This is a genomic window from Paenibacillus sp. J31R109 (assembly GCF_059692055.1).
In genome coordinates, this window is record NZ_JCAUAR010000009.1 from 1 (window position 1) to 57,671 (window position 57,671).

The 57,671-nt window shown below is 46.6% G+C and carries 55 protein-coding genes, 1 rRNA gene, 1 other RNA gene and 2 riboswitches (1 of these 59 running past the window's edge); of the genes, 16 read left to right on the forward strand and 41 right to left on the reverse strand.

Features of this window, described 5'->3' with window-relative positions; genetic code table 11:
- The 17 genes from AC58QT_RS21385 to rpoE form a co-directional block, all read right to left on the reverse strand.
- A 16S ribosomal RNA gene (locus AC58QT_RS21385) occupies positions 1-196 on the reverse strand; the annotation flags it as partial.
- Positions 197-484: 288 nt separating this feature from the next.
- Positions 485-754 carry a pro-sigmaK processing inhibitor BofA family protein gene (locus AC58QT_RS21390; RefSeq protein ID WP_497287115.1) on the reverse strand — a complete coding sequence of 90 codons (270 nt, stop codon included), beginning with the start codon at positions 752-754 and terminating at the stop codon, positions 485-487.
- A 3-nt stretch (positions 755-757) separates the two neighbouring features.
- Entirely contained in the window at positions 758-1,042 is a 285-nt protein-coding gene (locus tag AC58QT_RS21395) for a DUF2508 family protein (RefSeq protein WP_497287116.1), read from the reverse strand.
- 131 nt (positions 1,043-1,173) lie between these two features.
- A complete protein-coding gene (gene recR / locus AC58QT_RS21400; protein ID WP_497410821.1) occupies positions 1,174-1,770 on the reverse strand; it encodes a recombination mediator RecR in 597 nt (198 codons plus the stop codon).
- A gap of 45 nt (positions 1,771-1,815) precedes the next feature.
- A complete protein-coding gene (locus AC58QT_RS21405; protein WP_028555044.1) occupies positions 1,816-2,127 on the reverse strand; it encodes a YbaB/EbfC family nucleoid-associated protein in 312 nt (103 codons plus the stop codon).
- A 20-nt stretch (positions 2,128-2,147) separates the two neighbouring features.
- A complete protein-coding gene (gene dnaX / locus AC58QT_RS21410) occupies positions 2,148-3,893 on the reverse strand; it encodes a DNA polymerase III subunit gamma/tau (RefSeq protein WP_497410822.1) in 1,746 nt (581 codons plus the stop codon).
- 78 nt (positions 3,894-3,971) lie between these two features.
- The gene (locus AC58QT_RS21415; RefSeq protein ID WP_497410823.1) at positions 3,972-5,408 is read right to left on the reverse strand and encodes an ATP-binding protein; all 1,437 of its coding nucleotides are present in this window, start codon (positions 5,406-5,408) and stop codon (positions 3,972-3,974) included.
- A 175-nt stretch (positions 5,409-5,583) separates the two neighbouring features.
- Positions 5,584-5,847, reverse strand: an RNA gene (gene ffs / locus AC58QT_RS21420) — signal recognition particle sRNA large type.
- 93 nt (positions 5,848-5,940) lie between these two features.
- The gene (locus AC58QT_RS21425; protein WP_310501896.1) at positions 5,941-6,345 is read right to left on the reverse strand and encodes a hypothetical protein; all 405 of its coding nucleotides are present in this window, start codon (positions 6,343-6,345) and stop codon (positions 5,941-5,943) included.
- 91 nt (positions 6,346-6,436) lie between these two features.
- Complete coding sequence (rpmE, locus tag AC58QT_RS21430; protein ID WP_056621960.1) at positions 6,437-6,634, reverse strand: 50S ribosomal protein L31; 198 nt, start codon at positions 6,632-6,634, stop codon at positions 6,437-6,439.
- Positions 6,635-6,763: 129 nt separating this feature from the next.
- Positions 6,764-8,038 carry a radical SAM family protein gene (locus tag AC58QT_RS21435; protein WP_310501895.1) on the reverse strand — a complete coding sequence of 425 codons (1,275 nt, stop codon included), beginning with the start codon at positions 8,036-8,038 and terminating at the stop codon, positions 6,764-6,766.
- Between the two features lie 73 nt (positions 8,039-8,111).
- Entirely contained in the window at positions 8,112-9,410 is a 1,299-nt protein-coding gene (gene rho, locus AC58QT_RS21440) for a transcription termination factor Rho (RefSeq protein ID WP_497410824.1), read from the reverse strand.
- Positions 9,411-9,472: 62 nt separating this feature from the next.
- Positions 9,473-10,732 carry a UDP-N-acetylglucosamine 1-carboxyvinyltransferase gene (gene murA / locus AC58QT_RS21445; RefSeq protein ID WP_310501909.1) on the reverse strand — a complete coding sequence of 420 codons (1,260 nt, stop codon included), beginning with the start codon at positions 10,730-10,732 and terminating at the stop codon, positions 9,473-9,475.
- Between the two features lie 329 nt (positions 10,733-11,061).
- Entirely contained in the window at positions 11,062-11,916 is an 855-nt protein-coding gene (gene fba, locus AC58QT_RS21450; RefSeq protein ID WP_310501893.1) for a class II fructose-1,6-bisphosphate aldolase, read from the reverse strand.
- 134 nt (positions 11,917-12,050) lie between these two features.
- Positions 12,051-12,443, reverse strand: a complete 393-nt coding sequence (locus AC58QT_RS21455) for a response regulator (RefSeq protein WP_056621969.1) — start codon at positions 12,441-12,443, stop codon at positions 12,051-12,053.
- Between the two features lie 163 nt (positions 12,444-12,606).
- Positions 12,607-14,208 (reverse strand): CTP synthase, encoded by a 1,602-nt coding sequence (pyrG, locus tag AC58QT_RS21460; protein WP_497410825.1) that lies wholly within the window; start codon positions 14,206-14,208, stop codon positions 12,607-12,609.
- A 332-nt stretch (positions 14,209-14,540) separates the two neighbouring features.
- A complete protein-coding gene (rpoE, locus tag AC58QT_RS21465) occupies positions 14,541-15,122 on the reverse strand; it encodes a DNA-directed RNA polymerase subunit delta (RefSeq protein ID WP_310501891.1) in 582 nt (193 codons plus the stop codon).
- 569 nt (positions 15,123-15,691) lie between these two features.
- On the opposite strand from rpoE, the gene AC58QT_RS21470 reads away from it, so the two are divergent.
- Complete coding sequence (locus tag AC58QT_RS21470; RefSeq protein ID WP_497410826.1) at positions 15,692-16,858, forward strand: S8 family peptidase; 1,167 nt, start codon at positions 15,692-15,694, stop codon at positions 16,856-16,858.
- Between the two features lie 83 nt (positions 16,859-16,941).
- Here AC58QT_RS21470 and argS read toward each other — a convergent pair whose 3' ends face one another.
- The 4 genes from argS to speE all read right to left on the reverse strand — a co-directional run bounded on the left by argS (position 16,942) and on the right by speE (position 20,811).
- Positions 16,942-18,615: an arginine--tRNA ligase gene (argS, locus tag AC58QT_RS21475; RefSeq protein WP_497410827.1), complete on the reverse strand. Its 1,674-nt coding sequence runs from the start codon at positions 18,613-18,615 to the stop codon at positions 16,942-16,944.
- Positions 18,616-18,621: 6 nt separating this feature from the next.
- Positions 18,622-19,032: a YwiB family protein gene (locus AC58QT_RS21480; RefSeq protein ID WP_310501888.1), complete on the reverse strand. Its 411-nt coding sequence runs from the start codon at positions 19,030-19,032 to the stop codon at positions 18,622-18,624.
- A 205-nt stretch (positions 19,033-19,237) separates the two neighbouring features.
- On the reverse strand, positions 19,238-19,741 hold the full coding sequence (locus AC58QT_RS21485) for a DinB family protein (protein ID WP_497410828.1): 504 nt from the start codon (positions 19,739-19,741) through the stop codon (positions 19,238-19,240).
- 242 nt (positions 19,742-19,983) lie between these two features.
- Positions 19,984-20,811, reverse strand: coding sequence for a polyamine aminopropyltransferase (speE, locus tag AC58QT_RS21490; protein WP_497268188.1), 828 nt, complete (start codon positions 20,809-20,811; stop codon positions 19,984-19,986).
- A 283-nt stretch (positions 20,812-21,094) separates the two neighbouring features.
- On the opposite strand from speE, the gene AC58QT_RS21495 reads away from it, so the two are divergent.
- Positions 21,095-23,197, forward strand: a complete 2,103-nt coding sequence (locus AC58QT_RS21495) for a transglycosylase domain-containing protein (RefSeq protein WP_497410829.1) — start codon at positions 21,095-21,097, stop codon at positions 23,195-23,197.
- 173 nt (positions 23,198-23,370) lie between these two features.
- Here AC58QT_RS21495 and AC58QT_RS21500 read toward each other — a convergent pair whose 3' ends face one another.
- A complete protein-coding gene (locus AC58QT_RS21500; RefSeq protein ID WP_310501886.1) occupies positions 23,371-23,862 on the reverse strand; it encodes a YwhD family protein in 492 nt (163 codons plus the stop codon).
- A gap of 193 nt (positions 23,863-24,055) precedes the next feature.
- Between AC58QT_RS21500 and AC58QT_RS21505 the strand changes: the two genes are divergently transcribed.
- The 5 genes from AC58QT_RS21505 to sugE all read left to right on the forward strand — a co-directional run bounded on the left by AC58QT_RS21505 (position 24,056) and on the right by sugE (position 29,066).
- The gene (locus AC58QT_RS21505; RefSeq protein WP_497410992.1) at positions 24,056-26,050 is read left to right on the forward strand and encodes a M1 family metallopeptidase; all 1,995 of its coding nucleotides are present in this window, start codon (positions 24,056-24,058) and stop codon (positions 26,048-26,050) included.
- Positions 26,051-26,134: 84 nt separating this feature from the next.
- Positions 26,135-26,953, forward strand: coding sequence for a hypothetical protein (locus tag AC58QT_RS21510; RefSeq protein ID WP_497410830.1), 819 nt, complete (start codon positions 26,135-26,137; stop codon positions 26,951-26,953).
- Positions 26,954-27,120: 167 nt separating this feature from the next.
- Positions 27,121-27,259, forward strand: a riboswitch (cyclic di-AMP (ydaO/yuaA leader).
- Positions 27,260-27,262: 3 nt separating this feature from the next.
- Positions 27,263-27,733 carry a C40 family peptidase gene (locus AC58QT_RS21515; RefSeq protein WP_310501884.1) on the forward strand — a complete coding sequence of 157 codons (471 nt, stop codon included), beginning with the start codon at positions 27,263-27,265 and terminating at the stop codon, positions 27,731-27,733.
- Positions 27,734-27,872: 139 nt separating this feature from the next.
- Entirely contained in the window at positions 27,873-28,484 is a 612-nt protein-coding gene (locus AC58QT_RS21520) for an MSMEG_1061 family FMN-dependent PPOX-type flavoprotein (RefSeq protein ID WP_497410831.1), read from the forward strand.
- A 67-nt stretch (positions 28,485-28,551) separates the two neighbouring features.
- A riboswitch (guanidine-I (ykkC/yxkD leader) is annotated at positions 28,552-28,653 on the forward strand.
- 92 nt (positions 28,654-28,745) lie between these two features.
- The gene (gene sugE, locus AC58QT_RS21525) at positions 28,746-29,066 is read left to right on the forward strand and encodes a quaternary ammonium compound efflux SMR transporter SugE (RefSeq protein WP_310501882.1); all 321 of its coding nucleotides are present in this window, start codon (positions 28,746-28,748) and stop codon (positions 29,064-29,066) included.
- A 5-nt stretch (positions 29,067-29,071) separates the two neighbouring features.
- Here the strand turns inward: sugE and AC58QT_RS21530 are convergent, their stop codons facing one another.
- From AC58QT_RS21530 to AC58QT_RS21545, 4 genes are all read right to left on the reverse strand, one after another.
- The gene (locus AC58QT_RS21530) at positions 29,072-29,965 is read right to left on the reverse strand and encodes a methyltransferase domain-containing protein (RefSeq protein ID WP_497410832.1); all 894 of its coding nucleotides are present in this window, start codon (positions 29,963-29,965) and stop codon (positions 29,072-29,074) included.
- 135 nt (positions 29,966-30,100) lie between these two features.
- Entirely contained in the window at positions 30,101-31,057 is a 957-nt protein-coding gene (locus AC58QT_RS21535) for an ABC transporter permease subunit (RefSeq protein WP_497410833.1), read from the reverse strand.
- On the reverse strand, positions 31,054-32,130 hold the full coding sequence (locus AC58QT_RS21540; RefSeq protein WP_497410834.1) for an ABC transporter permease subunit: 1,077 nt from the start codon (positions 32,128-32,130) through the stop codon (positions 31,054-31,056). The genes AC58QT_RS21535 and AC58QT_RS21540 overlap by 4 nt, the downstream gene beginning before the upstream one ends.
- Positions 32,131-32,278: 148 nt before the next feature.
- Entirely contained in the window at positions 32,279-33,994 is a 1,716-nt protein-coding gene (locus AC58QT_RS21545) for an ABC transporter ATP-binding protein (protein ID WP_497410835.1), read from the reverse strand.
- A 130-nt stretch (positions 33,995-34,124) separates the two neighbouring features.
- Here AC58QT_RS21545 and AC58QT_RS21550 point away from each other — a divergent pair, with 130 nt between their 5' ends.
- Positions 34,125-34,907, forward strand: coding sequence for a lipase family protein (locus AC58QT_RS21550; protein WP_497410836.1), 783 nt, complete (start codon positions 34,125-34,127; stop codon positions 34,905-34,907).
- 48 nt (positions 34,908-34,955) lie between these two features.
- Here the strand turns inward: AC58QT_RS21550 and AC58QT_RS21555 are convergent, their stop codons facing one another.
- The 6 genes from AC58QT_RS21555 to cysK form a co-directional block, all read right to left on the reverse strand.
- Positions 34,956-35,426 carry a DinB family protein gene (locus AC58QT_RS21555; RefSeq protein WP_497410837.1) on the reverse strand — a complete coding sequence of 157 codons (471 nt, stop codon included), beginning with the start codon at positions 35,424-35,426 and terminating at the stop codon, positions 34,956-34,958.
- 24 nt (positions 35,427-35,450) lie between these two features.
- Positions 35,451-35,960: a HugZ family pyridoxamine 5'-phosphate oxidase gene (locus AC58QT_RS21560; RefSeq protein WP_497410838.1), complete on the reverse strand. Its 510-nt coding sequence runs from the start codon at positions 35,958-35,960 to the stop codon at positions 35,451-35,453.
- The gene (locus tag AC58QT_RS21565; RefSeq protein WP_497410839.1) at positions 35,905-36,747 is read right to left on the reverse strand and encodes an ABC transporter ATP-binding protein; all 843 of its coding nucleotides are present in this window, start codon (positions 36,745-36,747) and stop codon (positions 35,905-35,907) included. Before AC58QT_RS21565 ends, AC58QT_RS21560 begins: the two co-directional genes overlap by 56 nt.
- Positions 36,740-37,741 carry a FecCD family ABC transporter permease gene (locus tag AC58QT_RS21570; protein WP_497410840.1) on the reverse strand — a complete coding sequence of 334 codons (1,002 nt, stop codon included), beginning with the start codon at positions 37,739-37,741 and terminating at the stop codon, positions 36,740-36,742. The genes AC58QT_RS21565 and AC58QT_RS21570 overlap by 8 nt, the downstream gene beginning before the upstream one ends.
- Positions 37,742-37,759: 18 nt before the next feature.
- Positions 37,760-38,779, reverse strand: a complete 1,020-nt coding sequence (locus AC58QT_RS21575; protein ID WP_497410841.1) for an ABC transporter substrate-binding protein — start codon at positions 38,777-38,779, stop codon at positions 37,760-37,762.
- A 187-nt stretch (positions 38,780-38,966) separates the two neighbouring features.
- Positions 38,967-39,905 (reverse strand): cysteine synthase A, encoded by a 939-nt coding sequence (gene cysK / locus AC58QT_RS21580; RefSeq protein WP_497410842.1) that lies wholly within the window; start codon positions 39,903-39,905, stop codon positions 38,967-38,969.
- A gap of 234 nt (positions 39,906-40,139) precedes the next feature.
- Between cysK and AC58QT_RS21585 the strand changes: the two genes are divergently transcribed.
- The 4 genes from AC58QT_RS21585 to AC58QT_RS21600 all read left to right on the forward strand — a co-directional run bounded on the left by AC58QT_RS21585 (position 40,140) and on the right by AC58QT_RS21600 (position 43,643).
- Positions 40,140-40,802 carry a putative endonuclease domain-containing protein gene (locus tag AC58QT_RS21585; RefSeq protein ID WP_497410843.1) on the forward strand — a complete coding sequence of 221 codons (663 nt, stop codon included), beginning with the start codon at positions 40,140-40,142 and terminating at the stop codon, positions 40,800-40,802.
- A 768-nt stretch (positions 40,803-41,570) separates the two neighbouring features.
- Positions 41,571-42,329 carry an exodeoxyribonuclease III gene (locus AC58QT_RS21590; RefSeq protein WP_497410844.1) on the forward strand — a complete coding sequence of 253 codons (759 nt, stop codon included), beginning with the start codon at positions 41,571-41,573 and terminating at the stop codon, positions 42,327-42,329.
- Positions 42,330-42,456: 127 nt separating this feature from the next.
- Complete coding sequence (locus tag AC58QT_RS21595; protein ID WP_497410845.1) at positions 42,457-43,122, forward strand: DUF2306 domain-containing protein; 666 nt, start codon at positions 42,457-42,459, stop codon at positions 43,120-43,122.
- 8 nt (positions 43,123-43,130) lie between these two features.
- Complete coding sequence (locus AC58QT_RS21600) at positions 43,131-43,643, forward strand: hypothetical protein (RefSeq protein WP_497410846.1); 513 nt, start codon at positions 43,131-43,133, stop codon at positions 43,641-43,643.
- Here AC58QT_RS21600 and AC58QT_RS21605 read toward each other — a convergent pair.
- The 6 genes from AC58QT_RS21605 to AC58QT_RS21630 all read right to left on the reverse strand — a co-directional run bounded on the left by AC58QT_RS21605 (position 43,635) and on the right by AC58QT_RS21630 (position 50,902).
- Positions 43,635-44,039 carry a VOC family protein gene (locus AC58QT_RS21605; RefSeq protein ID WP_497410847.1) on the reverse strand — a complete coding sequence of 135 codons (405 nt, stop codon included), beginning with the start codon at positions 44,037-44,039 and terminating at the stop codon, positions 43,635-43,637. The genes AC58QT_RS21600 and AC58QT_RS21605 overlap by 9 nt on opposite strands.
- Positions 44,040-44,126: 87 nt before the next feature.
- Complete coding sequence (locus AC58QT_RS21610) at positions 44,127-45,353, reverse strand: redoxin domain-containing protein (RefSeq protein ID WP_497410848.1); 1,227 nt, start codon at positions 45,351-45,353, stop codon at positions 44,127-44,129.
- 65 nt (positions 45,354-45,418) lie between these two features.
- Positions 45,419-47,866 (reverse strand): S-layer homology domain-containing protein, encoded by a 2,448-nt coding sequence (locus tag AC58QT_RS21615; RefSeq protein ID WP_497410849.1) that lies wholly within the window; start codon positions 47,864-47,866, stop codon positions 45,419-45,421.
- Positions 47,867-47,908: 42 nt separating this feature from the next.
- Positions 47,909-48,499 (reverse strand): hypothetical protein, encoded by a 591-nt coding sequence (locus AC58QT_RS21620; protein ID WP_497410850.1) that lies wholly within the window; start codon positions 48,497-48,499, stop codon positions 47,909-47,911.
- A 372-nt stretch (positions 48,500-48,871) separates the two neighbouring features.
- The gene (locus AC58QT_RS21625) at positions 48,872-49,315 is read right to left on the reverse strand and encodes an SRPBCC family protein (protein WP_497410851.1); all 444 of its coding nucleotides are present in this window, start codon (positions 49,313-49,315) and stop codon (positions 48,872-48,874) included.
- A gap of 15 nt (positions 49,316-49,330) precedes the next feature.
- Entirely contained in the window at positions 49,331-50,902 is a 1,572-nt protein-coding gene (locus tag AC58QT_RS21630; protein ID WP_497410852.1) for an ABC-F family ATP-binding cassette domain-containing protein, read from the reverse strand.
- Between the two features lie 174 nt (positions 50,903-51,076).
- On the opposite strand from AC58QT_RS21630, the gene AC58QT_RS21635 reads away from it, so the two are divergent.
- The 3 genes from AC58QT_RS21635 to AC58QT_RS21645 are packed head-to-tail and all read left to right on the forward strand — an operon-like array spanning position 51,077 to position 52,769.
- A complete protein-coding gene (locus tag AC58QT_RS21635; RefSeq protein WP_497410853.1) occupies positions 51,077-51,523 on the forward strand; it encodes a hypothetical protein in 447 nt (148 codons plus the stop codon).
- 1 nt (position 51,524) lies between these two features.
- Positions 51,525-51,746 (forward strand): helix-turn-helix transcriptional regulator, encoded by a 222-nt coding sequence (locus AC58QT_RS21640; protein WP_497410854.1) that lies wholly within the window; start codon positions 51,525-51,527, stop codon positions 51,744-51,746.
- 36 nt (positions 51,747-51,782) lie between these two features.
- Positions 51,783-52,769 carry an NAD(P)-dependent alcohol dehydrogenase gene (locus AC58QT_RS21645; RefSeq protein WP_497410855.1) on the forward strand — a complete coding sequence of 329 codons (987 nt, stop codon included), beginning with the start codon at positions 51,783-51,785 and terminating at the stop codon, positions 52,767-52,769.
- Here the strand turns inward: AC58QT_RS21645 and AC58QT_RS21650 are convergent.
- Positions 52,756-53,646, reverse strand: a complete 891-nt coding sequence (locus AC58QT_RS21650; RefSeq protein ID WP_497410856.1) for a LysR family transcriptional regulator — start codon at positions 53,644-53,646, stop codon at positions 52,756-52,758. The genes AC58QT_RS21645 and AC58QT_RS21650 overlap by 14 nt on opposite strands.
- Before the next feature lie 250 nt (positions 53,647-53,896).
- Between AC58QT_RS21650 and AC58QT_RS21655 the strand changes: the two genes are divergently transcribed.
- Entirely contained in the window at positions 53,897-56,092 is a 2,196-nt protein-coding gene (locus AC58QT_RS21655; RefSeq protein ID WP_497410857.1) for a YhgE/Pip family protein, read from the forward strand.
- Between the two features lie 53 nt (positions 56,093-56,145).
- Here AC58QT_RS21655 and AC58QT_RS21660 read toward each other — a convergent pair whose 3' ends face one another.
- On the reverse strand, positions 56,146-57,354 hold the full coding sequence (locus AC58QT_RS21660; RefSeq protein WP_497410858.1) for a glycosyltransferase family 4 protein: 1,209 nt from the start codon (positions 57,352-57,354) through the stop codon (positions 56,146-56,148).
- Positions 57,344-57,671 carry the final stretch of a lysylphosphatidylglycerol synthase domain-containing protein gene (locus tag AC58QT_RS21665; RefSeq protein ID WP_497410859.1) on the reverse strand. Its footprint extends 662 nt past the window's final position, so 328 of the gene's 990 nt are visible here — the last part of the coding sequence; its start codon lies beyond the right edge, outside the window — the gene reads right to left on this strand; its stop codon occupies positions 57,344-57,346. The genes AC58QT_RS21660 and AC58QT_RS21665 overlap by 11 nt, the downstream gene beginning before the upstream one ends.

A 57,671-nucleotide genomic window follows, 5' to 3' on the forward strand; every position in this document is an offset into this window, starting at 1 on the left:
ATTCTCTCATGCGAGAAAACCAGTTATCCGGTCTTAGCTATCGTTTCCGATAGTTATCCCAGTCTTAAAGGCAGGTTGCCTACGTGTTACTCACCCGTCCGCCGCTAGCTTGTCCCGAAGGACAAACCCGCTCGACTTGCATGTATTAGGCACGCCGCCAGCGTTCGTCCTGAGCCAGGATCAAACTCTCCATAATAGAAAGATGACTTGCTCATTTGAAGCTAGCGAGATTTTGCAATCTCATTTATAGTCGATTACTCGACTGTGCTTACTCACTCGTTGTTCAGTTTTCAAAGATCAATCGGCTTGTCCTATCTGCCTTCTTTCAAAAGCAGGAAGTTCAATATACCATAGTTACTTTTGTTTTGCAACTTGTTTTTTTCAAGTTACTTTTGTTATTCCGCATGTCTCAGCGGCAACTTTTATATGATAACACAGATGCTGTAGCCGAGTCAACCCAATTTTAGATGTATTATATTTACATCTACAGTAACATCATTTTTACACCAATCAACAGAAGAACGCCAGGTACTCCCAATACTGTAGCAGTACCTAAGGTAACTGTATTAATAGGCAGGTCTATATGAGTGTACGTACTCAGTAGACTCAGTACATATAGTAGGAAAGCGGCAACTACTACATTCAGACCTAGCGAAGCTGCTAACCTACTAGCACCACGGCTGCGAAATACGATTAACACCAATAGAAGAGAGGAGAGTATCAACACCCCCCAAATTGTATATTTGAGTATCACGTTCTACACCTCCATTAAACGATCACTATCAATTAGGCTTACCCCAAGCTTCTTAGCTTGTTTGATAAGCATTTCAAATCGCTTCTCTGCCGCTTCCATTGCATAAATCGTATAATCAATCTGATCCTTGTCCACAGCGAAGTCAAAGTGAGCTTGTGCCGCCACCCAAGTCTGGTGCGCTGAACGTATCTCTTGAATCAACATAATCTTGTCCAATTTTAATTCTTCCTTAACAGTCTTCGCTCGCGGACTCTTAAATCCACGCATGCCTAATAGAGCCGGTTTCATAGGCAAACCTCCATTCCTCCCACAACTGGGTTGATCTATACATATGGGAATTAGGGGATTTTCAGAACTATTACCATGCTTTTTTGGCAGAAAAAAAGAGAGCTTCTCAGCTCTCCTTACAATTTATGCTTTTATAATTCCCTACGGCCTTCCATCGCTTTGGATAAGGTTACCTCATCCGCATATTCCAAATCGCCGCCAACTGGCAGACCATGAGCAATACGAGTAACACGTAAGCCGAAGGGTTTGATCAATCTAGATAAGTACATCGCAGTCGCTTCACCCTCAATGTTCGGGTTGGTCGCTAGAATCAATTCCTGCACCGTTTCGTCACCCAATCTCTTGAGCAGCTCCGCGATATGAATTTGATCGGGGCCAATGCCCTCCATAGGAGATATAGCGCCATGCAGCACATGGTAGTAGCCTTCAAACTCTTTGGTTCGCTCAAGCGCAACCAAATCCTTGGGCTCCTGCACGACACAGATGACAGAACTATCACGACTTTTATCCTGACAAATTCGGCAAGGATCCACATCGGTAATATTGCAACAGACGGAGCAATAATGCAGGTTCCGCTTTACATTAACAAGCGATTTGGCAAAATCGATCACGTCTTCTTCTTTCATACGAAGAACGTGAAAGGCTAAGCGTCCCGCTGTCTTAGGACCTACTCCCGGCAAGCGAGAGAAGGCATCGATTAACTTCGCTATCGGTTCGGGGTAATACAAAGGAAGTACTCCTTCATGGTACAGAGTCGTTGATTCTACGTTGTCTTAGAACAAGCCAGGGATATTCATACCGCCCGTGAATTTGCCCATATCTTTGTTCGCAATTTCTTCTGCTTTGGACATTGCATCGTTAACTGCAGTCAACACAAGATCTTGCAGCATTTCAACATCATCTGGATCTACTGCTTCTGGTTTAATTGTGATGCTTTGAACTTTCTTGTGTCCATTGATGATACACGTTACCACACCGCCGCCAGCTGTTCCTTCAATCATTTTTGTTCCTAGTTCTTCTTGCGCCTTCATCATTTGCTCTTGCATTTTCTTCACTTGCTTCATCATTTGGTTCATGTTATTCATTATAGATCGCTCCCTTATGGTTAGTCTTCTTTGATTGTTACTAGGTCTTCACCAAACAATTGGATGGCTTCAGATATCCATTCTTCTTTGATCACGTTCCCGCGACCATCCTCTGCCACTAATTCCATCTCTTCAGGAGGGGCTTGCGTCGATTCACTCTTCGCATCATCCCATTCCTTACGCATTATGGTTAACAAACGCATCGGTTTCCCAAACACAGAAGAAAGAACTTGTTCAATAATCACTTTATTCTCTGGCTTCTCGGTCGTATTGCGATGCATCTCATTCTTAAATGCAACGAGTACAACATCATCTAGCATCGCTACCAGATCACCATTAACAAACCAAGCATGAACGGTAATTTTCTTCTCTTTGACATCACCTAATACTTGACTCCACTTTAGAAGCGCGGTCTTCGTCTCGGGACCCTCAGAGGCTTTCAAATAAGGACCCAGCTTAAGCCCCGATTTCTTAGATGGTGCAGAGGCAACCGCCACTCTCGCCGCAGGCGCTTGTTTCGCGCTCTCGCCAGAAGCAACTGTCACTCCCGATTTTACCAGTTGTGCTAGTTGATCTTCAAGTTGTTTCATTCTTTGGCTCATCTGAGCAATAAGATCACCTTGTGGGGCGCGCCCGCCTGCCTCCTCCAAAGAACGAATAACCGGACTGCCTTCTGTTCCACGATGGCCGCCGCTTATTTTCATAATGGCGATTTCTAGCAAGGTTTGCGGCTGTACGGAGTATTTCATCTCACTCTGATAATGATTGAGCGTTTCAATCATACTCATCATTTCGGCTGGAGAGAAGTGACTCGCAATTCCCTTCAGCTCTGCCATATCAAACACGCGTTCCGAAATCACAGGTGAATTCGGTACCATACGCACCATTAGCAAATCGCGGAAATAGTGAATTAAATTTTCGATACACTTATCTGCGCTTTTCCCCTCTTGCATGAAGGTATCAATTAACTCTAGGGCTGCCCCCAGATTCTGTTCCTTAATAAACGTAACGAGTCTCTTAAATTGATCCGAAGCGATACCGCCAGTAATCGACAAAATATCAGTGAGCTGTATCTCCCCTGTCGCAAAAGACGCTGCTTGATCAAGTAGACTTAACGCATCTCGCATCCCGCCATCTGATAGTCTTGCTATATAGTGAAGAGCTTCTTTATCAATGGAAATCTGCTCTTGATCACAAACATACTGTAGACGCCCTACCTCATCCTCCATGGAAACACGACGAAAATCGAAGCGTTGACAGCGCGAAATAATGGTTGCAGGAATTTTGTGAGGCTCCGTTGTCGCCAAAATAAACATCACGTGCGCAGGCGGCTCTTCCAGCGTCTTCAATAAGGCATTGAATGCTTCTGTCGTCAGCATGTGCACTTCATCGATAATGTACACTTTTTGCCTTACTTCCGTCGGCGCATATTTGACCTTATCTCGGATATCTCGAATTTCCTCCACACCGCGATTGGAAGCCGCATCGATCTCTACAACATCCATAACAGCGCCTTCTGTGATGCGCTCACAGGCAGAGCATTGATTACAAGGCTCTTCGGAGGGGCCATTTAAGCAATTGATAGCTTTGGCTAATATTTTGGCTGTACTTGTTTTACCCGTACCTCGGGGTCCGTTAAACAAATAAGCATGGGTTAGACGATTTTCCCGCAAAGAATTCTGCAGCGTTTGTGTGATATGCCTCTGTCCAACAACTTCACGAAACGTCTGCGACCTCCACGTACGATACAAAGCAATGTGTGCCATAGTGTTCCTCTCCAATAATCCCTGGGTGGATTGACTATACCCATTATACTATAACGCTTCAAGGGATGAAATAGAGGATCAGGTATAGGGAATCGTTATGGTGAAGGTTGTCCCGAAACCTTTGGAAGCAACACGAATGGTCCCGCCCATATCATGGATGATACGTTGGCACACGGAGAGCCCGAGCCCAGTCCCCGTATCCTTCGTCGTAAAGAAGGGATCGAATATTTTATCAACCACGAACATCGGTATCCCTGAGCCTGTGTCATGAATATCCACACACACATTGCGCTCAATCGTATCTACACGCTCCGAAATCGTCAATACCCCACCATCCGGCATGGCTTCGATCCCATTTTTGCATACATTCAGAAAAACTTGCTTCAAGAGTTCATTATCTGCAATCACTTCAGGGAGATGAGGCGAAGCCTCGTGATGGAGTTGAACGTTATAGAGGATCGCTTCATTATGTATAACCGGCACAATCTCATGCAGAACCTCCGTCACATGAATACGCTCATAAGCGACATGCTTGGGCTTACTTAACATAAGAAATTCATTCACTAACGCGTTAATCCGATCAATTTCCCCCAACATCACATCAGTAAAGCTCTGTTCCTTATCCATGCCACGGTCACCAAAGGTGCGTCGCAGCATCTGTAAGAATCCTTTGATAGATGTTAAAGGGTTGCGTATTTCATGTGCTGTACCTGCAGCAATCTGTCCGATCATGGCCAGTCGATCACTTCGCCAGACCATTTGTTCCAGTGAGCGCATGTTGGTGACATCTTTGAAAATAACATAAGCACCCACTATGTTCCCGTGACCGTCTTTCAACACATTCGAATCGAGGAGTAACTCAAAGCGCTCTTGATTATTGGTCCACGAAACAGCATGATTGCGCACAATCGCACCATTCAAAATCGTTTTTTGCACGAGTTGATGCTGGCTAGGTACCGAAGTAAAAATCTCATCCAACGACTTATTGCGTACAAGCTCTTTCTCCATGGCCAGCATTTGGCAAGCTCGATCACTTATGTCGGCAAGGCGATAATCCATATCTATTAATAAGACGCCTAAGTTGATATCTTTTAAAAAAGCATCCGAAAAACGCTGCAATAAGTTTAATTGCTGGCCTTCTTCTTTATTTTTAAATGACAATAAATAAATAGTTCTGTCCCCTTGTGTTAGTTTGAGCATAGAAAATTGAAAGTAAATCATTCCCCCATGCTTCCCCTTCAAGAAACCATGAGGCCACTCGCCCACATCCATCTCATTGTTAAAATGAAATTCGTATAACTCACGCAAGGATGATCTCACTTTGAAAAATTGAGAAAATGCCACACCCGTAATTTCGTCCACTGAATAACCTGAAAATTTTAAGAGCTGATCCGTAGCAAGTAAGAGCTTCTCCTCTTCATCAACCATGAGCATGCCAGTTTGTATACTATGATTGAACAATTTTCGCAGTTCGTCCATCGATACCGAATACACTTGAGGCGAATGAATGGGCATGTCAACAGCTCCTTCACTTTCTCTTCTTTCATCGAACTACTTTCGAGCGGGATCCGTTGGGCTATTGTGTAAAGATTCTCTGTAAAGTCATATTCTTCCTGCAAAAAGCAAAAGAAAAAACGCCCTAATTGCTGGCGTTTTGGTTATGTGTTCTTACATATACGGTATGTTTACACCGTGCACCTGTTATTGATAAAGGGATACAAGCGAACTCTTATCGTTAGCTCAAATCAGGCAACCCCTCGGCACATGAAACATCTCACTTACGGCTGCTTCCTTCCAGACCTGACCGGGTTCATGAGCATCCATTGCGAAGGACCCGACTCTCAACACCACGTGTAAAAGCCAGACCTCACATCACAGTACCGCTAACAGGAATTCAACCTCGCTACAGCGGATTGCGAGTTACAGGGCACCGCTACCTCCCCGTCTAGCACAGTAAAAATAGTATAGCTGATTCAATGCCAAATAGCAACCTAAGGGGAAAAAGTAACATATATAGGATCTTTGGCGTTAGCTAATATCTCTCTGCTTACTGCACCATTCGCACGAATATTTTGTACCGCGGCATATTCGTTTCTAAAGCCATCTGCGCTTGCGAACGTAGCTCCTCTACTTGCGCCGCCGTCAAGGAGGCTTGAGGTTTGATTTTCACATTGACCGAAGTGCCATTGATCCCAATGTTGGTCTTCTCTATGCCTGGCAGCTGAGCAAGCACTGCCTTCATCAAATTCGAGTCATCCTCATAATGATGGTATGTCGGGTTCATCGGATTATTGGGGTTCACATCTGTGATTCCCAACATGCCGTCTTGCTTGTAGTTCTGAACCTTATACGTATCATTCGGTTTCTTATTGTTTCCCGTCCACATGCCACAACCCACTAAACTCGCAACAAGTACAGCAGTCCCTGTAAGCTTAATTAGACCCTTAAACATAAAAACACCTCCCAATGGACTCTAAGCCTAAGCTTAGGATGACCATGGGAGGATGTCTTATGCTGATTGGCAATCAAGCAAATGATGCCAATTAGATTCCGTATTTCTTTTTGAACTTGTCGACACGGCCGCCTACATCGATAAACTTTTGTTTACCAGTGTAGAAAGGATGACAATTGGAGCAAATCTCAACACGAAGATTTGGCTTGATTGAACCCGTTTCGAACACATTACCACAAGCGCAAGTCACTGTGGTTGCATGATAAGTAGGATGAATTCCTGCTTTCATTTGGTTCACCTCTTTCCGCCCTGAATCATTTGCTGAAACAGAGTTAATGGACGTACTACTGCATTGTAGCATACTCGCAAGTCTAGATGCAATCCAAAATCACTCGGTTAATACTTCCACTCACTTAGCTTAAAGCACCGTTGTGAGCGTGCGATCGCTGGTGTAGAATTTCGGCGTATGCGAATACGAACCAATAACCACATCAGGTAATTCTTGCTCGAAAATCTCGATCATTTGCTTCATACCTAACAGTTCTCCCTGAGCCTTAGGGATAATGCCTAAGTAGCTCTCGGGGTCGATATTTAGATTGCGCATCTGAATCAATTTCAATCCCGTTCTGCGGACAAATTCAATCATCGCTTCCACTTCTTCTTCCCGATCCGTGACACCAGGGAACACAAGATAGTTAATCGATGTGATGACTCCTTTGTCCGTTGCATAGCGAAGTGATTTTTCTACATTTTTGAGCGTATACGCTCTCGGCTTGTAATAAGCGTTATAGTGATCATCCAAAGCGCTGATCGTGCTTACCCGCATGAGATCCAGACCTGCATCAACAATGCCGCGGATATGGTCCGTAAGACCAGCATTCGTATTAATATTGATGTAACCCATCTTCGTTTGCTCACGCACGCGCTTAATGGCATCAATAATAATAACAGCCTGTGTGCTCGGTTCCCCTTCACAGCCTTGACCGAAGGAAATGATGCTGTCCGGTGTCCGCAGATGCTCTAACATGATCTCCGTAATCTCTTCGACCTTGGGCTTGAAGTTCATCCGTGTTTGCGGAGCTACAAAACCACTCTCATCTGGCTGCTCAGAGATACAACCGAAGCACCCAGCATTACAGGAGTAAGAGACAGGAACTGCCCCTTCCCAGCGCTGCAGGAACGTGTTCGATGCCGTTAAGCACTCGTAACCTAGCGCACAATTCGACAGATGCGCATACAGGCGATTCTCCGGATATTTGGCTGTTAGCCGTTTCACTTCAACTTCAAGTTCATCCGGATCACAGTGGATCGGATTCCAGAAGTAAGGATTATCCGTAAGACGCGCGGCAACGTAGAAGCCGTCTTCCTTCCAGACTACGGCCGTGTAACCGAACAAAGGTAATGCCTTTGTTTTATCGGACTTCACATACCCTGGGAGGAGTAATCGCGTGAAGCCTTGCGGAAGCAAGGCACCAACAGCGTGATAATCACCCTCTACTAGCTTCATATCACCGGTTGCAGCATCAATACCAACCGGGCGTGTGAAGGGCAGACTAACGAGAGTTGAGCCCTCTGGTAAAGGGATCAGTTCTTCATCTAATATTTCAGTAATCATTTCTGCATTTCGCCCTAAAGCCAAATAATCAGGATGATCAAATACATTTCCTTGTGAATCTGAATAAACCAAGTTCATAACGGTACTCCTCTTTGTACGTTAAAGTAAACGACTACACCGTCTTCTTGGGTGGATGCCGTTTATCTTAAGCTTAAGATGCTGAGTTTTTGACTTTGCCTTTGTTTGGCCCTGATGACGTTCCCGCAGACGGGGATGCCAATGAGTCCAAAAACTCTTGATTCGTCTTCGTATCCGCAAGCTTCTTAATAAAGGCTTCGGTGTACTCATGTGAATCATTCATGCCTTTGCGAAGTGCCCATACTTTCTCGAGCTCATCCTTGCTGAGTAATGCTTCTTCACGACGCGTCCCTGAACGACGAATATCGATTGCAGGGAAGATACGGCGTTCTGCCATTTTACGATCAAGATGAAGTTCCAAATTACCCGTACCTTTAAATTCTTCATAAATGACGTCATCCATACGCGAACCTGTTTCAACAAGTGCTGTAGCAAGGATAGTTAAGCTGCCGCCCTCTTCAATGTTACGAGCAGCTCCGAAAAAACGCTTAGGGCGATGGAAAGCAGCGGGGTCGACACCACCGGACAACGTCCGGCCTGAAGGCGGAACGACGAGGTTATAAGCTCTAGCTAACCGTGTGATACTATCGAGCAGAATGACAACGTCTTTCTTATGTTCAACAAGACGCATAGCGCGTTCTAGTACAAGTTCAGCAACTTTAATGTGATTTTCCGGAAGCTCATCAAAAGTAGAAGCTATGACTTCTCCTTTGACAGAGCGTTGCATATCGGTAACTTCCTCAGGACGCTCATCAATCAGTAGAACGAATAACTCAATCTCCGGGTAATTCGTAGAGATACTGTTGGCGATTTCTTTGAGCAGCAATGTTTTACCCGCTTTCGGAGGTGCAACAACAAGCCCACGCTGACCAAGACCTACAGGAGCAAGCAAATCCATAATTCGCATGGAAATCTTGTTCGGCTCCGTCTCCAGTGTAATCCTAGTATCCGGATACAGCGGCGTTAATGCTGGGAAATGCAAGCGCTCCGCAGCCGTCTCTGGTTTCTCACCATTGACCGCTTCAACTTGAAGCAGTCCGAAATAACGTTCATTCTCCTTCGGTGGACGACACTTCCCAGAAACGATGTCCCCCGATCGCAAATCAAACTTCCGAATTTGAGAAGCTGAAATATAAATATCCTCTGAGCTAGGAAGATAGTTGATGGGACGCAAGAATCCAAAGCCTTCTTGCAAAATTTCCAGGACACCTTGCATGAACAGGAATCCACTCTCTGCTGCTTGTGCACGTAAAATGGCAAAAATAAGTTCTCTCTTTTTCAGCGTACCATAATAGGGAATCTGATATTTCTTAGCTAGTTTATATAATTCAGTAAGCTTGAGTACTTCAAGCTCAGCAAGCTGCATGCTCATGTTTCAACCACCAAACTATTAAATTTTCAATTGGATTCTAGCATTGCCTGTTGTCTGGCACTTTATTCCTCGTTCTCGCGCCAAACTTCCGCACCTAGGGAAGATAGATTAAACACTAAATTCTCATAACCGCGATCGATGTACTCCACACCGGACACTTCGGTAACTCCGCCTGTCATGACACTGAGGCCGGCAATAACCAAAGCTGCTCCTGCGCGTAAATCTGTCGCTCTTACTTTCGCTGAACTCAGCTGCGACCCTTCAATGATGGCCGATCGTCCTTCAACTCTTATCTTAGCTCCCATGCGTACAAGCTCTGGAATGTGCTTAAATCGATTGCTATAAACATGATCTGTTAATACGCTAACTCCTTTGGCTTGGCAAAGCAGGCTAGACATTGGAGATTGTAGGTCTGTTGCAAACCCAGGGTAAATTAATGCCTTCACGTCTACGCTTTCATAGATCGGCTGACCAACAATACGAATGGATTCATCCATTTCATAAACGTGGACACCCATTTCTTGCAGCTTTGCTGTCAATGCTTCCAAATGCTTCGGAATCACGTTATCTACCGTTACGTCGCCGCGTGTCGCCGCTGCAGCTATCATGTACGTTCCAGCTTGGATACGGTCAGGGATAATGGAGTGACGGCAGCCATGGAGTTCAGAGACCCCATCAATACGAATCGTATCTGTACCAGCTCCCTTGATTTTCGCACCCATCGAATTTAAAAGTGTTGCCACATCTATAATTTCAGGCTCTTTCGCCGCATTTTCAATTGTAGTCAAACCCTTAGCACGTGAAGCAGCTAACATAATATTAATCGTAGCACCTACACTCGCCATATCTAAATAAATCTTAGCTCCGCGCAATTCCTTCGCACGAATATGAAGCGCACCGTTTTCATTGCTTACCACAGCACCAAGTGCTTCGAAACCTTTGATATGAAGATCAATCGGACGCGGTTCAAAGTTACACCCGCCTGGAAGTCCTATCGTCGCCTCACCAAATCTCCCCAAAAGTGCACCCATTAAATAATACGAAGCGCGCAGCTTCTTCACTTTGCCATTCGGCATGGCAAGAGGCTTCATCTGGCTCGGATCAATGGTCATACGATCCTCGTTCCAATCGATCGTCGCGCCTAAATCCGTCAAAATTTCTGTATATATAGCCACATCGCTTAAATGTGGAAGATTATCCAACGTTACTGGTGTTTCTGCAAGCACTGCAGCAGGAATAAGTGCAATCGCACTATTCTTTGCTCCACTAATTTGAACCGTTCCCCGTAGTGGGCGTCCACCGACGACCATTAATTTCTCCAACATACTTCTCCCCCTAAACCAGGTGCCTTCTCACTAACCACAAACCCATGAACGACAATCAACAAATCCTACGTATTTCCACAATTATTCGACGAATATCCACAAAAAAGGAATTAAATAAATAAGTGCGAGGTAAAACAAACGACTTCGCTCCTCCATAGGGATAAGCACGTTTGTCACAGTTATTTCGAAGCAAAAGAAGGTCGCTTTTACTTGATATCAACAAATAGAAGAAGGAAACGCCCGCAATAACACAGACAGATGGCAACGATTGTCGACCATCCATCTGTGTATTGCTGCATTTCCTATCCTGTCTATACAATTTGGAATTAAGCTTGGTTGCTGCTTCCGAACAATTGAATTTTGGATTTTACTACTTCGATCATAGCGTTACGAGCTGGGGTTAGATATTTACGAGGATCATAAATTTTAGCATCTTTGTTCAGAGCTGCGCGGATGCTTTCTGTGCATGCCACTTGGTTCTCTGTGTTCACGTTGATTTTGCCAACGCCTGCTGCAATAGATTTACGGATCATTTCGTCTGGAACGCCAGATCCACCGTGCAATACAACTGGAACTGGGATCGCTTTGGAAACTGCTTCAATGATATCAAAGTGAATGTTTGGCTCGCCAGCGTACATACCGTGTGCAGTACCTACTGCGATTGCCAAGCAATCAACGCCTGTTTCTTCGTAGAAGCGGATAGCTTCTTCTGGTTTTGCAAGGTTAGCGTGCTCTTCATCAACAGAGATGTCATCCTCAACGCCACCAATTGTTCCAAGCTCACCCTCAACGGATACGCCCATAGCACGAGCTGCTTTAACAACTTCTTTCGTCAAACGAATGTTTTCTTCGAAAGAATAGTGGGAACCATCGAACATAACAGAGCTGAATCCTGCACGGATACATTTCATTGCTACTTCAAACGAACTACCGTGATCTAAATGCAATGCGATCGGAAGACCGGATTTCTTAGCTGCTGCTTCTGCAAGAGCTACAGTAAACTCGATACCCATATATTTCAGTGCGCCTTCGCTAACACCATAAATGAACGGGGAGTTCAGTTCAATTGCTGCGTCCACAATTGCTTGAGCAAACTCAAGATTGTTCATGTTAAATTGACCAACCGCATATTTCCCTGCTTTTGCCTTAGGTAAAAATTCATTCATTGAAACCAATGCCATGTTTCTCTTCCTCCTAGAACCTCTTTAGTAGATGCGCATACCGCTCTCTGTTCATACCTGAGTTATTATAGCACATAACTTTTCAAATGATAACCAAGCCTTCATTTTTCCATAAACAAAAAAAGACCCTATAACTAGGATCCTACAGCAAAACCACTGCTCGACTCATTATTCAATTGCATATTAACGGCTAGACGCAGCTCATCAATATCAAATGGCTTCGTAAAATGCATAATCGCGCCTAAATCTGTCGCTTCTTTGATCATGTCCAGCTCACCATAGGCCGTCATCATGATGACTTTAATCGACACATCGATCTCTTTGACATGCTTCAAGATATCAAGTCCATCCATACCAGGGATCTTCATGTCGAGAAGTATGAGATCAGGCGAAACATTTCTTACAATTTCCAAGGCCAACTTGCCATTGGAGGCTTGATAGGTATCGTACCCTTCGTTACTAAACACTTCCATGAGGAGTACACGAATTCCATTTTGATCATCTACTACCAATACTTTTTTCTTCATCAGCCAAGTCCCCTCCCGAAAACGAATAACAAGTTCCAATCCTATGTGTCAAGGTATTCGCTATTCGTTTTCGTTTTCCTTCCGAGGAGAGCATTTATTTTGAAAACTTTTACAAAAAAGTTGATAAACAGGAGGGAGTGCTCTGGTTCAGCAACGTGAAATTTTAACGAGCAATCAATTGCGCAGCCTTCACAAATTCACGGAAAAGCGGTTGTGGACGGTTCGGACGTGATGTGAATTCCGGATGGAATTGCACAGCCAAGAACCATGGGTGACCTGGAAGTTCAACCATTTCGACCAGACGACCATCTGGTGATGTCCCTGAAATACGCAAGCCAGCGGATTCAATCAATTCGCGGTACTCGTTATTAAATTCATACCGGTGACGATGTCTTTCGTAGACAAGCTCATCGTTGTATGTCGTCGCAGCAAGTGATCCTGGCGTCAATTTACAAGGGTATAGACCCAAACGCATAGTTCCGCCTAGATTCTCGATATCCTTTTGCTCTGGCAATAGGTCGATTACTGGATATGCGGTTGTTGGATTGATCTCGGAACTATTCGCGCCATCCAAGCCACAAACGGAACGAGCGTACTCAATAACAGCAACTTGCATCCCCAAGCAAATACCGAAGAAAGGAATTTCTTTCTCACGTGCGTAACGAATCGCCGCGACTTTACCTTCGATTCCGCGATCCCCAAAACCGCCTGGCACAAGAATACCTTGAACGCCAGAAAGAAGGGAATGTACGTTATGGTCGTAGATATCTTCTGCGTTGACCCAACGAATATCAATTTCGGAATCGTTATCGATACCTGCATGTCCTAACGCTTCAACAATACTTAGATACGCATCATGAAGAGCAACATACTTCCCTACGATGGCGATCTCGGTTTTCTTCGTTAAGGATTTGACTTTGCGAACAAGGCTTTCCCACTCTGTCATATCCGGTTGATTCGTTGAAAGCTTCAAGTGATTCACTACGTAATCATCTAGACCTTGCTCACGAAGCATCATCGGAACTTCATACAGGGTTTCTGCATCTTTACATTCAATGACAGCTGCTGGATCAATGTCACAGAACAAGGCAAGTTTGCGCTTCATATCTTCTGTCAAGGAATGCTCTGTACGGCATACAATCACATGCGGTTGAATACCTAAGCCGCGTAGTTCTTTAACGCTATGTTGAGTTGGCTTGGTTTTCACTTCACCAGCTGCTTTGATATAAGGAATCAACGTAACGTGAATGTACATCACATTCTCGCGGCCGATATCATTTTTCATTTGACGAATCGCTTCAAGGAACGGCAAGCTCTCGATATCCCCTACAGTACCACCGATTTCAGTGATAACCACATCGGACCCGGCTTCACGGCCTGCGCGAATCACACGCTCTTTGATTTCATTGGTAATATGCGGGATGACTTGAACCGTTCCGCCCAAATACTCACCACGACGCTCTTTAGTAATAACTGAAGAATACACTTTACCTGAAGTCACGTTCGAGCTTTTGGACAAGTTAATGTCGATAAAACGCTCATAATGACCTAAATCCAAGTCCGTTTCTGCACCATCATCCGTTACGAAAACTTCGCCGTGCTGGTAAGGACTCATTGTTCCTGGGTCCACGTTAATATAAGGATCGAACTTCTGAATCGTAACTTTCAAACCTCTGTTCTTAAGCAATCTTCCTAAGGAAGCTGCGGTAATTCCTTTGCCAAGGGATGAAACTACGCCTCCCGTAACGAAAATGTATTTTGTCACTATGTACGCCTCCTTAAAGTTATAAGCTTCCGCTTTAGATTTTGCCAGACTACTGGCATCGTTATAAACATGAAAATAAGTGTGAAAAGGTGCTAGAAAACTGGCCTCTTAAGCATAAGCTCTTGGGTGTCGCCAGAACAAAGGTGTAATAGCATTAGCTTCTGCTAAATAAGTGTTTTCATGAACAAATTACAAAAAAAAAGCGCAAAAAAACAAAAAAAAGTGACACCCGTAGTGACGGGGCACTTTTTGAACGCATGCGCGAATTGTTAAGATTCTTTTAAAGCCCATGCAATAGTTTACTCTGAACGTGTAGTGACTGTCAAGACAAGTTATTTGTCGTCTTCGTCATCATCCAAATCGTCTTCATCATCTTCGGAATCTTCATCCAAGTCATCTTCTTCGTCGTCAGCATCGTCACTCTCTTCGATACCCGCTTCACCAAGATCCTCTTCAATTTCTTCGTCTTCGAAGAATTCAGTATCCTCTTCCGCTTCTTCTTCCTCTTCGGTTTCGGTACCAAATGCATCGTACTCGTCTTCTTCTGCGTATGTATCTTCTTCTTCCGCATACACGTCTTCATCCAGATCATCATCTTCGTCATTGATAATTCTAGGACGCTTCGCATTGCCAACCGCATCGTCGGACTTCTCAACTGGGTACCAACGCTTCAAGCCCCATAGGTTCGTACCTACACAAGCAAAACGACCATCGATGTTGATCTCCGTATATAGTTGGGCAATTACATTCATGACATTATCTTCAGAAAGCCCTTTTATTTTAGCAATTTCAGCCATAAGTTCACGATAGTAAAACGGCGTATTCGCCGACTTCAGCAATTCGAACGCCAAATCCACCATGGGCATTTCGCGTGCTTGCTCTGTGGTGATTTTGAGTGTGTATTCGTTGCTCATCTAAGGCACATCCTTTTCGATCATTTCTTGACTACGTTATCTACCATAACCAATATCTTCATTAAGTAAAACCTATTTTTTCTAAAATTGCAACTACCCTAAAATAAACGCCTGAAAACAACCCATAAAAAGGAATACAGGCGAAGGTCCCCCCCCGCCCGCGACTGTACCCATAGGAACCGCCAGTTATTGAGCAGCTGTCGTTTCCACTACCTGAGAAAGAGACACTCCTGCCCGCGCCTCTCTATGTATCCTATGTTGAACCTACGCATCTGACACGGCTTTGCACCCATTTATTTCTATAAGGTGCGGTTAAAAAGTCCGATTTTAAGTACCGAGAAGATTGGAAGAAGCTAGAAAATGAGGAGAGGAGCGTAGTGGAAGCTACGTGAGCACCGGAAGTTCCGGCTGAATTCAATATTCGATGTCGAATACGCATCTTGGACTACTTCGTGATCAAAATTGGACTTTTTGACTACCTCTATAAAGGCGATGACACGGTCAAGTGCGATGACCTGTACATAAGATAGGGGAGATACGAACATACGCTGTAACGGGGGGATGGCACGATGGATACAGCCACCTTTCTTCATCTGCTTCATGAAGATGTAGGTCTTACTAAACAACCAGCAAGAAAGTACCTTATCCATTTCACCTCAAAGACGGATTACTTTGCCTGCAAGTCAGAACTCCTTCGCAAGACGTCTGAACTCCCCAAACTATCCCAAGTTCAACCTTTGGACATTATTCAAGCCTTCTCTTGCATGCTGTGTCCAAATACCAAACTCAGAAGCTTTTCCAGCACGACACGTATCGAAGCGGATGCGAAAGTATTAATAAATAAAATTAAGGGTAAAAAGACGGTACCCAAACGAGCTAGTATTTTATCCAGCTCACGTACGCGCACGATTCCATGGGGGGTTGATCAAATCGGCGCTCCAGAAATCTGGAGTAAATCTGTGGGGCAAAATATTCACGTCGGCGTCATCGATACCGGCATTGACTTCAAGCATCCTGATTTGCGAAACTCCATTTCGCAAGGCATCAATTTATTAAATCGCAGATTGATGCCCCATGATGATAACGGTCATGGTACACATATCGCGGGTACTATCGCGGCAACAGGCCGCAGTTCAGGTATTATAGGAGTAGCACCGCGAGCTATCATTCATCCTGTTAAAGCTTTTGACCAAAATGGAAGCGCCTATGTATCCGATATCATCGCGGGTATTGATTGGTGCGTCCAAAACGACCTCGATATTATTAATATGAGCTTCGGCATGAAGACATACAACCCATCTTTGGAACAAGCGGTACTCAATGCTTATTACAGAGGGAAGGTTATCGTAGCTTCTTCCGGCAATGACGGCAGAAAGAAAACGGTCGATTACCCCGCTCGCTTTTCCCAAGTCGTCTCCGTTGGCGCGACAACACGAACGGGCCGGATTGCTCCCTTCAGCAATCAAGGCGCACAAATCGACATCTATGCACCTGGCGAGCGTGTGTATTCAGCTTGGCTCGGCGGCAAATACAATGAGCTCAGCGGCACTTCTATGGCAACAGCGCATGTAAGCGGCGTTATCGCTTTAATGCTGTCGCTGCGATCCATGTCGCCACAGCAAATCAAGAATGCGCTGCGCCGCTGCGCATTCCCGCTGAACAAGCGTGCCAACGCCAAGTGGCAGCCTGGGCAATTGAACGCCCCGCGAGCGATCCGCGCAGCGGGGCAAGAGTAATGGCGCTGAAGGAACCCCAGCGCCTAAAAGAATAAGCTCCCTCTGACCTATGGTCAAGGGAGCTTATTCTCGTTGAGCGGGGATTACATCCGCTCAGGGGCAGATACGCCAACCACGCGAAGCGTGTTGGCTAGGGTCGTGCGCAGTGCGCCGAGCAACGCGAGGCGCGCTTGGGTTAAGGCTGCGTCATCTGTGATGACGTAGTGGCCTCTATAGTAGCTATGGAACTGGCTTGCCAGTTCGTAGACATAGCGGATCATGCGGTGCGGCGTGTACTGCTCAGCCGCAATGGCGATCTCTTCCGGAAGCTCGCCGATCTTGCGAAGCAAGTCGAACTCGGCTTCCGAAGTGAGCTGGGACAGGTCAACCTGCTCCAGCGGCAGCACTGCGATATTCTGCTCTTCTGCCTGACGGAAGATGCTGCAAATCCGTGCATGGGCGTATTGCACATAGAACACAGGGTTCTCATTGGACTGGGAAACCGCCAAGTCCATGTCGAAGTCGAGATGCGAATCCATGCTCCGCATCGCGAAGAAATAACGAATCGGATCTACGCCGACTTCGTCCATCAAGTCCTCCATCGTAACGGCTTTGCCGGTACGCTTGGACATTTTTACCTTTTCGCCATTCTGGAAAAGGCTCACCATTTGGGCGATCAGCACGACAAGTCGATCTGCTTCAAAGCCTAGGGCTGTCATGGCCGCTTTCATCCGTGGGATGTAACCGTGGTGGTCAGCGCCCCAAATATTAATTAAGCGGTCAAATCCGCGTCCAAATTTGTTACGGTGATAAGCAATATCAGGCGTTAGGTAGGTGAAGGATCCGTCGTTTTTGATCAAAACACGGTTCTTGTCATCCCCCAGCGGTGTCGTGTTCAACCAAGTTGCGCCCTCTTCTTCATAGATATGCCCATTATCGCGAAGCTCCTGAAGCACAGGTGGGATTAAGTTATTGTCATAAATCGACGTTTCGGAGAACCAGTTGTCGAAATGAACACCAAAGCGACCTAAGTCGCGTTTGATTTTGTCGAGTTCTTTTTCAAGTCCGTAAGTACGGAAGTAGGTACGACGCTCTTCGTCCGGCAAGCTAAGCAAACGATCTCCCTCAGCAGCTGCAAGATCCGTTGCGAAGCCCTTAATATCTTCACCAAAATAGCCATCCTCTGGCATTTCCGCATCCTGACCAAGCGCTTGCAAATAGCGTGCCTCGATCGATTTGGCCAAGTTGATTACCTGATTACCCGCATCATTAATGTAGTACTCACGAGAAACATCATAGCCCGCAAGATCCAATACGTTACAAAGCACATCACCAACTGCTGCGCCACGCGCATGACCCAAATGGAGGGAACCTGTCGGATTCGCGCTAACGAACTCTACTTGCACTTTAAGACCTTGACCCACGTTTGATTCACCATAACGGTCACCCAGCTTAGCTACATCGGCGATCACTGGATAGAGGTAGACTTGATTCATTTTAAAATTGATAAAACCCGGGCCTGCAATTTCCGCTTGCGAGATACTCGCTGCATCCTTGTTCAGGTTGGCGATGATTTGCTCAGCAATTTGTCTAGGATTCTGCTTCGCTATGCGCGTCAGCTGCATCGCCACATTCGTCGCGAAGTCACCATGCGTTTTCTCTTTCGGCACTTCGAGAATAATTTCTGGCAGCTGCGCCTCTTCGACGATTCCTGCGGCAATAACTGCTTCTTTGATCGCTTGCTTCACGTTTGCTTTCACTTCGTTAAGAACATCCATTTCGTCTTACTCCTCCTGAATTAACAACTTGATTCGATAGGCCCCCGCATGCGTGCCTGATGCATATAGATCATAGCTCCATCTCGTAATTCCAATCCCATGGATGGCTTCCGAGGATAGCTGATGTGTCTCCATTTCCAATTCCATTCGGAGCTGTGGTGTGTGATAATAGCCCGTCCGCTTCTCTCCGGGAACGAAGGTCTGCTCCGCTTGTACATCGCCTTGACGAAGAATACGGATCTGATTGTCTTCGAGCTTAATGATCGTCACGGTCCGCCCAAGCTCATTCTGCTCTTCTTCGTAGCGGATATAGGTATGATCGCCTTTGCGGTACAGATCACCCCGCGCTTTCTGCACGGTGGTTTCGCTCCCGCTTCGACTCTCAATTCGAATCCGCACCCGCTGCTTATCCGTCATGATTCGATAATCCCCTCTTCTTCTGCTATCTCCGGACATTGGATATCCGAACGTAGACATGTTAGGTAATAGTTTATATGAAAGGATAAGTAAATTCAATGGATAGGGGCTCAGGAGGATGGCTTGAGCTTGTTTCTTGGCGGCAAAGGGGGATGAAAAAGCCCCCACATCCGTTAGGTAACGGAGGTAGAGGCTTCTGTCACATCTAAATTGCTGGAGCTGGTCGCCCGAAAGCGACCCATTCCTCTTTCGACGGGCCATAGGCACCGATCACCGGCAAGCCTGCTTGACGCATCAGGATCGTCAACTGGCCGCGATGGTGAATTTCATGTTTTAAGTAACTATATAAGGTATAGCTGATCGTCCATGATTGTCCAAACATCGGAACAACATCCTGCAGTTTCTCATCCGTCAGTTGCGTCCTAACCGCGCTTAGGATATTCTCTGTTGTTGATCTGAAGGCATCTGCAATTACAGCAGCTTGCGCAGGGGGCTCGCTTACAAGGGGTGCTGACTCGAAGGCTAACCCAGTTCCGTACAACATGCCGCGTTCCGCATGCACGAGATGCCAAGCAATATAACCTAGTGGACGGTAGCCATCCGCTTGTGTTTGTTTGAGGGATTCATCCGTTAATGTATCTAACAGCTGCTGAGTTTTGGCGGACTCCATCTGATATTCGCTGATAAAGCTTTCAATTGTTGTAAACATATATACAACCTCCTAGGAATGGTGGTACAGGTTCGCTTGAGTTTGATACTCGTGATGGTGATCGTGCTAGTGCGATTCATATCCTGTCCTTGTGTTTACAGTATAGCTAGGAGCTGCTGACAGCTGTATGGCAGTGATTGAAATTTGTTTCAATGAAAGAAGAGGCTGATCCTAAAAGTCTAAATTGACTTCTTGGACAGCCCCTCTTCTATTCAAATCCTATTTATCCGCGATTCCGCAGCTTATTTAATCAAATCTTCAACAAATCTAGGCAATACGAACGCTGCTTTGTGCAAGCGTGGTGTGTAGTATTTCGTTGGGAATTCTGGGATTGCTGATTCTTCCACTTGCAGTGGATCGTGCTTTTTGCTGCCCATTGTGAATGTCCACAGACCACTTGGATATGTAGGGATATTCGCACTGTACACACGAACGATAGGGAAGATTTCTTTCACGTCGCGATTAACCGTTTGGATCAGATCCGCTTTGAACCATGGGTTATCGGTTTGAGCAACGAAGATCCCGTCTTCTTTTAGCGCATCGAAGATCCCTTGGTAGAAGCCTTTGGAGAATAGCTCCACAGCTGGACCTACAGGTTCCGTGGAATCAACCATGATAACATCGTACGTATTTTTGTGATCGTGAATGTGCATGTAGCCATCGTTAACGATAACTTCAACGCGTGGGTTGTCCAATTCGCCGGCGATCGTTGGCAGATACTTCTTGGAGTACTCGATAACTTTGCCATCGATATCAACAAGAACTGCTTTTTTCACTTTCGGGTGCTTCATGATCTCACGAATAACGCCGCCATCTCCGCCACCTACAACAAGTACGTACTCTGGGTTCGGGTGAGTAACAAGCGCTGGGTGAGCAACCATTTCATGATAGACGAACTCGTCTTTAACCGTTGTCATAACCATACCATCTAGTGTAAGCATTGTGCCCCACTCTTCGGTTTCGATCATGGATAGATCTTGAAAATCTGTTTGCTCTCTTACGTATGTTTCTGTAACCTTTGCCGTGATCCCGAAGCTATCCGTTTGTTTCTCCGTGTACCATAATTCCATGAATAACCCTTCTTTCGTTTCTATATTTGGATGAATAATTCCTGATATTCGTCATCTCTAACAGTGTTCCACCAGCCCAAAAACTCATACGATTTCGGACGTTAATTTCCAGTCCTTTGACATGCACAAATTGTATTATAGTTCATTACCCCCAAAATGCAATAATTTCCTTCCCTTTTTGCCCATTAAACAAAAAATATTTACAATTCGTTGAATACGGACTGCCATGCTTTTCCATACTGGATAGTAGCGCCTTTGGGCACAGAGAAAGGAGGCATAGCCTATGTCAGAGAATGAGAAACCTCGCCAACAACCATCCGAAACACAACCCGCTAGACAAAAAGATGATATTCCTGCTTCTATGCGGTGGATGCGGCGAATCAAGAAGACATTCTCCTTCTTTTTCACCTGCAGCCTGCTGTTACTCATTGGGGCGGCCGTTTTCCTAGTATATTTGCGCTCTCAAACATTGCCTGTCACCAAAACGATGCAAACCTCCCAAATGTATGATGTCCATGGCGAAGTCATTGACACCTTTTATTCTGGCCAAAATCGGCAGGTCGTTTCCTTAAATGAGATCTCGCCTTACTTAATACATGCCACGCTTGCTGTGGAGGATCAACAATTCTACAAGCATTTTGGTGTCGACGTCAAAGCGGTAGCACGCGCAGCCATTGTGAATGTCCAAGCCATGGCCAAGGTGCAAGGTGCTGGCACAATCACTCAACAGTTAGCTCGGAATTTATACTTAACGCACGATCGTACGTGGACGCGTAAAATCAAAGAAACGGTCTATGCCGTTCAAATGGAAATGCAACTGAGCAAAGACGATATTCTGGCTGACTATTTGAATCAAATCTATTACGGGCACTCCACGTATGGAATTGAGACTGCCTCTGAGCTATTCTTCGGCAAGCATGCCAGTGAGCTAACTTTAGCTGAAAGCGCGATGATTGCTGGGGTCCCGAAAGGACCTCGCTACTATTCCCCTTACTATGATCTGCAAAATGCCATGGACCGGCAAAAGATCGTCCTCCAGACGATGGTAAACAGCGGCTTCATTACGCAAAGCGCAGCTGACGCCGCAGCCAAAGAGAAGCTGACGATTCAACCACTTACCAAAAAGAAGCCTTCTGCAGCGCCCTATTTTAGGGATTATGTACGCAACCTCGCGACGGAGAAGCTTGGCATTACGGAAGAACAATTCGATGAGGGCGGCATCCGTATCTATACCACACTGGATAAGAATGCCCAGCAAATTGCTGAGAATGTCATAACGAAGCAGCTCGATGGCAAACCCGATCTTCAAGCGGCTCTAGTCGCGGTTGACCCACGGACAGGCGAGATCAAAGCTATGGTCGGCGGACGCGACTATACCGAGAATCAATTCAACCGTGCGTTATCGAACACGCGACAGCCGGGATCATCTTTTAAACCTTTTGTCTATATGGTTGCCCTTATGAATGGCTTTACACCCGTCTCCATGGTCAAAAGTGAACCGACGGTGTTTACCTATGATGAAGGGAGACAGCAATACACGCCACGAAACTTTAATGACCAGTATACCAATGGGAATATCGATATGCGTCAGGCGATTTCAAAATCGGACAACATCTATGCTGTGCACACGATTCTCCAGGTAGGGCCGCAGAAAGTTATCGACTTCGCACGCAAACTAGGCATTGCTTCGCCAATGAAGCCGCTGCCTTCCCTTGCGCTTGGTTCCTTCCCCGTGAGTCCATTGGAAATGGCGTCTGCCTTTTCTTCCATTGCAAATCAAGGTTTACACCATGAACCTACGGCTATTCTACGTATTGAGGATGCGAACGGGCGTATCTTGTATGAAGCGACACCTGCGGAGGAGCAAGTCATTCCCCCTGCTGTTGCGTATGTGATGACCAACTTAATGGAGAGTGTGTTCGAAGAGGGCGGTACGGGCAATCGTGTTGCTAGTACAATCAAACGGCCGATTGCAGGCAAAACGGGCACGACCGATACGGATGCTTGGCTCGTCGGCTTCACGCCCGAGCTGTCTACTGCGGTATGGGTGGGCTATGATAAGAGCCGAGATATTTCAACCGTGGAATCACACCTCGCCTCGCCGATCTTTGCGGATTTTACCGAACAGACCTTGGATGCTATTCCGCCGAAGCTGTTCCCCATTCCTGAGGGTGTATCGACGGTTTACATTGATCCTGTGAGCGGCAAATTGTCCAATGAAGACTGCCCGAACGCCAAGGTGGAAGCTTTCCTCGCTGGTACGGAGCCTACGACTTATTGTACAGGCAAGCCTGCAAAGCCAGATGCGGCGGGTGGTCAAAAAGATGGTTCCAAAGGCGCTAACGGCTCTTGGTGGAACGATCTCAAACGTTGGTGGAATGATTAATTTACACCTAAATAAAAACACAAAAAGGCAGTACTAAGCGCGTCTTAGTCCTGCCTTTTTGCTGTCCTAGTATATGAGGGTAACATACACTAGGGTCTAGTATACCCGCTTCGACATTGTGTAACAATGGATGACACATAATGTTCATATTCTCCAGATTGGCTATAGAAAGCTTAGGAGAGCGCGTCCTTGAGGCTCTGATCTGAGCGGTTCCACCAGTCTTCGTTATGCTCAATTAGTCTATTGCGAAGCGCTGCGCGCTCGTTGTCAGACAATCCTTCTAGGATAAATTTGCGTTTCATAGCGCCATCCATTTTGTTCACGTGCTCCGCAAGAATCTTCCATCCGCGGCGAGCTTCCGTATCGATTAACATCTCGCAAGCAGACATTCCCGCGTAGTAGGCACCTTCTTCTGTGCGATCAACTGCTACCCACACGATCCACGCTTTACGGCCATTCGGAACATCCTCTTTGTTCGTGGAGAATTTAATCCCTTTCTCAATCTTACTCTTGGCATGCAGGGTTCCTTCATCCAGATAAGCCTCGTCCCCATCAATAATGATACCGGAGACGTTGCTTAGATCAATGGCTCCTGCACCGAAGCCTTTGTGATTCACTTTTGAACTTACTATATTTAAGGCCAGCTTCTTCTTATCCGCTTCCATAAGGGCACCTTCCACTCTACATAAAGTTAAAATAACGACTTGCTTTCATTGTAGCGAAAGTCATCTCTTAGAACAAGGGGCGGAGTATGACATGGCCCTTTCTAACATTTCTTTCACCTCGCAGAAATATTCCCTAGGTTGTCTACATATACATGCTGTAGATGCTTGTTTAGGCGGGGTGAATCTCATGGATATGAATGCTCTATTCAATAGTCGCAAGGTACAGTGGTTTGCTGTCATGCTCCTTGCTGCCGGCGCAGTGTTAATAACGAACACCTTGCTCCCCTCCACATCAAGAGGGACTGTTCCTGTCGTCTCTAAAGAGGTACCTATTGCGAAGACACCGGACATGCAGCCTGCAGATAATGGCAAACCGTTAGAAACCTCAACACCACTTAGTTATCGTATTGCTGAATATCACATGAACGTTGCGTACACACCAGAAACGAGGCAGCTCCAAGGACAACAAACGCTCACGTGGGAAAATCCAGGCAATGTGCCTGTACAAGAATTGTATTTCCACCTTTATCCGAATGCTTTCGCATCGAAAAAAACGACATTCATGCGCGAATCCGGCGGGAAGCTGCGGGACGATGAAGCGAAGGCAGATAGTGGCGGAAGTATGGAACTGCTCTCCGTGAAATCGGATACGGGTGATGATCTTACTAAGCGGATGGCTTTTGTACAGCCGGATGACGGCAATAAGGACGACCATACGCTGCTCAAAATCCCATTATCTAAACCAGTAGGACCTGGCGAAACAGTCACCGTGAAAACCGAATTCCTCGTTAAGTTACCTGCAGCCTTTGCCAGAATGGGCTACGTTGATGACTTTGTTATGGCTGGTCAATGGTTTCCGAAGGTTGCCGCCTATGAACGCAAGGGTACCAGAGGCCGTACTGAGGCTGGCTGGAATCTCCATCAATATCATGGCAATTCCGAGTTCTATGCGGATTTTGGTATGTATGATGTGAAAATCCAAGTACCCGCCAATTATATTGTGGCTGCTACTGGGCATCCTGTGAAGCCCGCTGTGACGGAAAAAGGAACGAAAACCTATCAATTCTACGCCGAGGATGTCCATGACTTCGCTTGGTCGGCTTCGCCTCATTTCGTCTATGCCGAACAATCATTCTCTGCTCCACAAGTTCCTGGTGTCAAAATTAAACTGTATCTCGATCCCAATCATCAAGATTTAAAGGATCGTTACATGTATGCGGCCAAAAAAGCTCTCTCCCGTTATAGTCAGTGGTACGGAACGTACCCTTACTCTACCCTTTCTATTGTAGTACCGCCTCCAGGTGGAAATGGCGCGGGCGGTATGGAATACCCGACTTTAGTTACGGCTTGGGGCGCTAGTGACAAGGATCCCGACTTAGAACTAGAACGTGTCGTCGTGCATGAAATCGGCCACCAATTTTTCTACGGTCTCGTCGCCAGCAACGAATTCGAAGAAGCCTGGCTGGATGAAGGCTTTACCTCTTATGCAGAGGATAAAGTCATGGAAGCCGAGTATGGCGAGGTGCCTAATCTACCTGTCGAATCCAGCTATATAACCTCTCCTAATGGGTTGCAGAAGGAAGCATGGGCTTACAAAGGCCATGACCAGTATGCTGAAAATGTGTACACGCGTGGCAAGCTAGTACTGAAAGCGATTGAGCAACAGGTCGGCACCAAAATGATGGACCGTATCATGCAAACCTATTTCGCGCGGTGGCAGTTCAAGCACCCTTCTACGAAGGACTTCCAGCAAGTGGTGGAGGATGTCAGCAAAACAAAGTGGGACGATTTCTTCAATCAGTATGTCTATGGTGAGATGATGATGGACTATTCTGTCGAGAGTGTTCACGTCCGGCCTCAGGGCGATAAAGGTGCCGAGACTTACGAAAGCACAGTCCGCATCGTTAAACTTGGCGGCAATTCACCGGAAGTACCCATCCAGTTCCACTTCGCAGATGGGACAACATTAGATAAAACATGGGATGGCAAAGAAGGCAGTATTGAGTTCAAATTAACACATGCCTCTCCTGTCGACTGGGTGCGTATTGATCCGAAATACACACTTATTCTTGAAAATAAGCATATCAATAACTTTTACCAAACCCAATTAGATACAAAGTGGCAAATTCGATGGAATCTCGGCATTATTCAGTTCCTTCAAGCCGTCTTCGGCTCGGTCGCCTGGTAAGGACTTAGCTTACGTCTCATGACAAACGCTGAGGGTATGCTTATGATGCTAGTTTTCTAAAGAAAACGTTAAGGAGGGACCTCGTTGGCCACCTATATCAAATCAGGTTTCAGGGCAACTATGGCACAGCCATTTGCCACAATCATTTTGTTCCTATATCAGATGGGCTGGGGTATTCTCCTGTATAAACTCGTTCAGGGCATACTAGTCCCCCTCATGCATCGTTTCCCTGGCGCCGAGCAGCCAAAACAGGCATTGCAAATCTTCCTAGCTGAAGGCCAGTTTCAGTTAATAAAAACCGATCTTAGCTATTCCTATTTATGGTGGCTAGCTGTCCTCTTGTGTGCTCGCATGCTGATGACGCCACTCCTAAATGGCGGTGTATACTACTCACTTACGCACCCTCATCAGAATGCAGGCTATCGGTTCTTTCGCGGGATGAAAAAACTTATGTTACCGTTTCTGCTCGTGTATCTCGTCCGGATTGCACTTACCCTGTTTCCACTCATCTGGCTGCTACCGAAAGCCTCATATATTCTCGCGCATAGCGGATCCTATGAGCAAGTAATCATCAAACTTCTGCCTTGGATACTCTGTCTCTTTGTCTACGGATTTGTCTTGCAGCTTCTCTTTATGTATGTGCAATTCGCCATCGCGGCTAATCTAGGCATCCTATCTACAGTCATCTCCTTTTTTCGACATTCACTGCCGATTGTCGGACTGGCCATTATTCTGTTAGTAATAACAGGACTTTTAGCAGGGGTAACTGTCACAGCTACCTACATATGGGCTGGACTGCTAGCACTAGTCATTTATCAGCTATATCCCCTATTCCACATTTTCATCCAGATTTGGGGGATTTCTTCTCAATATCAACTGCTTTCTGCCAAAATATCCAATTAATATTCAAAGAAACAGCCAATAGGCAAATATTCCCCCCTCTCTTTGAGAAGGGGGCTTTTTTTTGTCTATTCCTCGAACAATTCCGCTTATTTTTTTGCCTATTATGTAACCATAAAAGAGGAAATTCAAACTTTATGACGAATAAAAAGGACTAGCATCAAAAAACCAAATATTTCATGCCGAATTCCTCAGTTTATGGGGAAACGGGGGAACCACTCCGGGTGAATTGATCTTGCAAGACAGGGATCATAGGGAACCTTCAACCGAACCCTCCAGCTAACCTCGTAGGCACCGGAAGGAGACAAGCAGTTGAAGAAAGTTGTTGGTCTTGTTTTTAGCCTTGTTTTGTTTTTGAGCGTAAGCGTAGGAAGCGTTTTCGCGTCATCCTCTATGGACAACGCAGTCGAAGATCTCGTAGGAACTCCCTACAAATGGGCAGGAACGACAACCAAAGGGTTTGATTGCTCTGGTTTCACATCCTACTTGTTCAATGGTTTCGGCATCGACCTTCCACACAGCTCCAAATCACAAAACAGCGAAGGCTACTGGGTTGACAAAAAGGATCTTCGTAAGGGCGATCTTGTATTTTTCAACACGGATGGCAGCGGCATATCTCATGTAGGCATGTACCTTGGAGATGGTGAATTCGTTCACTCCGCTACAAATCAAGGTGTTGTGAAGAATAAGTTGAGCGAATCCTATTATGCGAAGCGGTATGTATCAGCCAGACGAGTTCTATGGGATGATATCTACAATCAACTAACTGCTGAATCCAAGTAATATTCTCGGCACAGAATGAAGCCCTGCAAGCTTTGCTCGTAAGAGCAGTTTGTAGGGCTTCATTCATTTGAGCGAGAAGATCTGCGTATACTACAATGAATACATAAAGGCCTTCGGCCTCCAGGAAGGATAAGAATACATGGACAGCATAAAAGATCTTACACCCCCACCGTTCCCCGGCATCATTCAATCCATTGATGAGATTCGCGCAGCTATCGGAGAGGCGCATCCAGCAGTCCAAAAGAAAGTGATCAACCAAGTCGACGCGCATGCTAGAGCGTTCATCGCCAAGTCACCCTTATTCTACTTATCTACTTCGCATGCGAATGGACTGTGCGATGTATCACCTCGCGGTGATAGCGCAGGCTTTGTACGCGTTCTAGATGAACATCGCCTTATCTATCCAGAAAGACTGGGAAACCGTCGACTGGACTCGATGCAAAATATGTTAACCAACCCGCAAGTGGGTCTCTTATTCATCATTCCTGGCGTGGACGTGGTGCTTCGCGTCAATGGCCGCGCTTGGCTGACGAAAGATGAGGAGCTATTGTCAACGATGCAGTTAAACGGGAAGTCCCCCATCGCCGCTGTCGGCGTTGAAGTGCAAGAATGCTTCATTCATTGCAGCCGTGCCCTCAAGCTGTCAAAGATTTGGGATTCCTCGACGTGGGTGCCTGAGAAAGAGCATCCAGACAGCATGGAAATGTTCCGCGCCCATCTAGCATTAAACGGAGTTCCGCTAGAAGAGTAGGAACAAAACACCCAACTAGCCATAAAGTGTAACTTGACATCACATGTTACCCATCCTATAATTACGGCATGTCGTTTTCTAGGGTTCCGCGGTGCACGTCGCCGGCTGGTCCAAGAGAAAACACACAGCGGATACGCTGTGGTCACGGAGGGAGAAAAGCCCGGGAGTCTTATCGCGCAAGCGATATTACTTCCGGGCTTTTCTCTGTTTTTTGGTCACACTAAACAACGTGTATCCCCACTTTGAAAGGAGTGTATGTGCATGGCCTGGTTATACTTAGTCATAGCTGGTGTTTTTGAGGTGGTGTGGGCGATTTCATTGAAATTTTCCAATGGATTCACACGACTCGTCCCCTCCATTGTTACGATCCTTGGCATGATAGTTAGCTTCTATTTCTTAGCCGTAGCGACCAAAACGCTTCCGATCGGAACAGCCTATGCCGCTTGGACCGGAATCGGCGCGGTTGGTGCTATTATCATTGGCACGATGTTTCTCGATGAACCCATCAGTTTGCTTCGTATCTTGTTCATGGTTCTGATCTTAGTCGGTGTGCTTGGGTTGAAATTCACGTCAGGGCACTAAAATGTCTATTTGATCGTATAACTTACGTACCACAAGCTGCCACCCACGAAGATGCGCAAATGTTGGGACAATGGACGAAAAATATCATTCAACTCTTCGTAGCTATAATAATTTTTGAGAATGTCATGCTTGGAACCGTCGGCGAGCTCACGCCTTTTGTAAGTATCCTCACTATCCGCATGGGTGATGAGCTCGCCGCCTCTTCCAGGTACATACACATTATCCGCGATAAACACCTGTGCCCCGCTGCCCAACCGTTCATGTAATCCCTGCAAAAAGCTGTCGATGCGATTGCGCGGAATATGCGAGAACCAGAAGTTGGCCAGCCCATAATTAAATTCCCCTCGCACCTCAGAGAGCTTATAAGCATCTCCTTCTATAAAAGTGGCATTCCCCTTGGGCCATGTCTTCGACTCCGCGATGCGCAGCACTTCAGGGCGTATGTCTACGCCAACAAGCTGTGCCGCAGATTCAGCAGCTATGTGTGTCCAATAACCCGTGCCGCAGGCGATTTCCAACACGCGGCGTCCTACTACCTGTTTCTTAATCATATCGGACAGAACGCCCAACTCTTCTTGGTACTCCGCATCCTCGCGGTGATAAATCCGTTCATACTCCTCTGCTCGCGCACCATAATAGGCTTGCATGCTTAGTTTTTCTTGGTCCAAAAGCGTCTGCTTCTCCCTCACCTCATGAAGGATACGATGTCTCGCCGAAAGCAAATCCGCAAAAATCGCGCCGCCTTGCACCGCGTAATTCGCAAGCAGCCCCTGCGTCGCCATAACGATCAACTGTGTCATCGATAGGCCCGTGTCTTCGGCCATCCGCTCAAGATCGGATTTTACTTTCTCAGGCAAATAAACGGAGAGTCGCTTCGTCTTGTCTTGTTTGTCTTCCATGGTTATCCCCCTCCTTTTTGAATATAATAACACATAATATGTGTCATGTTAACATTTATTATGTTGTATTAAAACCACTTCCACTCAAATACGAAAAAAGCCGAGCCCCATCCACAGGATGAAAGCTCGACTCTATTACATCAACTGGCGCTCCTCGCCATAGCGGCGCTTGAGCTGGTTCAAGAAAAATTGCAGCGAAAGGAATAATAACGCAAAGCTTGTGCCCGCGCTGAGAATAATCCACGGGTGCAGTCGAATATAGCGTGCGCCGTAAGCGATTAGCGACAACCATTCACCGGAGGTACTAATCGTAATCTGGAAGCCAGCTTCCTCGTCCCCGATTGTTTCGGTACCACCTAGCACGATATTGAATACGGCAAGCTGCCCCAGAAGGAACAGCACCTGCATGAACTCGCTTAAGAAGATGAACATCATTTCATTCCGCATCGAGGGAAAAATATGCCGAAGCGTCCGATGCCAGAACGAACCGCCCATGAGTCGGGATGCTTCGATAAACATTTTGCCACTATAATACCGTGTCCGATCTGCGATCTGATGAGCCAATGGGAATATACCGATCAGTGTAATTAAGGTAATAAAGGTGATGCTGAACAATAGCTTATTGTGAGGATCCGCCTTAGCCCCGAGATCGAGCCTTAACCCATAATACATCCCCGCTAGCGGCGGGTAGAGGAAAATGAAGGCCGGCACCGCCGCAACTGCCCACTGCAAGGACCGGAGAAGGCCGCGCCCTCGGCCCGTCATCCCGCTCGACAATCCCCATGGCAGCGCCACTGCAAGACGTAGCAGAGTTAATGCAAGCGCCGTACCTAGTGTGTATTTCAGCCCATTTAATAATAAACTGAGCATATCGAAGCCACGATGATCCGTGCCGAGCAGGAAGTTGCTATTGGGCGCATACGGAGGGATGGCGTATCTCGTTTTACCATCCTCTTGATATTGAATCATGTTGATCTTGTCCTCTGGTGATATCCCATGCGGCTTCAACCAGGACCCGAACACCATCACAATCAGGAAAAGCGCCAAGAAAGCGATGGAGATATAAAAAGCAGTAGAAGGACGCTTTCTCATGGTCTAGCCACCTCCTCAGTATGTACCACGAAACGTTTTCGCAGCAGCGCATAGAGAACATGGAAAGCCATCGCAACAATACCAAGCACGACACAGATTGCAGACATAGACGTGATTCCCTGGTAAATCGGTAAAATGATGAAGCCCCCCAAGCCCCCAATGCCACAAATCGCCTCGGCGACAGCCATACTGGCTAGGGCTAATGTCGTTGCTCTAGGCAAGATAGCCAACACATCCTCCATCACATTTCGAAGCACATGGGAGAAGAGTACCTCGCGGCGCGTCAATCCTTTGGCCAAAGCGGTAACGACGTAATCCTGCCCCAGCTCCCGCGCAATGGCAACACGAAGTGTCCCATAAATCGTCACGGAAGGAATCAATGCAATCGTGAGAAACGGAATGAGGAAGGGAGTTCTATCTCCTACCTGAACAATCAGCAGCACATAGTGACCAAGAAGCTTCGTTGCGTAAATAGCCCCTAATTGAATAAGCACGATCAGGAAAAAGTCCGGTAATCCCACTAACAATGCATGCAGGCCATCTAGCAGAACGCCGATACGTCTTGAGATCGAAGCCCACAGCGCAAATAGCATACTAAGTAGAATCGCGAGCAATAAGCCTGGTATGAAATAAGTGCAGGTTTTTAGAAGCATTTTCGGGATGGCCTGCGTGACAGCAACCTCTTTGCGTGTATAGGGATCTCGATATTTACCAAAATCACCATGCAGGAATCCCTTAAGCTGGTCTTTGACGGTGTAGCCATAATAGCGCCACGATATGATCGGCTTCTCCAGCGGAACGACCGAAGATCGTAAAACACCTTTGATCGTCATAGCCGTTCCCTGATACTCCCAGAACTTCCCGTAGGGAACCTCGATTAACCCCGTTTTCTCATTCAAAACCTTACTGCCTGGCAGCATCTCACTGACCTTTTGCATGTTAATGCTGGAATTGACTGCCACCTTGATCTGATCAGGTTGAACGGACAGAAACATCTGCCGAATGTTACTCAGCAAGAAAATTCCGATTAGCGTAATCACACCCAGCAATAGCCATCGTCCTATTACCTTCAATCCGTGCCACCTCATTTATTATTTACCTTAGGTAAAATAGTCATCGTATTGTCATAGTTTATCATGAAGGTTTTGGACAGGACTAGTCTATTCTATTGAAAAATAAAAAAGCCTCCGCCTCCCTAACAATCAGGGAGGCGAAAGCTTCCTAAGAGCTGAACTGCGCCTGATGCAGGCGGCTGTACACCCCGCCTACGGCGATAAGCTCCTCATGCGCGCCTTGCTCGGTGATGCCCTCTTCGGTTACAACGACAATCCGATCCGCGTTCTTGATCGTCGCGAGTCGATGCGCAATGACGAGCGTCGTGCGGCCCTTCGACAGCTCCGCCAAGGACTGCTGGATCGCCGCTTCAGTCTCGGTATCCAGCGCCGATGTCGCCTCATCTAAGATGAGAATCGGCGGATTCTTCAAGAACATGCGCGCGATCGCGAGGCGCTGCTTCTGCCCTCCGGAGAGCTTGACGCCGCGCTCTCCGATCACGGTATCCAGTCCCTTCGGCTGGGACTGAATGTAGTTCTGCAGCTGCGCGCGACGCGCAGCATCCCAGATCTCCTCATCCGTCGCGCCTAGCTTGCCGTACGCAATGTTCTCCCGCATCGTGCCGGAGAACAGGAACACATCCTGCTGCACGATGCCGATTTGGCGGCGCAGCGATTCCAGCTCGATACTCCGAATATCGTGGCCGTCAATGGCGATGCTGCCCTCGCTGACATCGTAGAAGCGCGGCAGCAAGGAGCAGATCGTCGTTTTGCCTGCGCCGGATGGACCGACGAAGGCGACCGTTTCACCTGCTTTTATCGACAGGTTAATGTTGTTCAATACATGATCTTCATCCCCGTACCCGAAAGAGACGCTATCGAACTTGATCTGACCTGCAAGGTGATCCACCTTACGAGCATTCGGATGATTCGCTACCTCTGGCTCGGTGTCGATCACCTCAACATAGCGTTTGAAGCCGGCAATTCCCTTTGGATAGCTTTCAATGACGTTATTGATTTTTTGAATTGGGCCTAAGAATACGTTCGTTAACAGAACAAACGCAATGAACTCCCCATAGGAGATCTGCTTGTCGATAACGAACCACGTGCCACAGATAAGCACGAATACCGTCACGGAACGCATTAAGATGTAGCTTAATGAAATGTTCCACGCCATGATTTTATAAGAAGCCAGCTTCGTCAATCGGAATCGCCCATTGTTCACTTCGAACAATTTCTTCTCATGCGCTTCATTGGCGAAGGCCTGTACCACACGAATACCACCGATGTTGTCTTCCACTCTTGCATTAATATCAGCCAGATCGCCCATCATGCGACGGAACGTTTTTGTCATTTTCTGATTAAAATACACCGCAATCCACAGAAGGAACGGCACAATGACGAATGTTAAAAGCGCAAGCTTCACATTAATTTGCAGCATCAGCACCAGCGCCCCAATGAGTGTCATCACGGCAATGAACAGATCCTCCGGGCCATGATGCGCCACTTCGCCGATCTCTAGCAAATCATTCGACATCCGCGACATGAGCTGCCCCGTTTTGTTATTATCATAGAACCGGAAGCTCAGTTTCTGCAGATGGGTGAACAGCTTTTTCCGCATATCCGTTTCAATGTTAATCCCCAGCATATGTCCCCAATAGGTAACGACAAAGTTCAGCAGTGTATTCAGCGCATAGACGGCCAACAATCCGATGCACGCCCAAATAATCCATGTCCAATTTCCTGCTGGAAGCAATTTATCAATCACCTGGTTGACGGCCAGCGGGAAGCCTAGCTCCAACAACCCAGCCACCACTGCACAAGTAAAATCCAAAATAAATAAGTGCTTATAGGGCCGATAGTACGAAAAAAACCTTTTCAACATGTGTCTACTCCACCTTTCCTTTACATATTATACCTGAAATCCTCTACAAATAGGCAATTGCCAGAAGACATGTATCCACTATTTTCATATGAATAGGTATATCTTATTCTGGCTGTGGAGGCATGGAATCATGTTCAGCAACGCGATGGATACGCGAACTGCCATTCGCCTTTCAGCAATGTGCGGTCAAAGCTATACCCAACTGGAACAAGGAACTGATGCTGTCATCTTACCTGCTGCCTATCGCATCGTTTCTCCGATCACAGCGAATGCTGCTTTTGGCGGGCGTGAGCTATTTGGTTTTATTGCAGAATCCGACAGTCAAATTGTGATTGTATTTCGGGGTACCTCCACCACGTCAGACTGGATCTCGGATGCTATTGCTAGACAGACTGATTTCCCCTATGCCAAAGAGGGCGGTCTGGTGCACCAAGGGTTTCTAGATATTTACGAATCAGCACGGAAGCCTATTCTAGCGTCAATGAGCAAACTATCCCCACACAAACAAGTTTACCTGACAGGGCATAGTCTTGGTGGCTCACTCTCTACGCTATGTGCTGCTGATTTGGCAACGAACACGAAGTTCAAGAATCCTGCTGTGTACACCTTCGGTTCTCCAAGAGTCGGCAATACAACATTCGCCAAGCAATTTAATCTCAAAACAGGGCCACATTATCGCGTATACAATCGCAATGATATGGTACCATTCCTACCGCCTCTCGTGTATAAATCGCCTCGTACGGGTGATCTCTATCACTATATCCATGTAAAAAGAGGCGTTGAGCTCGCCTTTCCAACGGGGTCGTTCGCGGGAAATCATGCAGTTAGTAGCTATTATACAGAGCTCGCTAAGCTTGATCCGAAATATGCGAAGCTGATCTGCACCAAAACACCGGGCTTCTGCCCGAACTGAAAGAGACTATGGGAACTGGCCCATAGTCTCTTTTTTAATGAAACAAGCTTATACGGCATCCTCTTTCACAGCGAAATGCTTCTGTATCAAAGAAATTTGACCTGCATGAATTCCTGTGTGGTACATCAATCTTCCCACTGCTTCTAGCGGTGTCGAAGGCCCCATCGGCGAATCTACGGGCACGGTCCAAGCCTCTTCAGGCAAAGCACGCATCGCTTCAATGAGATGGTTGTTCGAAGCTGTTAGATCATCAACTAATTCCTGCAGGTTCGTATAGGAAGCCTTTGCCTTCGCGCCGCCAGGGCCGCCACTTGTAGATAATTGGATTCCTTCTGGCATTTTCACACCGAAAAACCAGTTCGCAAACATATATTCAACTTCAGCATTGTGACGAAGCATATATCCGATTGAAGCTGAACCCAATTCCAGGGTCAAGTCCGCTTCAGGGAGCTTTTGCACTGTTTTATGAAACCGACCTTGAATCGCATTCCAAATCGGCAATACCGTTTCAAAACTCATAGTAAACGCTCCTTTAGGTTTCTATTAGGATGATTTTGCGGGTTGGTGACCATCTCTTGCTACGTGTTCGAATCTTGTCGCTGCCAAGTCGAGGTCAAAGGCTTGACCGAAGCCAGCTACATAGCGTCCCTCTAGTGTTGAGAGTTCAAACAAGGAGAAGTCCAGCGTTTTCAACACGTTAATCATTTGCTTGCCAAAACGCTCACCAAACAAGTCGAAAATATCTTCTTTTTCTTCATTTCCAATATTCACAGCTGTACATACGAACCGAGCACGTTGTCTAGCAAAAAGATTCTCTGTCGAGGTTTCGTCTTCAATTAGCATCACATCAACGGAAGGATTCGTCTCCATATAGCGGAAATGATTTGCGATTCTACTAATAAAGATATACAGCTTACCGTCCTTCTTCACAAACGGAGCATAGGAAATGAACGGCTTACCGTTCTCATCCACCGTGCTCAACATTAACGTTTTCAAACTATCTGCGAATTTCAAGTACTGGAGTTTGCTGATTTCTTGATCCAATTGTTTCATTCGGAAGCACCCCTGCTTTCTTCAAAATATGTACGCGGGGACCCACACCGGGAGCCCCCTGTTGAATATCGGATTCTACATCATAGACCTGTCGGAGCAAGTCGCTCGTTAACACATCTTGCGGTTTGCCGTATTGATAACGTTCCCCGTTCTTCAGCACACAAATGTAATCACTGTACGCGCTCGCATGATTCAAATCGTGCAGAACCATAACCACGGTGAGATTCAGTTCGCGATTTAACTTACGAACCAACTCTAGTACATCCAATTGATGTGCAATGTCCAAATAAGTGGTTGGCTCATCCAGCAGCAATACTTTAGGGCGCTGTGCTAAAGCCATCGCGATCCATGCACGCTGCGCTTCGCCACCGGATAAAGAGTTCACGATGCGATCCTTGTAAGGAAGCAATCCCGTTTGCTCAAGTGCCCAGTGAATAATCTCGTAATCTTCCCCATTAAAACGTTCGAACCACTTCTTGTGGGGCATTCGTCCGTAGCCAACAAGTTCTTCAATTGTCATGTCCGTTGGACTTGTATTCGATTGACACAGCATGCACATGATACGTGATATCTGCTTCGTACTGAGCGATTGCAGCTCTTGCTGCGCAATGCAGACGCGACCGCTATCGCATGGGATAAGACGTGAAACGGCTTTGAGTATCGTTGATTTCCCTGATCCGTTAGGCCCGATGATCGAGACCACTTCCCCCTCTTTGACATCTAAAGAGAAGTCATTCACAATCGTTTTTTCCCCATATCGAATGGTTAAGGATTGTACATCAAGCACGGGCTGCTTCCCCCTTTCGCATCAGATACAGGAAGTAGGGTCCCCCAACCATCGCCATGACAATGCCTGAAGGTATTTCTAATGGAGCAAATACGGTGCGTCCGAGCGTGTCAGCTACTAAGAGTATGAACGCTCCAAGCACCACACTTAAAGGCAGCATAAAACGATAGTTAGAGCCGACTAACATGCGTGAGATGTGTGGAACGACGAGTCCTACAAATCCGACAAGTCCGACTGTGGAGACAGAAACAGCTGCCAGATAGACTGCGACGAATGATAGGGTGAACCGGATACGGGTTAGATTCTGTCCCAAGTTATGCGCAGCCTGTTCTCCTAAACGCAAGATGTTGGCTTGGCGAATACAGAAGAAGGCTATCACCCAGCCCACGACTGAATAGGGTAAAATCGTCTCGACACTCCCCATCCCCTTACCGGAAAGGCTGCCGTTTAGCCATTGTAGTGCAGCAGGCAGCTTATCACTATAGAGAATAGAGAGAAGTCCAATGACACCGCCGAAGACAGCATTAACCGCAACACCAGATAAGATGACTCTGATGGGAGCAAATCCGCTTCTTTTACTCCACGCCCACACATAGACCATCAATGCCGCGAAGGACCCTCCAATAATGGCACCTAACGGGATCAAGTAAGATAGGGATGGAAAAACAAGAATAATGAGCAGTACAGCAACCGCTGCACCACTCGATACACCTGTCAGTCCAGGATCAGCGAGTGGATTAAGCAGCACAGCCTGGAGCAAAGCGCCCGATGCGGCTAGGTTAGCGCCAATAATTAAAGCAAGAAAAACGCGTGGGATACGGATATCCCACAGAATCGTATGATTGGAGCTATCACCGGATCCGAATACGGTTAGTATCGTATCCATAGGTGAAATACGGACGCTGCCAAGGCCGATAGATAGCAACGTGCCTACGAGAAGCAGAACACATGCAATCCCTATATATGTGATGTTTCTTTTCTGCTTCTCGACCACAACGGCATTCCCCCGGCTTTATTTATAGAGAACTTGTGCTAGATCTTTGAAAGCCGCTGGAGCATTAACGATAGAGGCAATACCGAATAGGTTGTAATCTAGCGGTTTGACTTTACCGTTTTTGAATGCGTTCAGTTTCTCCCATGCGCCGTTCTTCTTCAAGTCTTCTTCAAGCTTTTTCGATACTGCCGCTGGATCGCCATGCGCTACCAATAAAATCGCATCCGGATTAGCCGTTACGATGCTTTCCATGTTCAGAGGAACGTACGCTTCTTTCAATTTCAGAACGTCCGACACCACGTTGGAAGCTCCCAGTTGCTTCACCAAGCTGCCTGTGAATGTGTTCTCGTTCATGAACATCAAGGATTCAGCGGATCCGAAGAGAATCAGCACTTTCGGTGCTGTTTTACCTTTACCAAGCTCACGCGCTGCGTTTTCTTCTGTCGTTGTTTTCTCAAGAAGAGCTGTAGCCTTCGCTTCTTGCTTGAACAATCTTCCTAGTACAACTGTAGAAAGCTTAAGCTCATCTAAGGAATCTACAGGAATGTAAGCCGTTGGCAGCTTTGCGGGCTGGAACTTCTTCTCTAGACTATCTTTAAGGGAGGATGGTGAAAGAATGACATCAGGCGTTAGTTTGGCAATTTGCTCTAAATCAGGGGCATGGGAGCTGCCGATTTTCGTTACATTCGCATAAGCTGCTGGCATTTTGCTCGTTGTTGTTGGCACACCAACCGGCATAACACCAAGCTCATTGAGAATTTCGGATATGCCAACGGAGACAGTAATGAGTTTGGATGGGTTTTGCGTTTTGAACTGCGCGAGCAGCTCAGCAGCTTTCGCCTCATCGATGGCAACCTTCGGCGCTGCCGTTGGTGCCGCCGTTGGTGCCACGGTTGGAGCTGGTGTTGCGGCTGCTTTAGCTGCAGCAGTCGCTGCTGGCGTAGCGGCTGGTTCCGTTGAAGTTCCTTGGCCGCAAGCGACTGTCAACGAGAGTAAAAGTACGGCCATACCTATCTTTATAGATGTCTGTTTTATCATTTTTAAATCCCCCTATGTAATTGATAATGATTTTCATTCTTATTATATTGATAATGATAATTGTTTTCAATAAGAATTTTTATGTCGCATTTTCTACTACGATCTTTCGCTAGTTTTCAACATGCAAAAAAACCGCGAAGGTGCGATTTCGCTACCCTTCACGGTCTATTGGGGATTCCTATTCTCCTTATTCAAGCTCTGTAAAAAGGGCCGACGACAAATATCGCTCACCTGTATCAGGGAGGATAACGACGATCGTCTTCCCTTTATTCTCAGGTCGTTTTGCCAGTTGAACGGCGGCATAAGCCGCAGCACCTGACGAAATCCCGACGAGCAGCCCTTCGCTTTTGGCTAACTGGCGAGCCGTCTCCATCGCTGCCTCATTGCTGACAGAGAGGATTTCATCGACAATGTCCCGGTTAAAATTATCCGGCACAAAACCAGCACCGATCCCTTGGATCTGGTGCACACCTCGCGTGCCGCCGGACAGCACAGGGGAGCCCGCAGGCTCCACGGCTACAATTTGAACATCAGAGTGGCGCTGTTTTAGAATCTCTCCTACCCCAGTAATCGTGCCTCCTGAACCGACGCCTGCCACAAATATATCAACCTGCCCGCCCGTATCTCGCCAAATTTCTTCTGCCGTTGTCGCACGATGGATTTCAGGGTTAGCTGGATTGCTGAACTGCTGAGGGATGTAGGCACTTGGCAGCTGAGCAGCTAGTTCCTTGGCTTTACGAATAGCACCTTGCATACCTTCAGCAGCTGGCGTGAGTACAAGTTCTGCGCCTAGGGCTCTTATGATTTTGCGGCGTTCCTCACTGAACGAATCCGGTAATACAATAATCAAGCGGTAGCCTAGTGCAGCCGCTGCAAAAGCGAGACCAATACCCGTATTCCCACTCGTCGGCTCGATAATCACCGTGTCTTGCTTGATCTTCCCTCTGCGTTCTGCATCCTTCAGCATGCCATAACCGATACGATCCTTCACGCTTCCCGCAGGGTTGAAATACTCCAGCTTCGCGATAATTCGCGCTTCAAGTCCTTGTTGTTTATTGAAATTCCAGAGCTCAAGCAGCGGCGTATTCCCGATGAGTTCTGTTAAATTATTATATATGTTAGGCATGTGAGACCTCGCTTTCACGGGTTTTAATTAAACCTATACGTTTAGTTGGATAAATAAAGTATAACACCTGCTGAAAGTTATATTAAATCAATAATCCTGATGAATGAGTGTGGTATTCTCTTATATTCGGTTCGTAGATTTGATATACTACCAATTAGAGACGAGGAACGTCCTTTTGCCCATATGGCGAGAGGGCGTTTTTTTTATTTTAATCAGAATGGGAGGTCGAAGGGCATGGCATTTGATTTAGATCATCAAGCTTTTATGGAGAAGCATACTGCACTTCGTAGCGGTGAAAGAAGAGGACGTCTTCTGCGGGGACATAACTATGCGGAGAAACTTTTTCTTCAGCATGTGTGGTATCCTTTGTTTCAGCATTTTGACCATTTGCATCCTGAGTATGAGATCTACGATTGGAATCGAAAATCGCAGTTTATCGATTTTGCGTATTTGACTCCTTTCGGTCGTTTTGGGATTGAATGTGATGGTTATCAAAGTCATGTGAAGGACATGGACCGAGAGAAATTTAGCTACTCGTTGAATCGAGAAACTTTCTTGACCGGCATGGGTTGGAAAATGATCCATTTCTCCTTTGACGATATTCAGCATCGTCCTGACGTTTGTCGGATGCTACTGCATATGGTGATCGGCCCACGGATGATTCGGCATGAAGCGACGAGCTTGACTACGCTTTTGGAAAAAGAAGTGCTCAGACTGGCCTGGCAATTAAGCGGTCGGGTGAGGCCGAAGGATGTCGTCGAACAGTTCGATGTTGATTTCCGAACCGCACGCAAGCGGCTCCAAGCACTAGTGTACCGAGGATATTTAACACCAATAGTCCGAGGATCGAATATTCGTTATTACGAGCTAAAAGATGTTTCGCTGGAACATTTGTAGGTAAGGGAGTCCGTGTATCTACGCCATATTTCTCAGCCAAGCCAATTTTAGCTATTCAAGCCACCACGACATTCTAGCCAGTTGACTTCTTTCTAGCTCGTACAGCCCCCAGTAACTTCTTCTAGTTTCTTCTAGATTTCTACAAGTCCCAACTAACACACCTACTAACTCCTACTAAAACCTACTTATCCCTACTCCCCTCCCCGCTCCATTGGATTTATACAGTTAAATGCTATATTTGATAGCTAAATTTGTTGTTTCATTGGATTAATACAGTAGTCGGCCCTAAAATCGAGTGATTCTATGCTCTTTTTGAGTATTTGAGTGGATTAATCCATTCAAGGTTGGTTTTTGGAGATCAAAAAAGGGATTCTACTGGATTTATCCAGTGGGGGGTCGCGAAAGCAACTGGAGGAAGGTTTTTTGGGGAGAGAGCAGCGCAGCTGGGGGAAGGGTTTTATGCGGGCTTGCACGAGAAAGCAGCTTAAGTAAGGGATTTGTGTGGCGAGAGAGAGCAGCTAGGGAAAGGGTTCTGTGCGGGCCGCGCGAAAGCTGCCAGGGAAAGGGTTCTGTGCGGGCACGCGAGAGAAAGAAGCTAAGAAAAGGGTGTTGTCGAACTTGCTGAAGAAAGCAGCTAATAGATACTCTAATGTAGGTGGCTAGTTGTAAGTTGGGAAGATCGGCATATTAGGACGACCCTGGCGCGAACATATGGTACACTGATTTGAGATGATAACCATCCTAAATAGAACGCAAGGAGTATCAATAATGAAACTAGTATCTTGGAATGTTAACGGCTTGAGAGCCTGTGTGAATAAGGGGTTTTTGGATTATTTTAAAGAGGTGGATGCGGATCTCTTCTGCTTGCAGGAAACAAAGCTACAAGAGGGGCAGATCGACCTCGATCTAGGAGAGGGCTATAAGCAATATTGGAACTATGCAGAGAAAAAAGGATATTCCGGCACGGCTGTCTTCTCGAAAGTGGAGCCCCTTTCTGTCCGGTACGGTATTGAAGAAGATTCCGAGCCTGAGGGTCGCATCCTGACACTAGAATTCGAGAACTTCTATCTCGTAACGGTGTATACCCCGAATGCGAAGCGCGATTTATCCAGGCTGCCTTACCGGCTAGAGTGGGAAGATCGCTTTCGCGCCTATTTAGCCGGACTTGATGCAGCGAAGCCTGTCTTGGTTTGCGGTGATTTGAATGTGGCCCACAATGAAATCGATTTAAAAAATGCCAAAGGGAACCACAACAACTCTGGCTTTACCCCCGAAGAGCGTGGCAAAATGACGGATTTATTAGCAGCAGGCTTCCTCGATACATTCCGGCACTTGTATCCAGAGAGAACAGATGTGTACTCATGGTGGTCCAATATGCCTGGCGTTCGTGCTCGGAATGTGGGCTGGCGGATTGACTATTTCCTCGCATCTGCTCGATTAGCACCTCAGATTACTGAGGCATCTATTGCCTGTGATATTCTAGGGAGCGATCATTGTCCTGTGGTTTTGGAGTTGGATTTAGCCTAGAGCGTTGGCTGATCTAATCCCCGACTTCAGGAGGAGCACATGTTCCGACCTAGGTCGCTTCTGGAAATAAATTCCTAAGTGGTAAGATCGAATTAACAAGAATTCGATGCGCTGTGAGGGATGCAAAGTGAAGAGAAACCGAAGAAGAAGACGGAATTGGGTGTTTGGCATTCTAGCCCTTCTAGCCGTTGGGATTGCGGCTTATGCCTTGTTACTGTATGGCAACCCTGACGATATCAAAGATCAAGGCTTCGTTACCGAAAAAGGTACCATGCCTGATCTCTGGTATACCATGCTATGGTTCCACGCGGTTTCTGGTGGTATTGCGCTCGGCATTGGTTGGATGCAATTCATGAAGAGAATTCGACTCCGAACACCGAATGTCCATCGCGCGATTGGCTATGCCTATGCAACGATGATTACAGTAGCAGGTTCGACAGGTCTCTACATGGCTTATTACACTAGCGGTGGCTTGAGTGCTCAGCTTGGCTTCGGAGCCCTATCTCTCATGTGGTTGTACACACTTTACCAAAGTCTAAAGAGCATTATCGCTGATCGCAACTCACGCGCACACGGTCAATGGATGTTACGCAATTACGCGTTGTCCTGCGCAGCGATCTCGCTTCGTATCATGACACCGTTAGCCGCTGTATTCTGGGGCCTTCCGGATACGAATGATACCTTCGGCGTCATTGCTTGGATGTGTTGGCTGCCGAATTTACTCATCGCGGAAATGATCATTCGCGCTGGGATTCGCAAGTATAATAGGAGTAAAGGAGTGATGTTGTTATAAAAGTAAAAATGAGCCACGATACTCTTCCGCTTATAGAAGACACGGCACTTATAACGGCCTGTTTTCAACCGCTCATCCTCGCCTATAAAGAAATTCAAACCCGAGGCCAAGATTTCATCTCTGGGCTATTCCAAGAGCTTACGCCAGGCCAACAAGCCCTGTTTGCTTTCTGGACCTATTATACCCATGCCATCAAATCGCAGGATGATTTCTATTGGTGGAGTGCCTATTTCCTAGCTCAGCCGGCAAAATGGGCGGGAATTCAAAGCGCGCTGCGCTTTTTCGAAGATAGCTCCACGTTGCCTCTTGTCGAGCGCATGGAGTCGCTCCTGAAGCAAAGAAATCACCCGAGGAATATCACGAATTTTGATATTTCCGCAAGTGATCTCGACCATGATCCTGAGCTGATGTCGGAGGTCAGACCGCTGTATGCAGCCTTACTAGAAGCTTCAGAGATCACTCAGCAAGGTATCGCAACCTACATTCGAAGCCATTCTGATGCATTTGTAGCCTTAAGTTGATTCAGGATTAACTGCAAAAAGCGAATGAATATTCCCATCCGGATCAGCAAAAAAGGCTGTTACGTGTCCCCATGACTTTGCTTTTGGCTCCATAATCGCAGTAGCCCCTTTCGAAACATACTCCCGATATAGTGCTCCCACTTCTTCTGGTGAGTCACATTGAAAATTGAACTCGTAGGCTTGCCCTTTGCGTTCTTCCAGAAATGAAGGATGATCATTCGTATTATCCGCCATAAGCGGAGTCGAGCAGATCGCTAAACGGACGCCGTTATTTTCAAATTCAACATACGCCGCTTCTTCCACTACAATTCGAAAGCCAAGCACATCATGATAAAAACGAGCTAGTCGTGCAACATCTGTCGATAACATGGTGATACCTTCTAATTGAATTTTCATATTGCGTGCCCACCGTCCCTCATCTATTTCCTAAAATTGTATCACGCACATATAGATGGGATCAAGTGTTCCTATTCAATAAAAATCCTACTCAGTCAGCAATCCCTTAATAACTGTCCGCATCTGATCTTCCGTTAATGTACCTACTCGGTTGTAGGCAACTCGTCCCTGCTTATCTACAAAAATGGAAACTGGAATGGATCGAAGTTTGTACGCTTGTGTGACCTTTTTATCAGGATCGAGCAGCACACGGAAGGAATAAGGATGTTCTTTCAGATAGTCGCTTACCTTTTCGTGACTTTCTCCGACATCAATAGCCAGCATGACGATATTGTCATCTTTGTAATCGTGATAGACCTTCTCCATGTCAGGCATTTCTTTAATACACCATTTGCACCAAGTCGCCCAGAAGTTGATATACACGTTCTTGCCTTTCAGATCGCTTAAGGTGACCCGCTGCCCATGTAAATCCGTTACGGTAAAATCAATCGCGCTCTCCCGCTCCTGAGCATCGAGTAATAGCGTATTGGGCGCTGTTGCCCCCTCTGCGCTCTCCGTATTTGGAGCCGCTGGCTGCAAGCTGGAAGTTTGCACCACTGCCTCCTCACTAATGCTATAGGAGCTCGTTAAAAACGAAAGGGATTGATTAATCGTTTCCATCCGATTCGAGAAAACAAGAACGCCCATAAAGATCATAATGATGCCGCTGATAACGGAGAAAATGGGCAAGTATTTGGAAACCTTTTTCAACAATCGGGATAAATGTTCAACTAAAAAGGCCGAAAGCACAAAAGGCACCGCCATACCTAGTGAATAGGCCGTGAGCAGAAGGACGCCCTTTTGGATGGTTTCCATGCTGCCAGCGTAGATGAGAATCGTAGAGAGCATCGGACCAATACACGGTGTCCATCCGACTGCGAAGGCCATCCCTACCAGGAACGGACCGGTTTTTTTCACAGATGAGCCGCTGGTTAAGAACCTTTTTTCGGAATACAACCATTTAATCTTAAATATCCCTGTCATATGTAGCCCAAAAAGGATGATAACCACGCCGCCAATCTGCCTGAAAATCGATAAATGGGACGTAAATAATTTGCTGATCGAGCTTACGGAAATACCTAAACCTATAAACACAAGGGAGAATCCCAATATAAAGAATAAGGATTTATAGACAACATGACTCTTCCCTTTATTTGTAACCATATCAGGTATAGAAGAGCCTACAATATAGCTGAAATACACAGGAATGAGCGGAAGAACACATGGGGATATGAATGAAAGCAGCCCCGCTGAAAATGCCAAGATGAAATCCAAATCGCCTCTCCTCCCCTGTTCGTTTTAACCAAAATGGGCAGCCTTGCGGCTACCCATTTCACCTCTTATTTAAGTAAGTTGTATAACACTTGAGCGGCTTCAGCTCTTGTGGATAGGTTTTGCGGGTTAAGCTTAGCGTTATCCCCTGTTAGGATCCCACTCTCAACAAGTGACTTGAACGCCTCTTGTGCGAATCCTGCGATTTGGCCCGCATCCGTGAAACTAGACAATGTCGCTGCCCCATTCCCTTTCGGAAGCTTATTCAATACACCTAACGAGCGATGTAATAGCGTGAACAGCTCCTCACGAGAGATGCTTTGATTCGGCGCGAATTGGTTGTCGCCAACACCACCTGCGATGTTCAGACGTTTAGCAGCTGCCAAATATGGCGTGTAATACGTGTTGCCTGCATCCGCGAAATTGTCTTTCGCGTTCTCTTCCGGCGCTATGCCGTATGCTTTTAATAGAAGCGTAATGAACTGTCCTCTTGTCAGCTTATCATTCGGACTGAAATGAGTCTCGTCCGTGCCGCCAGCAATTTTATTGGCTGCTAAGAAGTTAATCGCTTGATGATGCCACGCTGACTCTGGCACATCTACAAAGGCAGATTTCGTGTACGCGATCACAACATCCGTTGCTGGACTTGGGTTATACCCATATTTGGCTGCATATCTAACTTGATATGTACCGGTGGATAATCCTGTCGTTTCTGTGGCTTTAGCTGCTGTGTATTTGGTTGTTCCCGCAAGTTTATATTCCAACTGCGCAGTTGTGCCTGTAATTTTTCCATCCAGACTCAACGAAGTCGCTGCTGCTGCAGTGCCAAGACCTGTAGGTGCTGTTGATTGTTCCAAATTCAAGTCAATGATCGTGGATGGACTTGGCTTGAAGCCAGCTTTAGCTGCAGTCCTCACGTAATAAGTACCTTGCGTAAGTCCTGTAAGGGATGTACCCGTTACTGGTGCATAAGCTTTGTCTTCTGCACGTTTGTACTCAAGAGCTGTAGACGTACCGCTGATTTGACCATCTTTGCTCGTATCTGACTTCGGAGCTTTTCCTGTCAGTCCTGTTGGAGCCGCTTGATCAGCTGCACCTTGCAGTTCTGAGAAGGCACGATCTAGCGCCTCAATGTAGTTGTTGTAATTGACACCTTTTTTACCATTCAGTTCATAGTCGGGTTGAATATCTTTCCATGTGTACATTAACTCAACATGATCAAGAATTGGGGCCGGTTTGCCTTGTGCATCTTTATGATCCTTATTGTAAATAAAGAAGTAAGGCACTTGCAGCTTGTTAGCTACATGATCAACGCCATTCGCGTCCTTGTAGCTGACGTTATTGCTTGCTTTTGCATATAGAGTTTCAATATTCGTTAAGTAGGTATTAACCAGATCGACGTAACGATCGGAGAATAGAGCACCCGTTGCGCGGATTTGAAGGAAATTGCTGCTATCCGTTCCTACAGGCACATCTGGCGTACCGCCAATGCCTCCGTCCAGCTTCGTATCCCAGTTGTACACTTTGGTTACATTGTATTTCTTCGCATATTCATTGACATACTTCGCAACTGCTCGTGTATTAGGGCACCAAGAGCATCCGAATAGGAAAACGTAGTTCCCTTCGCTTTTCAACACGCCATTAAGCTCGTCATAAGTTACTGGGTCAAGCACGATGTCTTTATCCGCTTCACCAAAAATCGTTTCTCCCGCGAATTCGTTATAGGAGGAGGCAATATAGTTATTGTTATTGGGATCGGCTTGCAAGCCAGCTTGCAGATTAGCTGGAACAGCATCAAATGCCGCGCTAACTTTGGCTTTATACGCCTCCACTTTGGCTTTATCCACAACACCATTGGTTAAAAGTGCGTCGATTCCCTCTACCGAAGCAATGATCGGTGCGTTGGCAGCGCCATTTTTGTTATTTTTGTTGTACACGAACAAGTACGGGGTTTGAATCTTTTGAGCTGTACCTGTCAGGGTTTTGGTAACGAGGTTAGGCGCCTTGCCTGACGTCACATCATTGCTGTACGTGACACTTTCCGAACCCTCGATTTGTGTGCTGAGATTCGTTAAATACTTATTAACCAGATCGACATAACGTCTCGAGATTGGATTGTTGGCGGAGTCTGCGATATCTGTAGCAGGGTTTGCACCATCTAACCGCGTATCAAAGTTATAGACGGACTTGATTCCCTTCGCTTGTGCCACCTCGTTTATGTATCCAACAACAGCTTGTGTATCTTTACTCCAGGCACCACCGAATAGGAATACATAAGTTCCTTCGGAGTCTAGCAAATAATCAAGTTCATGATAGGTTGTTGTTTTAAACACGTTCTTATCGTCAACGAGATTATCATATTTTTGGTTGAAATAACTGGTATAAGTGCTGTTGATTGGTGCTGATGGCGTTGATGATGCTGCGGCACTTGCTTGGTTCGTATGTAAAAAAGGTAAAACTAGCGTAGCAGCCAGAAGCAGCGTTAAGGCTTTATTCGTAGTCGATGATTTCGTCATGGTATTCTCCTCTGTGTTAGTTTCGTTCGTGTATGGCTCCGATTAGCAACCCTCTTCTTCGATGTCGCAGTTCTCTTCATCTTGTGCAGCAGGCGCAGGAGTTGCAGCCGCTTTAGCAGGCGCCGGTGTAGCTGCTGGCTTCACTTGAGCAGGCTGTGGAGTCTCAGCCACTGCAGCTTTTGGCTCTTCTTTCTTCACAGGTTCAGCCGTTGGTTTAGGCTCTTCCGCTTTTGTGACGACTTCTGCTTTTTTCGTTTCAGTCGCTGTGGATACGGCTGCTGTTTTAACTTCAGGTGCTTTCGTATTCACGGCAGTAGTTGCCGCAGTGTTTGTTGTAGGTGCCGTTGTGGCTGCTGGTGTTGCAGCAGCAGCTTGCGTCTGTGTCGTTTCCACAGCTGGTGTTGCGGCTGCTTGCGGCTTAGCTTCAGCAACTGCGGCTACCGCAGCTTGAGACGGAATCTCCACCTTCGGTGTTGCAGAAGGAGCTTGTGTTGTTGTAGTCGCAACAGCCGTCGTTCCATTATTATCTGTGCTCTTCGAAGCGGATACGGTGACCGCATAGATGACAATAAGTACAGCAATCGCTGCGAGTATTGCCAATAATTTAAATTTTGATAGTCCAATGTTAGCCATGTTTGAACATCCCTTTCCTCTTAGGTTTCATGTGTACAGTTGCCCTCGTGCCGACTTGCCTCTTCGCTGCCATCCTCCTTCTGGTTGTTGAGAAGATAAAAAAAAGAGACACAACAAAGAGCGATTACATCTGCTCCCGTTGAATCTCTGGCTGTCCAGTAGATCACATTCGATATTCTGTTGAGATACATACGACATGTGTGAATCTCAATGTAAACATATCTTAAATGGCATTGATAGTTATGTCAATCATTTTTTATTTAATTCCTATCGGTTTTGTTGGAATTAAAGAATTCACCTGTAATTGAGGCTTTCTGTCTCCCTGTCGCCAGACAGAAAGTCAGCATGTCGGTGGTACAAGGCTTACGCTTTCTAATAGGGCAACTCATGCCCCTCCAAGTACGCTTTCAAATTGTCTAATGACATCGCATACCCTTCTTCGGTCGGCTTCGCCTGCTCTTGGGTCTCATACCCCGTCTCGGTGATCGTTACACGTGTGCCATCGCCTTCCGCCGCAGTGAGAAATGTGGTGATCATCTCATAATCCGGCACACTGAACTCCCAACGCAACGCGAAGCGTTGCTGAGGTTCAACTCCCTCGATGATCGCTCGCAAAGTGACAACCTCCGTCCCTTCGTGGTACTCATTCGGTACATGGTGAAAGTAAACCTCAGCTCCCGGCGAAAGCTCGGCAACGTCCCATGGCGAGCCTGGCGAGTACCACTCCGTTAGTTGCTCGCCTTCCGTCACTGCTTGCCATGCACGCTCCAGCGGAGCCTGAATCCAAATGCTTTTAACAACTGTAAACTGTTCCATTCCCACTTTTCCTCCCTATAAATTCTGCTGAGTGATGCCCGTTGCCGGATCAAACGTCAGCATTTTCGTACCGATTTTATCAATAAAGAACCGATCGTGGCTTACTGTTATGACCGCGCCTGGGAAATGAATCAACGCCTGCTCCATGACCTGAATACTCATAAGATCCAGATGATTCGTCGGCTCATCCAAGATGATGACCGCAGCGCCGGAGAGAAGACACTTCGCAAGCGCGACCCGTGCCTTCTGACCACCGGACAAGTTGCCAATAAACTTGCTAAGGTCCATCTCCGAAAATTGCAGCATGGCGAGGAATTTGTTCACCTTTTTCCGCGGTGCATCCAGTCCGAGGCCGTACGTATTCACTGTATGGCTAACGGTATCCTTCGGATTAAGCTCTTCCCACATCCGGTTAAAATACGCATAGCTGACGCCTTTCTCCCAGATTACCTCGCCGGACTCCGGCTTCTCCTGTCCCGTAAGCACCTTAATGAGCGTGGATTTCCCGCTTCCGTTAGGGCCTACGACGACTAGGCGGTCTTCCTTTTGAATATCGAAGCTGACGTTATCAAAGATGGTCCGACCCTCATACGTCTGCCCGATCCCTTTCACCTCGCACAGCTTGTCCGGAAACCGCAGGCGCTCATAAATATCCGTGATCAGCACGTTGACGGGGTGAGGCTCGATCCGTTTCTTGTTATCTGCCAGCTGGCGCGATAAACGGTCCTTGGACATTTTCTTACTGGCACGGCTATCAATAGCCTCCGCTTCCATGAGGAGCAGCTCTTCTTCCCACTCAAATTGGCGGTCGAGCTCCTTTTTGCGCATCTTCTTTTTGCGAATATAATCCGTGTAATTCCCCTCGTACTCTTGAAAACGATAGTTCTCGATCTCGATCACTTGCGTGACCACCTTGTCGATAAATTCCCGATCATGAGAAATCAGCACCATCGCACCTTTGAACCGATATAACCACTGCTCCAACCAAGCAATCCCTTCAATATCCAAGTAATTCGTCGGCTCGTCCAACAGGACAACATCAGGTTGCTCTATGAGCATTTTGGCAAGCGCCGCACGGTTTCTCCAGCCGCCGGACAAATCATCAACAGGTTGATGTCGTGAACGCTCATTAAACCCAAGCTTCGTAAGAACGGTGTTGATCTCAACGGATACGTTCCAACCATCTAGATGCTCCATTCGCTCAAAAAGCTCCGCCTGCCGCGTTAACAGCTTGTCCATCTCCCCGTCATCCGTGACGGTGCCGAGTTTTTCTCCGACTTCCTGCAACTCGCGTTCAATCCGCGCAACCTGCTCAAAGCACATTTCCAACTCTTGCTGCACGGACAAGCTTCCGGTCATTTCAGAGAATTGCGAGAAGTACCCTATTTTAACCTGAGGATCTATCTCAACCTTGCCTGACGTTGGCTCTTCTTTTCCCATGATCAGTCTAAAAACCGTCGATTTCCCGGCACCATTCCGTCCAATCAGTCCGATTCTTTCACCTTGACTCACCTTCCAATAAATATCGCGAAAAATCATCGCGTCCTCATATTTCTTCGTCACGTTCTCCAATCGGATTACACTCATAGCTATCCCCTTTGACCTGCATCATTCATTCTAGGCTGATTATATCACGTTTAGCTTCACGACATTTTTTAATAAATGGTGTATTGTATAATTGACTTAATGTATAGTATAAGTTACATTGTGTATAGATCATTTTACTAATGGTAAAATTAAACATACAGGAGGCGCGGAAGAATGTCTTATCAGGAGAAAAAGCATATCGTCTCATTAATGAGCACGTTATTCATTTTTGGTTTTTATTGTTGGTATGTCTTTCAAAAGGTTCAGGACACGAGCATGGACACGACGGAAACCTTTCACTTTTGGGCCGCAGCCATCTTAATCTTAATTCCAATAACCATTGTTGCCAAAATCATCATTACGATCATTTTTAATATTGTCTATCGTCTTACGACCAAAGAAGTCGAACCCTCCTTCACCGATGAACTTGATAAACTCATTGATTTGAAAGCAACTAGGAATTCGCATTATGTCTTTACGCTTGGATTTCTCCTAGCCATGGTATCGCTGGTGCTAGATATGACACCTACTACGATGTTCATTATTCTTATCTTCTCGGGTTTTTTATCCGAAATGGCCGGTGTATCCACACAGCTCTACCACTATCGGAAAGGAGTTTAAGATGGGCAAAAGTCTGTTCAGCAATCACATACGGAAATTACGATTTAACCATGATGAAATGACACAACAACAACTGGCAGATAAAGTTGGGGTAACAAGGCAAACGATCGTCGCCCTCGAACAGGGGAAATATTCCCCTTCTTTGGAGTTGGCTTTTCGCATTGCGCGTGTCTTTCAATTAACGCTAGAAGATGTTTTCTTTATTGAGGATGAGCAGGTGTGAGAACGATCTTACGATATTGAGCCAGGAGGGATACGAATGAAAGCCATCGTATGTACCAAGTACGGAGCACCCGAGGTTCTTCTGCTGAGACAGGTTGATAAACCAGAACCTAAGGACAATGAAGTGCGGATTCAACTGCACGCGGCCATCGTCACTCCTTCGGATTGTGCTTTTCGCAAGGCTGACCCTTTTATCATCCGATTGATGTATGGTCTGCGCAGGCCCAAACATACGATACTCGGCGTGGAATTCGCTGGTGAAATTGATGCCGTGGGTAAAAGCGTCACCTCCTTCCGACCTGGCGACCGCGTATCTGGCATAAGTCCAACTACTTTCGGTGCCTACGCAGAGTACGTTTGTTTACCTGCAGCTGGCACGCTGGCTAATCTCCCAGTTAATGCGAGCTTTGAAGAGGCTGCAGGCCTCTGTGACGGCGCCTTAACAGCATTGGTATTCCTCCGTGATACAGCACGGCTTCAACAGGGGCAAAAGATCTTGATCAACGGAGCATCCGGAGCCGTAGGGGCTTACGCCGTACAACTAGCGAAGTATTTCGGAGCAGAGGTGACAGGGGTGTGCAGTTCCACGAATGCGGCATTCGTGAAATCGCTGGGGGCTGATCAGGTTATTGACTATACGCAGGAGGATTTTACAAAAAGCGGTCAGTGGTATGATGTTATTTTCGATGCGATAGGCAAACGTTCATTCACACAATGTAAAGACTCGCTATCTGCCAAAGGCGTCTATCTCACTACCGTTCCATCGCTGGGCATCATGCTTCAGATGTTATGGACATCCAAGCTTAGCAGTAAAAAAGCCAAGTTCACAGCCGCGGGTTTACAGCAAAAGAAAGAGAATCTGGCTTTTCTCGGGAAGCTTTTTGAGGCAGGTCACATGAAAGCCGTAATTGATAGACGCTATCCACTCGAAAAGATGGCTGAAGCTCATAGCTATGTGGATACAGGGCGTAAGAAGGGGAATGTAGTGATTACGTTTGGGGCACTTCCCCTCACTCCAAATTAGCAAACAACTGCTGCGTATACTCCTTAATCACCGCGGACACTTCCACATCCTTCTTCGTAATACGCCACAGGTAGTTCGGGTATTTTTTATATGTGCCAATCGGTATCGAGACGACCCCGTTCTTGAATTTCTCTGGCATCGTCGTCACGATGTAATCCGTCGCAATGGTAATCGCGTTCCCGCGGCTAACCATTTGCATGATGGCTTGCGTGTTATTGGTTGTCAGAGCAATTCGATTACCTGAATCTCCGGAAATCAGCTCCGCTGCAATTCTTTCTATATAAGCATCTTTATAAATAACGAACACTTCATTATGTAACTCGGAGCCTGTTATGGCAGTTAAAAATCGCAGAGGGGATTGTTTATTCACGACAATGACGGCTTCCCCGCGAATCACAGGCTCCCACGTGAACGAATCGTTCTGACTCTCGCGCGACAAAGAGACGAACCCCATGTCCGCTTCCCCTTTCATCACCTGATTCATCACCGCTGTATTATCGCCCTCCAAAAGTTGCACATTAATATGCGGATAGATCCCCATAAAAGTAATCGTAGTATCCGTTACTAATGAAACCATGCCAGGAATCGTGGCAATCACAATATTCCCTGTATTGATGGATTTGTATTGGGAGAGTTCATTTCTCATATTCCGCACATTCGTCAGTATGGTACGTGCATATTGCCTGGCTTTAAACCCATCCTGTGTAAGTGCAATGCCTTTTTTGGAACGAGTAAACAACGTAACTTCTAATTCAATTTCTAGCTGGCTAATGGATTGACTTACAGCTGGAACGGTAATCCCATGCTTTTTGGCCGTTTCGGTGAACGAACCTGATTCCGCCGAGTCAATGAAATATTGAAGTTGTATGATATTCAAAATAGCCTCATCCTTAACTTTTTGTTTAGTTAAATAAATTAAACTTAAATATATTTTATCATTCAACAGTGGTATTATACAGTAACCATCTCAACCTTGCCGAAACCACATCGATGAAACTTAGTCTTTCGAATAATTGTTTGGATTAAGGGAACATCATTAACGACGATTATCACGCACAATAAACGACCGCATCGTCTTTCTACGACGATTGTGTTTATTTATTCTATCTTGTAAAGGAGCATTACCATTGAAAAAAAACAACATTTTTCAAGTATTCGCAGGTGAATTTCGCCGATTTATTAAGAACCCCATGATGATCATTACCTTTATCGCTGTTGCATTAGTTCCTATTTTATATAGCGGATTCTTACTGAAGGGCACTTGGGACCCTTACGGCCAATTGGAGAAACTTCCAATCGCTGTGGTCAATATGGATCAGGGCGCTGATTTTGAAGGCGAACCCCGCAATGTGGGCAATGAATTTATCGATGAATTGAAGAAAAACAGTTCATTTGCGTGGGGATTCATGAGTGCAGAGGAAGCCGCACTTGGGATGAGAAATAACCATTATTATGCCACGATTACCGTTCCACCTTCATTTTCAACAGATGCCGCTTCAATAACAAGTTCGACACCGAAGCAGGCTGAGATTATATTCGAATCCAACAGTTATTACAACTTTGTTGCCGGTCAGATTGGGGAAAGCGCGACGAAGGAATTAAAAAACAAGCTTTCTCACACATTGACGGAAGCTTACTCTACAAGCATTCTTTCTGAATTCGAAACGATTTCAAATGGGCTCAGTGAAGCAGGAAAAGGAGCCTCCGATCTCCAGGCAGGGGCTCAAACCTTAAGCGACGGGATTCATCAAGTCAAATCCAACTTGGTCATCCTAGCGGATGGCACCAAACAATTGGACGACAGCGCTGGTTTACTTCAAAAAGGAGCCACTTCCCTTAGCTCAGGCGCATCGGAAGTTAGCAAGGGCGCCGCTACTCTGGCGAGCGGCACCAACCAATTGCAAGACGCAGGCGCTCAGCTGGAGCAAGGTGCTCAGAAAGCAGCAGCAGGCACCTCTTCCTTGGTAACAGGGCTACAAGCTTCCCAAACCGGCGCGGAACAATTGGCCTCTGGGCTTGCCGCTTCTGCCAAAGGCAGCACGCAAGTCGTCGATGGCCTTACATCAGCCGTAAGTGCCAGCAATAAGCTGGAAGATGGCTCCGCACAGGTCGCCACTGGTCTCGAAGCCTTCGTCGCAGCGCATCCTGATTTGGCTTCGAATGCGACAATGACGAAGCTCATCGCAGCCAGCAAAGAAGTCGCAGAAGGCAACAAAAAGTTGCATGATGCGGAGTCGAAGCTTCTCACAGGCAGCCAGTCAGTGGCATCTGGCACAGAAAAGCTCGTCACTGGCGCTGAGAAGCTCCGTGACAGCCAAAAGCAATTAGTTGCTGGAGCAACGCAACTACAAACGGGTGGGCAGCAGCTTGCAGATGGCCTGCACACCTTTAACGCCAACTTGCCGCAGCTAGCTGCTGGCGCCACCAAGTTGCAAAGCGGTGCCGCGCAAGTCAGCACAGGAGCCGGAGATCTGGCAAGCGGCATGACGCAAATGACAGCAGGCATTCATAAAGTGGCAAGTGGCGCCGCGCAGCTGAATGAGGGTGCGACTGCGCTTGACACAGGTGCACCGAAATTGGTGGATGGCAGCGGCCAGCTAGCGTCGAAATTAAACGATGCCGCGGCGCAGACAGCTGCTGTCAAAGCTGATGACAACACGATCAAAATGCTGGCAGAGCCCGTTAAGATTACAGCCAATGACGACCGTAAGGTGTCGATCTATGCCAACGGCATTGCCCCTTATTTCATATCCATGGCGTTATTTGCAGGTTCGCTCGTGTTCACAACGATCTACGCAGCTAGAAGTACGTTCACCCCAGGTGCTCACGGGTTCCGGTTGCTGGTCAGCAAGCTTTTAACCTTTAGTTTGATGAGCATTTTCCAAGCTTTGATTGCAACGACTGTTCTCACTTATGTCTTAGACCTGAAGGTACAGAGCATTCCCTTGTTTTATCTCTTTACCTTTGTCGTTGGCCTAACTTTCATGCTGATCATTCAAATGCTGGTCACATGGCTCGATCAACCCGGCAGATTCGTCGTATTGCTGCTGATGATCCTACAGTTAGCTTCAAGTGCGGGGACTTATCCGCTAGAGCTATTGCCTGATTGGGCACAAGCTCTGCATCCTTGGCTGCCGATGACTTATGCTATTCAAGGTTTCCGGTATGTCATTTCCAGTGGTCAGTATGCGGAAATGTGGCATCAAGTGGGTTACTTGAGTATCTACTTGGTAGCCGCTTTGATACTAACCAGCGTTTATTTTCTCACTCGAAAAAAGCAAGATAGTCACGATGAGGAACAATTGATGCCTGTTACGGTCTGATGAAATTATTAAAGGCTAGAAGCCACCTTCGAGGTGATTTCTAGCCTTTTTTTTCACCGGATATCCTGCTTCATACGAGCCTGTTTCCTAACTAACCTGCTGTTGTTGGCCCGAGGGCCTGCACACAGCTCTTCCACGTACTGATCAAATATCTCTGCGAGTACTTCATACTGGAACCCAGTCTTCGCACGTTTATAGCCAGCTGCTATTAGGCGATCTCTAAGCGGCTGATCCTTGGCCAATTGGAGAACGCTTTCTACAATTTCCGCATGTGAATCTGGATTAACGAGCAGCCCCGTAACCCCGTCAAGCACCGCTTCCAGAGCTCCACCGGACCTTCCAGCTATAACGGGCACTCCTGCCGAGGCTGCTTCCAAGTAGACGATCCCGAAACCTTCAGCATCCCCCTTCTCCAGCTCTCGACACACCATAATAAACTGGTCTGCCACGTTATAATATTCATTCAAACTTTCACTTCCGCTGATACTTCCAATGAAAATAACCGCATCTTCGACGCCATTCACCTGTACAATTTGTTCAAGTCGTGCACGATCTGGGCCATCTCCGATAATGACATATACAGCATTGGGAATCTGCTTCAGGATTTCGGGCATGGCCTCAATGACCCGATCCTGTCCCTTCCTAGTGACAAGCCGACCGACAGATAAAATAACGTACTTATCTTCAAGTCCATGACGTCGGATCAGCTCCGCATTGGCAGCTTTTTGATCAAAAACAGCCTCCACACCAGGATGCACAAGACGGATACGTGACGGATCGACGCCATAATCTTCTACCAGTTTTCTGGTAAATATACTATTCGTCAACACGCCGTCTGCATGAACCAATATGAGCTTCACAATTTGATTTAGGCCGAAAAATCGACGAAACATCAGCATATCCATGCCATGCGTGGAAATGACATAACGGCGTTTGCCAAAAACCCGAAACAACAGACCGATGATACCAATTAGCACATACCCGTAGACCGTAACATCAGGCTCTTCCACCATCATCATTTTTCTCACATGCCGAAAAAGTCGCCCCCAGCTCAGAATGTGTGCACGCTCATTACGCATAAATGCCCCACGCACTGTCCGAAAGGATTGTTGACCATCGAAAGCTTCGCTGCCTGGATACGCTGGAGCGAGAACTGTAATCTCATGTTTTGTATGCTTAGAAAGGTTATAGTAATAACTTTGCATGCCACCAATTCCAGGAGGGAATACACCAGCAACAAGTACGACTTTTTTACGATTCATAGCTTCTCACCTTTCGAACTAGTCTGTTGGCCACTTGAATGACGGCCCAGAATGTAATTTCAGCCATCACATTCCATAACCGTGCTAGGATCGAAATGTTCAGTGCGGCCTCCGCACCTAGCTTATGCGATAAAAAATAAACCAAGAAGCCCTCCCTAACACCAAGCCCGCCAGGAAGTGGACTTAACAATCCGAGCAGCCAAGAAGTGGCGAACGTACCTGCCGCATAGAATACGCTAATTCGGCCAGCTCCGAAGCTGTTTGACAACATCCAGAAGGCGATCCCCATCACGAAATGGCTGCCTAGAAAACAACAA

What these genes read in the sequence shown, in the direction of transcription:
- AC58QT_RS21395 (WP_497287116.1), bottom strand. Translation starts at nt 1,042, where the DNA reads ATGAAACCGGCTCTATTAGGCATGCGTGGATTTAAGAGTCCGCGAGCG.
- AC58QT_RS21405 (WP_028555044.1), bottom strand. Translation starts at nt 2,127, where the DNA reads ATGAATAACATGAACCAAATGATGAAGCAAGTGAAGAAAATGCAAGAG.
- dnaX (WP_497410822.1), bottom strand. Translation starts at nt 3,893, where the DNA reads ATGGCACACATTGCTTTGTATCGTACGTGGAGGTCGCAGACGTTTCGT.
- AC58QT_RS21415 (WP_497410823.1), bottom strand. Translation starts at nt 5,408, where the DNA reads ATGCCCATTCATTCGCCTCAAGTGTATTCGGTATCGATGGACGAACTG.
- AC58QT_RS21425 (WP_310501896.1), bottom strand. Translation starts at nt 6,345, where the DNA reads ATGTTTAAGGGTCTAATTAAGCTTACAGGGACTGCTGTACTTGTTGCG.
- rpmE (WP_056621960.1), bottom strand. Translation starts at nt 6,634, where the DNA reads ATGAAAGCAGGAATTCATCCTACTTATCATGCAACCACAGTGACTTGC.
- AC58QT_RS21435 (WP_310501895.1), bottom strand. Translation starts at nt 8,038, where the DNA reads ATGAACTTGGTTTATTCAGATTCACAAGGAAATGTATTTGATCATCCT.
- rho (WP_497410824.1), bottom strand. Translation starts at nt 9,410, where the DNA reads ATGAGCATGCAGCTTGCTGAGCTTGAAGTACTCAAGCTTACTGAATTA.
- fba (WP_310501893.1), bottom strand. Translation starts at nt 11,916, where the DNA reads ATGGCATTGGTTTCAATGAATGAATTTTTACCTAAGGCAAAAGCAGGG.
- AC58QT_RS21455 (WP_056621969.1), bottom strand. Translation starts at nt 12,443, where the DNA reads ATGAAGAAAAAAGTATTGGTAGTAGATGATCAAAATGGAATTCGTGTA.
- rpoE (WP_310501891.1), bottom strand. Translation starts at nt 15,122, where the DNA reads ATGAGCAACGAATACACACTCAAAATCACCACAGAGCAAGCACGCGAA.
- AC58QT_RS21470 (WP_497410826.1), top strand. Translation starts at nt 15,692, where the DNA reads ATGGATACAGCCACCTTTCTTCATCTGCTTCATGAAGATGTAGGTCTT.
- argS (WP_497410827.1), bottom strand. Translation starts at nt 18,615, where the DNA reads ATGGATGTTCTTAACGAAGTGAAAGCAAACGTGAAGCAAGCGATCAAA.
- AC58QT_RS21480 (WP_310501888.1), bottom strand. Translation starts at nt 19,032, where the DNA reads ATGACGGATAAGCAGCGGGTGCGGATTCGAATTGAGAGTCGAAGCGGG.
- AC58QT_RS21485 (WP_497410828.1), bottom strand. Translation starts at nt 19,741, where the DNA reads ATGTTTACAACAATTGAAAGCTTTATCAGCGAATATCAGATGGAGTCC.
- speE (WP_497268188.1), bottom strand. Translation starts at nt 20,811, where the DNA reads ATGGAATTATGGTACACGGAGAAACAAACGGATAGCTTCGGGATCACG.
- AC58QT_RS21495 (WP_497410829.1), top strand. Translation starts at nt 21,095, where the DNA reads ATGTCAGAGAATGAGAAACCTCGCCAACAACCATCCGAAACACAACCC.
- AC58QT_RS21500 (WP_310501886.1), bottom strand. Translation starts at nt 23,862, where the DNA reads ATGGAAGCGGATAAGAAGAAGCTGGCCTTAAATATAGTAAGTTCAAAA.
- AC58QT_RS21505 (WP_497410992.1), top strand. Translation starts at nt 24,056, where the DNA reads ATGAATGCTCTATTCAATAGTCGCAAGGTACAGTGGTTTGCTGTCATG.
- AC58QT_RS21520 (WP_497410831.1), top strand. Translation starts at nt 27,873, where the DNA reads ATGGACAGCATAAAAGATCTTACACCCCCACCGTTCCCCGGCATCATT.
- sugE (WP_310501882.1), top strand. Translation starts at nt 28,746, where the DNA reads ATGGCCTGGTTATACTTAGTCATAGCTGGTGTTTTTGAGGTGGTGTGG.
- AC58QT_RS21530 (WP_497410832.1), bottom strand. Translation starts at nt 29,965, where the DNA reads ATGGAAGACAAACAAGACAAGACGAAGCGACTCTCCGTTTATTTGCCT.
- AC58QT_RS21535 (WP_497410833.1), bottom strand. Translation starts at nt 31,057, where the DNA reads ATGAGAAAGCGTCCTTCTACTGCTTTTTATATCTCCATCGCTTTCTTG.
- AC58QT_RS21545 (WP_497410835.1), bottom strand. Translation starts at nt 33,994, where the DNA reads ATGTTGAAAAGGTTTTTTTCGTACTATCGGCCCTATAAGCACTTATTT.
- AC58QT_RS21550 (WP_497410836.1), top strand. Translation starts at nt 34,125, where the DNA reads ATGTTCAGCAACGCGATGGATACGCGAACTGCCATTCGCCTTTCAGCA.
- AC58QT_RS21555 (WP_497410837.1), bottom strand. Translation starts at nt 35,426, where the DNA reads ATGAGTTTTGAAACGGTATTGCCGATTTGGAATGCGATTCAAGGTCGG.
- AC58QT_RS21560 (WP_497410838.1), bottom strand. Translation starts at nt 35,960, where the DNA reads ATGAAACAATTGGATCAAGAAATCAGCAAACTCCAGTACTTGAAATTC.
- AC58QT_RS21575 (WP_497410841.1), bottom strand. Translation starts at nt 38,779, where the DNA reads ATGATAAAACAGACATCTATAAAGATAGGTATGGCCGTACTTTTACTC.
- cysK (WP_497410842.1), bottom strand. Translation starts at nt 39,905, where the DNA reads ATGCCTAACATATATAATAATTTAACAGAACTCATCGGGAATACGCCG.
- AC58QT_RS21585 (WP_497410843.1), top strand. Translation starts at nt 40,140, where the DNA reads ATGGCATTTGATTTAGATCATCAAGCTTTTATGGAGAAGCATACTGCA.
- AC58QT_RS21590 (WP_497410844.1), top strand. Translation starts at nt 41,571, where the DNA reads ATGAAACTAGTATCTTGGAATGTTAACGGCTTGAGAGCCTGTGTGAAT.
- AC58QT_RS21600 (WP_497410846.1), top strand. Translation starts at nt 43,131, where the DNA reads ATGAGCCACGATACTCTTCCGCTTATAGAAGACACGGCACTTATAACG.
- AC58QT_RS21605 (WP_497410847.1), bottom strand. Translation starts at nt 44,039, where the DNA reads ATGAAAATTCAATTAGAAGGTATCACCATGTTATCGACAGATGTTGCA.
- AC58QT_RS21615 (WP_497410849.1), bottom strand. Translation starts at nt 47,866, where the DNA reads ATGACGAAATCATCGACTACGAATAAAGCCTTAACGCTGCTTCTGGCT.
- AC58QT_RS21620 (WP_497410850.1), bottom strand. Translation starts at nt 48,499, where the DNA reads ATGGCTAACATTGGACTATCAAAATTTAAATTATTGGCAATACTCGCA.
- AC58QT_RS21625 (WP_497410851.1), bottom strand. Translation starts at nt 49,315, where the DNA reads ATGGAACAGTTTACAGTTGTTAAAAGCATTTGGATTCAGGCTCCGCTG.
- AC58QT_RS21630 (WP_497410852.1), bottom strand. Translation starts at nt 50,902, where the DNA reads ATGAGTGTAATCCGATTGGAGAACGTGACGAAGAAATATGAGGACGCG.
- AC58QT_RS21635 (WP_497410853.1), top strand. Translation starts at nt 51,077, where the DNA reads ATGTCTTATCAGGAGAAAAAGCATATCGTCTCATTAATGAGCACGTTA.
- AC58QT_RS21640 (WP_497410854.1), top strand. Translation starts at nt 51,525, where the DNA reads ATGGGCAAAAGTCTGTTCAGCAATCACATACGGAAATTACGATTTAAC.
- AC58QT_RS21645 (WP_497410855.1), top strand. Translation starts at nt 51,783, where the DNA reads ATGAAAGCCATCGTATGTACCAAGTACGGAGCACCCGAGGTTCTTCTG.
- AC58QT_RS21660 (WP_497410858.1), bottom strand. Translation starts at nt 57,354, where the DNA reads ATGAATCGTAAAAAAGTCGTACTTGTTGCTGGTGTATTCCCTCCTGGA.